The sequence below is a fragment of the Streptomyces sp. NPDC037421 genome, assembly GCF_055602105.1.
The window spans coordinates 117,852-173,471 of sequence record NZ_JBVJWV010000013.1; the positions used below are offsets into that span (position 1 = coordinate 117,852).

The following is a 55,620-nucleotide window of genomic DNA, read 5'->3' on the forward strand; positions in this document are numbered from 1 at the left end:
GCGGTCATCGGCTCGTACGCGGTGGTGGGCCGCCGCGACGTCTGACGCGGGCCCGCCCGGAGGCTAGTACCGGGGCGCGTTGCGGGACCGCTGCACCTTGGAGGTGCGGCGGTCCTTCGCGTTCCAGCAGGCCTTGTGCCAGTGCCGGCGGTCGTCGACGCCGCCGTACTCGGGCCACGCCACCAGGTGCGGGGTGCCCGGGGGGATCTCCTGGTCGCAGCCCGGGCAGCGGTAGCGCTTGCCCGCCGCACTGGCCCCCGCGACGTGCCGGACCTTCCAGTCCTCGCCCAGGTACTCCTCGGTGCGCTCCAGGCCGAACCGGTCGAGGCCGGCGCCGGGTCGTTCGTCCGGAGTCTCGCCGCCCCGGGGGCGGTTGTGGCGCGGTGACACGTATACCTCACGAAAGGGCGGCCGACAGTGACTTTCTCCCAGACTACGCGCAGCGAGCCGGGGTACCCGCAGGGTGGCTGGTGGAGGCCGGCCCTCCGGACAGAGCTGGCCCGACAATCTCAATAACTTTCCTGTCAGGCCGTGCCTTTGGCACGTGTCAGACGTTGTTGCCAGCAGACGTCGATGCCGTCGACGAGTCGGTCCGCCTGGGGGAGGCCGCGTCAGCCGCGAGGAGGCTAAGGGCGATGATGCGCGTAGGAGCGTTTGTACTGGCGGCCCAGTTCCCGGGCCAGGGACAGGGCGAGGCACTGCACCGGGCGGTGCGGACCGCCGAGGTGGCCGAGGAGTCCGGGCTCGACTCGGTCTGGCTCGCCGAGCACCACTTCGTGCCGTACGGGGTCTGCCCGTCGGCGGTGACCCTGGCGGCCCTGCTGCTGGGCCGGACCCGGCGGCTGCGGGTGGGCACGGCGGTCAGCGTGCTGCCGAACACGCACCCGGTGGCCCTCGGCGAGCAGGCGGCCCTGCTGCACGTCACCTCGGGGGGCCGGTTCACCCTGGGGGTGGGGCGCGGAGGGCCGTGGGTGGACCTGGAGGTGTTCGGGGGCGCCTTGGAGGCCTACGAGACGGGCTTCCCGGAGGATCTCGACCTGCTGCGGCGCTGGCTGGCGGAACCCCGGGTGGGGGCGGCCGGCCCGCGGCACTCCTTCCGCGAGGTGGCCGTCGTACCGCGCCCGGCCGACGCGCTGGACGGCGACGGGACGGGGCCGGAAGTGATCGTCGCCTGCACCTCCCCGGCGTCGGTGCGGCTGGCCGCGGAGCGCGGACTGCCGATGCTGCTGGGCATGCACTGCGGGGACGAGGAGAAGGCCGAGCAGGTCGCACTGTGGCGGCGGACCGCGCTGGCGCACGGGCACTCGCCGGAGTCCGTACGGGCGGCCGGGCACGTGTCGGCCGGGGTCTGCCAGCTGGCGGACCGCACGGCCGACGCCCGCGAGACCCTGCTGAAGTCGATGCCGGGCTGGTTCCGCCAGGGCCTGGACGCCCACGTGACGGTGGACGGCCGGCAGCGCGCGATGCGGGACCCGCACGCGTACACGGAACTGCTGTGCTCTCTGCACCCCGTCGGCAGCCCCGCCCTGGCGGCGGACCGGCTGGCGCAGACCTCGGAGCGGACGGGCATCACCCGCTTCGCCCTGCTGACGGAGGGATCGGGTGACCTCGCCGCCACGGAGGACAACGTCCGCCGCCTCGGCGCGGAGGTCCTCCCCCTGCTGGTGTGACCCCGTACGGGGTCTGGGGCTGCCGCTCCTGTGTCAGTCGCACCTCCCGCGACACGGAGCGGCAGCGGAGTACCGGTACTGCTAGCAGTCCCGAAGTTCCGGGGACTGGTTGAGCAGCTGGCCGCGGATCGAGGTGAACTTGGCCAGCCGGTCGTCCACCGAGGAATCCAGCGGGAACACGGCCACACGGTGGCAGTTCTGGAATGCCAGGCGCACCCCGAAGTGCCGCTGCAGCGCACCCCGTATCGCGTCACTCGCGAGCGCGCGCAGCAACTGCCCGCGCGCCTGCTCGTCCGGCGGCGGCGTCTGGTTGTCGGCGAACTCTCCGCCCTCAACCTCCAGCTGGGCCACCAACGAGCTGATCATCTCCCATGCGTAAGGCAGGGAGGTCCGGACGCAGTCGACGAAGGCGGCTTCGTCGACCTCGCCTCGCTCGGCCTGTTCGAGTAGGGCCGGTGAGACGTCGAGCGACATGGGTTCTCCTCTCGTGACCCAGGCAGTTTGGGCTGCCGGAGTCCTACGGGCAGGGAGGGAGGCCGCGACGCAGTGTGCACGCTCGGCAACCTCCCGCTCACCACGGTAGGCGCCCACCGGGTGCCGCACCAGGAGAATGCGCATACAACGCGCCATCGGCGAACGGGGCTTTCAGGGGCGAATCGCGTGGAGGCCCGTCGGTCGAGTAGCGTTGCCGACCATGCGTCTCGTCATTGCCCGCTGCTCCGTCGACTACGCGGGCCGGCTCACCGCCCATCTGCCCTCGGCACCCCGTCTGATCCTCGTGAAGGCCGACGGCAGTGTCTCGATCCACGCGGACGACCGGGCGTACAAACCGCTCAACTGGATGTCGCCTCCGTGCACCCTCAAGGAGGGGACCGGGGACGAGGTGAACGTCTGGACCGTCGTCAACAAGGCGGGCGAGAAGCTCATCATCACCATGGAGGAAGTCCTCCACGACTCCTCCCACGAGCTGGGCACCGACCCCGGCCTCATCAAGGACGGCGTCGAGGCGCACCTCCAGGAGCTGCTGGCCGACCGCATCGACACGCTGGGCGAGGGCTACACCCTGATCCGCCGCGAGTACATGACGGCGATCGGCCCGGTCGACATCCTGTGCCGGGACGCCTCCGGCGCGACGGTGGCGGTGGAGATCAAGCGGCGCGGCGAGATCGACGGCGTCGAGCAGCTGACCCGGTACCTGGAGCTGCTGAACCGCGACCCGCACCTGGCGCCGGTACGCGGCGTGTTCGCGGCGCAGGAGATCAAGCCGCAGGCCCGGGTTCTGGCCAATGACCGCGGGATGGACTGCGTGGTCCTCGACTACAACGCCCTCCGCGGCATCGAGGACGACAAGCTCCGCCTGTTCTGACCTTCTTGACGCGCCGCTCGCACGGCTCGGCCGCAGGCGGCCTCACCGGCCCCGCCCGGCAGGCCGCCGTCTGCGGCTCGTCGCTCCCCTCGGCCCTCCGAGCTCCCGCTCGGGGGGCTGTCGTCGTCGTACGGCGCCGCTGCGCACCGCCGGGTCAGATGGTCTTCGGGGACTCCGACGCCGTCGGGGACTGGGCCTCCGTCGAGGTCGCCGGGGGCGTCGGGGCCTCCGAGGTGGCGGGGGGCGGGGTCGTGGCCGGCGGGGGTGTCGTGACCGGCGGGGTGGTCTCCGGGGGCGGGGTCGTGGCCGGCGGGGGCGTCGTGGTCGGCGGGGTCGGCCCGGGCTGCTGCGGGCCCGGCGTGTGGGCCGGCGGCGGGGTCGTGGGCCGGGGGCCCTCGCCCCGGGTCGGGTCGGCGGCAGCGGTCGGCGGCGCGGCCGGCTCCGGCGGCGAATCGTTCCCGCTGTTCCCCGGCACCTGCGGCGGGGCCACCGCGGGCGCGTCCGGGGTCGAGGACACGGCCGGCGCCGCCGGCTGCTCCGGGTCCTCCCCCGCCGTCAGCGACAGGCCGACGACCGTGCCGAGCGCCACCACGGTCAGCGCCCCGGCGGCGGCCAGCAGCACCGTCTTGCGCCGCTGGACGGGCTCGGGCTCCGGGCGGCGCACGAACGGCGCCGGCTCCGGAGCCGGCGTGAACGCCTCCGCGTAGACCTGGGACAGGGTCGTCGGCGAGCCGGCCGGCTTCGCCATCACCGAGGTCACCTGGGTGACCGCCTCGGACCCGGCCGGCTTCACCGCTGCGGCCGCACCGGGCGGCAGCGCCGGGAGGACCGGCGGGGCCTCCAGGCGCAGCGGCGGCGAGGCCTTCGCCCCCATCGCCTCCCGGTCCCGGTCGGTGACCAGCGCCAGCGCCCGCCGCCCGGCGACCGTCCCGCGCTTGTCCGCGAGTGCCCCGCGCAGCCCGATCGAGGCCTCCAGCTCCGCCCGCGCCCGGTCCAGACGCCCCTCGCACAGCGCGAGCACGCCGAGCTCGTGGTGGAAGTACGCCTGCTCCGCGACCTCCCCCGCCTTCCGCGCGGCCTCCGCCCCCGAGCGCAGCACCCGCCCCCAGGCCTCCCAGTACGGCGCCGCCGCCAGCGCCGGGGCGGCCGTGCGGGCCAGCAGCACGGCGGCCACCACATCGGCCCCGCCCAGCGCGGCGAGCACCGCGTCGGCCTCCGCCGCGACCCGCTCCGGGGTCACCGAGGCGTGCCCGGTCCACCAGGCGTAGTGCCGGGCGGCGGTACGCGCCTCCTCGGCGGCGCTCTCCCCGTACCCGGCCTCCTCCAGCTGCCGCGCGACGCCCTCCGCGAGCCGGTAGCGCGGCCCGACGGGGGTGATCAGCCCGCAGCCCAGCAGTTCCGCGACGGCGGCGTCGGCGTGCGTGTCGCCGACCAGTGCGGGCAGGTGGGCGTGGTGCGGGAGTTCCCCGCCCAGCGCGCAGGCGGTCCGCAGGGCGGCCCGGGCCGACTCGCTCACCCGGGAGGCCAGCAGCTCGGCGGGGGCCGCGGCCTGCGCCAGGGTGGGCAGCGGCACGTGGGAGGGGTCGCGGGGGCGCTCCTCGAAGACCCCGGGCTCCTCGTCCTCGTCGTCGGCGGAGCCGTGGTTGAGCTCGTCGCGCTGCCGCAGCAGTGCGGCGGCCTGCACGAAGCGCAGCGGCAGGCCCTCGGAGGCGAACCGCAGGTCCTCCGCCCAGGCCGTCTCCTCGTCGGTGAGCGACCGGCCGGTGGCGGCCTCCAGCAGCCGTACGCAGTCGGCCCGGCCGAGTCCGCCGAGGAAGACCTCCTCCAGGTGCGAGTCGTCGGAGGGGGTCTTGGCCTCGGGGGTGGCGGCGAGCAGGTAGGCGCATTCCGGGGTGGCGCGCAGCAGCTCGTCGAGGGCGGTGCCGCCGAGCTCCAGGTCGTCGAGGAGCACGATCGCGCCGATCTCGGCCACGCCCGCGAGGAGTTGCCCCCGGTCGGGGCGCTCGTCCCGGGTGTCGTACACGGTGGCGTACAGGGTGTGGAGCAGTTCGGCGGGCTGCTGCCGGCCGTGGCCGCTGAGCCGGACGACCCCGTCGGGCGCGAGGTCCGCGCAGTCGGCGGCGACCGCGTCGAGGAGGACGGAACGGCCGGAACCGGCGGGGCCGGTCAGCCGTACGGAGCGGCCGCGCCCGAGGAGGCGTACGAGCCGCTCCCGCTCGTCGGAGCGCTCCAGGAGCGGCAGGGCGGGGACGGGCGGCCCGGGCTGTACGGGCGGGCGCGCGGCGGCGTCCCGGTCGGCGCGGGAGGCGGCGGAGCGCCGGGCGGGGCGGCGGCCCGCCGCCTCGCGGGCTTCGGGCCGCAAGGGCTCGATCTCGCTGCCGTCGACGGGGTTGACGGTGAGGGTGAACTCGCCGGTGGTCAGGGTCACGACGCGGGCGGGGGCCGGCGGCTGCGCGGCGGCCGCCGGGGCCGCTGTCTTGGGGGCCGCCGCCGGTTTCCCGGCCGGGCGGCCCGCCGCGGTCTGTTCGTCCTGGCCGGGCTGCCCCTGCGTACGGTCCATGCCCCAGTCCCCCGATCGCGCCGCGCTCCCGCCGCGTCTTCGCCGTCTTCGTCGTGCCCGGCGCCCGCTCACGTCGTTGTCGCCACCGGTCCGGTTTCCGCCCGACCCTAGACCGTGGCCGGGGCCGCCGTCACCGCAGGGGTGCCTTCACCACCGGACCGTTACGGTTCCTGCGGATCCTCCGCCCGACGCCGCTCCTCAGTCCTTGCGGCCGGTCACGGCCACCGTGACGCCGAGGCCGATCATCGCGAGCCCGCCCGTGCCGCCGATCGTGGACAGGCGGCGCGGGGATCCGGCGAACCAGTCGCGGGTGGTGGCGGCGGCGAGTCCCCAGAGGCTGTCGAAGACGATCGCGATCAGGTTGAAGACCAGGCCGAGCAGGAGCATCTGGAGGATGACGCGCCCCTGCTCGCGGTCGACGAACTGGGGCAGCACGGCGGCGAAGAAGACGATGGTCTTGGGGTTGGCCACGCCGACCGCGAAGCCCTCTCCGAGGGTCCGCAGGGTGCCGTGGGCCGTGGGGGCCGCCTCGGCGACCGCGGCGTGCAGCGATCCGCGGCCGCGGAAGGCCTTGACGCCCAGGTGGACGAGGTAGGCGGCTCCGGCCAGCTTCAGGGCGGTGAAGACGAGGACGGAGCGCTCGACGACGGCGCCCACGCCGAGCGCCACGGCCACGACGAGCACGTACGCTCCGAGCGTGTTCCCGGCCACCGTGGTCAGCGCGGCCCGCCGGCCCTGGGCCAGCGCCCGTCCGACGACGAAGAGCACGCTGGGGCCGGGGATCACGATCAGTACGAGGGACATGGCAGCGAAGGCCAGCAGTCTGTCGGTGGACACCATGGATCCATGTAAGCCGAGCCCGCCCCGGGGCCGCAGCCCCTTTTCCTCCGGGCCCGGGCCCCGCCCCCTGCCCCCGTCACACCCGGGGCAGGGACTCCGCTTCCAGCCCGCCCTCGATCGCGAGGATGCGGTGCAGCCGGGTCGCGACGAGCAGCCGCTGCATCCGGTCGGGCACGCCGCGCAGGACCAGGCGCCGCCCGGTCCGGCCGGCCCGCCGGTGCGCCCCCATGATCACGCCGAGTCCGGTCGCGTCCCAGGAGTCGAGGCCGGTGAGGTCGAGCACGAGGTCGCCGTGGCCGTCGTCGAGGGCGGTGTGGAGGACCGTACGGGCGTCAGCCGCGCTGCGCACGTCGAGGCGGCCCCCGACAGCGAGTTCGGCGTGGTCGCCCCTGATGTGCATGTGTGCTCCCCGGCTTTACTGCGTACGTGTGGTCCGACGGGTCCGTGGTCGGCAACTCTCACTGCAACTGACTGCCGTGCGGGCGGTGAAGTTGCCGACCGTGAGCGAACCGATACCTAATTCACCCCGTAGGGTGCGGAGATTCGAACGGACGTGCTCAGTGCTTGTAGAAGCCCTGGCCGCTCTTGCGGCCGATGTCACCCGCGTCGACCATGCGGCGCATGAGCTCCGGCGGCGCGAACTTCTCGTCCTGGCACTCGGTGTAGATGTTGCTGGTGGCGTGCAGCAGGATGTCGACGCCGGTGAGGTCGGCGGTGGCCAGCGGGCCCATGGCGTGCCCGAAGCCCAGCTTGCAGGCGATGTCGATGTCCTCGGCGCTGGCCACGCCCGATTCGTAGAGCTTCGCGGCCTCGACGACGAGCGCGGAGATCAGGCGGGTGGTCACGAAGCCGGCGACGTCGCGGTTGACGACGATGCAGGTCTTGCCGACCGACTCGGCGAACGCGCGGGTGGTGGCGAGGGTCTCGTCGCTCGTCTTGTAGCCGCGCACCAGCTCGCAGAGCTGCATCATCGGGACGGGCGAGAAGAAGTGCGCTCCGACGACCCGCTCCGGGCGCTCCGTCACGGCCGCGATCTTGGTGATCGGGATGGCGGAGGTGTTGGAGGCCAGGACGGCGTCCTCGCGCACGATCTTGTCGAGGGCGCGGAAGATCTCGTGCTTGACCTCCAGCTTCTCGAAGACGGCCTCGACGACGATGTCCACGTCGGCGACCGCGTCGAGGTCGGTGGTCGTGGTGATCCGCGCCAGGGCCGCCTCGGCGTCCTCGGCGGTCATCTTGCCCTTGGAGACGAACTTGTCGTAGGAGGCCTTGATGCCGTCCGTGCCCCGGGTCAGCGCGGCATCGGTGACGTCCCGCAGGACGACGTCCCAACCCGCCTGAGCGGAGACCTGAGCGATCCCGGAACCCATCAGTCCCGCGCCGATGACGGCGAGCTTCCCAGCCACTGCACACCCCTCGTTGTTCTCAGTACGACCCGGCCTCGTAGCCTCTCCGGCGGAGACTAGCGCCCGTGAGGGGCCGAGTGACCGTGAAGTAACACGCGTCACGTCTCAGATGACGGACATCACACTGGAACGGCCCACGAGGCGTGCGCAGCCTCACAGTTCACTTTTCGCCACCCTCGTACCGGGCCACCAACTCCTGGACGCGGCCCAGTTCCCACCGGGCGGCCGGGAGATGGCCGAGCTCCAGGGCCATCGCGGCGCGGCCGGCGAGGTAGTGGGCGTCCTGGCGGGCGTGTTCGTCCGCCCCGGGGTGGTCGCGGAGCCGCTGGACCGTCCGCGCCACCTGGTCCCGGAGCATCGTGGCCTCGTGGAGGGGCGGCGCCCCCGGGGAGGGCTCCGCGCGCGGCATGTCCTTGGCGTAGTCCCAGACCCGGGCGTCCCGCTCGGCGGGGCGGAGCGCGTCGGGGTGGTGGGGGTGTCCGGTCCAGGGGCGGGCCAGGTCGCGCAGGTCGAGGCAGCGGTCGAGGGCCAGGGCGAGGTCCCCGGCGGCGACGGCCGCGCGGCCCGACTCGGCGCGGCGGGCGGCTTCGTCCCGGTCGCGGTGGCCCTGCGGGCCCTCGGGGCGGCGGGAGGCGAGGAAGCCCGCCAGCTCCTCGATCTCCCGGGCCGCGTCGGCCCGCCGCCAGATGTCGTACGCGTCGGTCAAGGCGCCGCTCCCCCGCTCTCCGGGGCCGCCGCGGCCCCCCGCCCGACGGTACGCGGCCGGGGGGCCCGTCTACGCTGGCGCCATGGTGAACCTGACGCGCATCTACACCCGTACCGGCGACAAGGGCACGACCGCCCTGGGGGACATGAGCCGGACGCGGAAGACGGACCTGCGGATCTCCGCGTACGCCGACGCCAACGAGGCCAACGCCGCCATCGGGACGGCGATCGCGCTGGGTGCGCTGCCGGAGGAGGTGGTGAAGGTCCTGGTCCGCGTGCAGAACGACCTGTTCGACGTCGGCGCCGACCTGTGCACCCCGGTCGTGGAGGACCCCGAGTACCCGCCGCTGCGGGTGGAGCAGTTCTACGTGGACCGGCTGGAGGCGGACTGCGACGTCTTCAACGAGCAGCTGGAGAAGCTGCGCAGCTTCATCCTCCCCGGCGGCACCCCGGGCGCGGCCCTGCTGCACCAGGCCTGCACGGTGGTCCGCCGGGCCGAGCGCTCCACGTGGGCGGCGCTGGAGGAGCACGGCGAGGTGATGAACCCGCTGACGGCCACCTACCTCAACCGCCTGTCCGACCTCCTGTTCATTCTGGCGCGGACGGCCAACAAGGAGGTCGGGGACGTGCTCTGGGTCCCGGGCGGGGAACGCTGACCACACCCCGGCCCCACCGGGGGCCCGGGGGTCGCCCCCCGGACCGGCACAGCATCCTGGCGCGGACGGCCGACAAGGAGGTCGGCGACGTGCTCCGGATCCCGGGCGGGGAACGCTAGCGCTTGGTTTCGGCCAGTTCGGCGTCCTGGTCCGCCGCGCCCGCCGGGGCCTTGCGGGGCCAGATCGAGTAGGTCGCGGCGACCAGGGCCTGGATGCCGAGCACCCGCAGGGCGCCGGCCTGCCACGCCTGGAGGCCGGCGGTGTCCGCGGCGTCGCCGACGTACCAGATCCCGGCCTGGAGCAGCCCGATCGCGACCGCCGCGCCCGCCAGGGTCCGCGCCCACAGCTTCCATTCGTGGGCCGCGCGGGCCTTGCCGTACTTGGTTCCGGGCGGCTTCGGGCCCCCGGCGAAGCGGTGGGCGGCGTGCCGGTCGAGCCACTTCACGGTGTAGTGCCCGTAGCCGACGGTGTAGCCGATGTAGAAGGCCGCGAGGCCGTGCCGCCCGCCCGGTTCGCCGCCGTTCTTCAGGTCGATGAAGGACACCACCAGCAGCACCAGCTCCAGCAGCGGCTCCAGCAGCAGCACCGCGGCCCCCAGCCTCGGCATTCCGGCCAGGTAGCGCAGCGCCAGTCCGCCCGCCAGCAGCACCCAGAAGCCGACCTCACAGGCGATGATCAGCCCGACGAGCATGACGGCTCTCCCTTCTTTCCTCGGATCTCCCGGCTTCCCGGGCCCGGGGTTCCCCCGTTCTCCTCCAAGGGTTCCGGCCGCCGCGCCCCGCCGCCTCGTCGCCAGTGACGAAAGCCCACTGCATCCTTCGATGTAGCGCCGTCTCAGCCTGGGCGCCGAGGTCCCGCCGCACCGGACCGTGTTGGATGGGACCGTGCTCCCGAAGATCCCCCGCCCGCACCGCGACGACGTACTGCTCGCGGCGGTCAGCGTGCTCGCCGGTCTGCTGCTGTGGGCGCTGGGCGTGCACAGCACGCCCAGCCGGCACTTCCTGCCCGACTGGGCGGTGCTGCTCCCGCTGCTGGTGCTCGGCGCCCTGGAGCTGCTGCGCCGCACCATGCCCCACGTCACCCTGGCCGTCGGCACCCTCGCCGTGGTCGCGGACCAGTTCACCCTCGGCAACATCGCCAGCGTCATCATCTTCACCGACCTGATGTACGCGGCCGTGGTCTACGGCAAGCCCGCCATGGCCCGCCGGCTCCCGGTCAGCACCGGTCTGATCACCGTGGCCGTCACCATCTGCTCCCTGGTCTGGCTGCGGAGCCCGCAGGCCCTGCTCATCGGCGTCATCACCGGCATCGTGAGCTTCGCCCCGGCCCTGACCGGCGCCACCCTGCGCAACCACCGCGAGGCCGCCGAGGCCGCCCGGCTGCGCGCCGAGCAGACGGCGCTGCTGGCCGAAATGGACCGGACGCAGGCGGTGGTCGCCGAGCGCGCACGGATGGCCCGGGAGCTGCACGACATGGTGGCCAACCACCTCTCGGCGATCGCCATCCACTCCACCGCCGCGCTGTCCATCGACTCCCCCGCCACCAGCCGCGAGGCGCTCGGGGTGATCCGGGAGAACAGCGTGCAGGGGCTGGCGGAGATGCGCCGGCTGATCGGGCTGCTGCGGGACGCGGGGGCGGAGCAGGAAGCCGTCGCCGTGCCCTCCCTGGACGGCCTGGACGCCCTGCTGGGCCAGGCCCGTACCAACGGGTCGGCGAGCGGGCTGGACTTCGTCCTGGCGGACGAGCGGCCCGCCGGGTCGCCGCTGCCGGCGCCGGTGGAGCTGGCGGCGTACCGGATCGTGCAGGAGTCGCTGACCAACGCCCTCAAGCACGCCGCCCCCGGCACGGTCCGGGTCCGCGTGGCGCACGGCGCGGGGCTGCTGACGGTGGCGGTGGACTCCCCGTACGGGGAGCGGCCGGACCCGCGCGCCCCGGGTTCCGGGGCCGGGCTGATCGGCATGCGGGAGCGCACCGAGCTGCTGGGCGGGACGTTCACGGCGGGCGCGGCGGACAGGGTGTGGCAGGTGCGGGCGGTACTGCCCGCCGAGGAGAGGGCGGTGCAGTCATGACCATCAGGGTCGTCGTGGCCGAGGACCAGCGGGCGGTACGGGCCGGTCTGGTGCTGATCCTGCGCAGTGCGGGCGACGTCGAGGTGGTCGGAGAGGCCGCCGACGGTGAGGAGGCGGTGCGGCTGGCGGGCGAGCTGCGGCCGGACCTGGTCCTCATGGACGTGCAGATGCCGAAGCTCGACGGGGTGTCGGCCACCCGCCAGGTCGTGGAGCGGGGGCTGGCGGACGTTCTGGTCCTGACCACCTTCGACCTGGACGAATACGTCTTCGGCGCGCTGCGGGCGGGGGCGTCGGGCTTCCTGCTGAAGGACGCGGACGCCTCGGAGCTGATCGCGGCGGTGCGGACGGTGGCGCGCGGCGAGGGGCTGATCGCTCCGGCGGTGACCCGGCGGCTCATCGCCGAGTTCGCGGCGCCGAAGGCGGTGCGCGCTCCCGTGCGGCCGGAGGCGGCCGCGGCGGTGGAGTCGCTGACGCGGCGCGAGCGGGAGGTGCTGGGGGCGCTGGGCGAGGGGTTGTCGAACGCGGAGATCGCCGTACGGCTGGACATGGCGGAGGCCACGGTGAAGACCCACGTCAGCAGGCTGCTGGGGAAGCTGGAGCTGCGCAGCCGGGTCCAAGCGGCCGTATTGGCGCAGGAGTTGGGGATCTAGACGGCCTCTGGAGGTAAGGTCTGGACCTCTTGACGCTTGGTCCAGACCTTTCTAGTCTCACCGCATCACTGTGGTGAGCGTGCCATGACAAAGAGCGACACGAGGCGTGCTCACGGGCGGCGCAGGTCCCACCCCCATGTACCGGTCGGCCCCACGATCGGTACGGACCTACGGAGGAGCACCCTTGAGCACAGCACCCCCACGACGCAACCGACTGTTCAGGAGACTGGCCGCCACCGTGGCGGCCCTCGCCCTGCCCGTCGCCGGCCTCGTCGGCCTGGCCGGCCCGGCGCAGGCGGCAGCATCCGCGACCGCGACCTACACCAAGGTCTCCGACTGGGGCTCCGGCTTCGAGGGCAAGTGGACGGTGAAGAACACCGGCACCACCACCCTCAGCAGCTGGACCGTGGAGTGGGACTACCCGTCCGGCACCCGGGTGACCTCCGCCTGGGACGCCACCGTCACCAGCTCGGGCAACCACTGGACCGCCAAGAACGTCGGCTGGAACGGCACCCTGGCCCCCGGCGCCACCGTCAGCTTCGGCTTCAACGGCACGGGCACCGGCGCCCCCTCCGGCTGCAAGATCAACGGCGGCTCCTGCGACGGCGGCACCAACCCCACCGACAACCCGCCCTCGGCCCCCGGCACCCCCACCGCGACCGGCGTCACCGAGAACGCCCTGACCCTGTCCTGGTCGGCGGCCACCGACGACAAGGGCGTCAAGAACTACGACGTCTACCGCAACGGCAGCAAGCTCACCACCGTCACCGGCACCACCTTCAACGACGGCGGCCTGACCAAGGGCACCACGTACGCGTACGCGGTCACCGCCCGTGACACCGCCGACCAGACCGGCCCCTCCTCCGGCGAGCTCTCGGTGACCACCCCGGGCGGCGGCACCGAGCCCCCGGACCCCGGCGCCAAGGTCAAGCTCGGCTACTTCACCGACTGGGGCGTCTACCAGCGCAACTACCACGTGAAGAACCTCGTCACCTCGGGCAGCGCCGCGAAGATCACCCACATCAACTACGCCTTCGGCAACGTCCAGAACGGCAAGTGCACCATCGGCGACGCCTACGCCGACTACGACAAGGCCTACACCGCCGACCAGAGCGTCGACGGCGTCGCCGACAACTGGGACCAGCCCCTGCGCGGCAACTTCAACCAGCTGCGCAAGCTCAAGGCCAAGTACCCGAACATCAAGATCCTCTACTCCTTCGGCGGCTGGACCTGGTCCGGCGGCTTCGGCCAGGCCGCCCAGAACCCGGCCGCCTTCGCCGACTCCTGCCACGCCCTGGTCGAGGACCCCCGCTGGGCGGACGTCTTCGACGGCATCGACATCGACTGGGAGTACCCCAACGCCTGCGGGCTGTCCTGCGACACCAGCGGCGCCGCCTCCTTCAAGAACCTGATGTCGGCCCTGCGCGCCAAGTTCGGCGGCTCCAACCTGGTCACCGCCGCGATCTCCGCCGACGGCTCCAACGGCGGCAAGCTCGACCTCGCCGACTACGGCGGCGCCGCCCAGTACGTCGACTTCTACAACGTCATGACGTACGACTTCTTCGGCGCCTGGGACGCCAAGGGCCCCACCGCCCCGCACTCCCCGCTGACCTCCTACGCCGGCATCCCGATCGCCGGCTTCAACTCCGAGGCCGCGATCACCAAGCTCAAGGGCAAGGGCATCCCCGGCTCCAAGCTCAACCTCGGCATCGGCTTCTACGGCCGCGGCTGGACCGGAGTCACCCAGGACGCCCCCGGCGGCACCGCCACCGGACCCGCCCCGGGCACCTACGAACAGGGCATCGAGGACTACAAGGTCCTCAAGACCAGCTGCCCGGCCACCGGCACCGTCGCCGGCACCGCGTACGCCAAGTGCGGCAGCAACTGGTGGAGCTACGACACCCCCGCCACCATCGCCGGGAAGATGACCTGGCTGAAGAACCAGGGCCTCAAGGGCGCCTTCTTCTGGGAATTCAGCGGTGACACCGCCAACGGAGAACTGGCGGGCGCGATCCACACCGGGCTGCAGTAACCCCCACGCACTGCACGGCCCCGGTGGCACGACGAAGCCGGGGAGGCGGGACCGTCCCCCGCCTCCCCGGCTTCCTCACGTACCGGCCGCGTGCCGGCCGCGTCAGGCCACGTTCACCCGCTGCCCGGGCGGCGCGGCCTCCAGCCACGCCAGGAACCCGGTCAGCGCGTCCTCGCTCATCGCCAGCTCCAGGCGGGTCCCCTGGTGGGAACAGCCGAGCACGACGGCGTCGGACAGCAGGGCCAGCTCCTCCTCGCCCTCGGGCGCACGCCGCGCGAGGACCTCGATGGAGGAGCGCTCCAGCAGCCGGCGCGGGCGGTGGGAGTACGAAAAGACGCGGAACCACTCGATCCGGTCACCGCTGTAGCGGGCGACCCCGTAGACCCACCCCTTGCCGGAGACGTCGGGCTCCTCGGCCACGCCCCAGCGCAGGCTGCAGTCGAAGGTCCCGCCGGACCGCTGGATGAGTCTGCGGCGCAGCCCGAACACGAACAGCCCGATCACCACCAGGGCTACGACCAGGCCGCTCACAAGCAGAGCGAGGAGCATCTTCACCGACCTCCTCGCTCATCGAATACCGCACAAACAAAAGTACGTACATCGCCTCAGCCGCGACCCGGTCCGGAAAATTCCGGACCCGACCGCGGCTGAGGTATCAAACTGATCGGTACGGGGGCTCAGTGCCCCGCGACCGCGCGCAGCCGGACATCGGCGCGACGTTCGGCGGCCGCGTCGGCCTCCGACTTCGCGCGCTCCAGTGCCCGCTCCGCCCGCTGGACGTCGATCTCGTCCGCGAGCTCGGCGATCTCGGCCAGCAGGGACAGCTTGTTGTCCGCGAACGAGATGAATCCGCCGTGCACCGCGGCGACGACAGTGCCGCCCTCGCTGGTACGGATGGTCACCGGGCCCGATTCCAGCACACCGAGAAGCGGCTGGTGACCGGGCATGACGCCGATGTCGCCGGACGTGGTGCGGGCGACGACCAGGGTGGCCTCGCCGGACCAGACATTGCGGTCCGCCGCGACCAGCTCGACGTGCAGCTCAGCAGCCAAGGTGGCTCCTCGGGTCACCACCCGGCGGGTCAGCCGGGTGTTGGGTCAAATTCTAATGGGCGTGGGGAGAGGGACGGGACACACCCGCCCCTCTCCGGTTGGGGCCCCTCCCAGCGTTAGCTGAGGGACTGCGAACCGGATGCGCTCCTCGCGGAGCGCGCCGGATCAGGAGACGCCCAGCTCCTTGGCGTTGGCCTTCAGGTCCTCGATGCCACCGCACATGAAGAACGCCTGCTCGGGGAAGTGGTCGTACTCACCGTCGCAGATCGCGTTGAACGCGGTGATCGACTCGTCGAGCGGAACGTCCGAACCGTCCACGCCGGTGAACTGCTTGGCGACGTGGGTGTTCTGCGACAGGAAGCGCTCGACGCGACGGGCACGGTGGACAACGAGCTTGTCCTCCTCGCCCAGCTCGTCGATACCGAGGATCGCGATGATGTCCTGGAGGTCCTTGTACTTCTGCAGGATCCCCTTGACGCGCATGGCGGTGGAGTAGTGGTCCGCCGCGATGTACCGCGGGTCGAGGATGCGGGACGTGGAGTCCAGCGGGTCCACGGCCGGGTAGATGCCCTTCTCGGAGATCGGACGGGAGAGAACCGTCGTCGCGTCGAGGTGGGCGAAGGTGGTCGCCGGCGCCGGGTCGGTGAGGTCGTCGGCGGGGACGTAGATCGCCTGCATGGAGGTGATCGAGTGACCACGGGTCGAGGTGATGCGCTCCTGGAGGAGACCCATCTCATCGGCCAGGTTCGGCTGGTAACCCACCGCGGAGGGCATGCGGCCGAGCAGGGTCGACACCTCGGAACCGGCCTGGGTGTACCGGAAGATGTTGTCGATGAAGAACAGGACGTCCTGCTTCTGAACATCGCGGAAGTACTCCGCCATGGTCAGACCGGCCAGGGCGACGCGCAGACGGGTGCCCGGGGGCTCGTCCATCTGGCCGAAGACCAGCGCGGTCTTGTCCAGAACGCCGGAGTCCGACATCTCCTCGATGAGGTCGTTGCCCTCACGGGTACGCTCACCGACGCCCGCGAACACCGACACACCGTCGTGGTTGTTGGCGACGCGGTAGATCATTTCCTGGATCAGAACGGTCTTGCCGACACCGGCACCACCGAACAGACCGATCTTTCCACCCTTGACGTACGGGGTGAGGAGGTCGATGACCTTGACGCCGGTCTCGAACATCTCGGTCTTCGACTCGAGCTCGTCGAAGTTCGGGGCCTTGCGGTGGATCGCCCAGCGCTCACCGATCTCGGCGTTCGCCTCGGGGTAGTTCAGCACCTCACCGAGGGTGTTGAACACCTTGCCCTTGGTGAAGTCGCCGACGGGGACGGTGATGCCCTCGCCCGTGTCGGTCACCGGGGCCTGGCGGACCAGACCGTCGGTGGGCTGCATCGAGATGGTGCGGACCATGCCGTCACCCAGGTGCTGCGCGACCTCGAGGGTCAGCGTCTTGAGCGCGCCGTCCTCGGCCGGGTCGGCGACCTGGACCTTCAGCGCGTTGTAGATCTCGGGCATCGCGTCGACGGGGAACTCCACGTCGACGACCGGGCCGATGACCCGGGCGATGCGGCCCGTGGCAGCGGCCGTCTCAACAGAGGTCGTCATTACTTGTCACTCCCCGCGGTCGCGTCGGCCATGGCGCTCGCGCCACCGACGATCTCGCTGATTTCCTGGGTGATTTCGGCCTGGCGGGCCGCGTTGGCAAGCCGGGAGAGGCTCTTGATGAGGTCTCCGGCGTTGTCGGTCGCCGACTTCATCGCGCGGCGGCGGGCGGCGTGCTCGGAAGCGGCGGCCTGCAGCAGCGCGTTGTAGACGCGGCTCTCGACGTAGCGCGGCAGAAGGGCGTCGAGGACGTCCTCCGCCGACGGCTCGAACTCGAACAGCGGAAGGATCTCGCCCTTCGCACCGTCCTCCTCCGCAGCCTTCTCGAGGCTGAGCGGCAGCATCCGGCCGTCGACCGCGTTCTGCGTCATCATCGACACGAATTCCGTGAAGACGATGTGCAGTTCGTCGACGCCGCCCTCGGCCGTCTCCGTCTGGATGGCCTCGATCAGCGGCGCCGCGACGCGCTTGGCGTCGGCGTATGCCGGGCTGTCGGTGAAGCCGGTCCACGAGTCCGTGACCTTGCGCTCACGGAAGCCGTAGTAGGCGACACCCTTGCGGCCGACGATGTAGCTGTCGACCTCCTTGCCCTCGGAGCGGAGCCGCTCGATGAGCCGGTCGGCCTGCTTGATGGCGTTCGAGGAGTAGCCGCCGGCCAGACCGCGGTCGCTCGTGATGAGCAGGACCGCGGCGCGGGTCGGCGCCTCGACCTCGGTGGTCAGGGCGTGCTTGGTGTTCGAACCGGTCGCCACCGCGGTCACCGCACGGGTGAGCTCGGTCGCGTACGGCATCGACGCCGCCACCTTGCGCTGCGCCTTGACGATGCGCGAGGCGGCGATCATCTCCATCGCCTTGGTGATCTTCTTGGTCGCCGTGATGGCACGGATGCGACGCTTGTAGACCCGGAGCTGCGCTCCCATGAGTCAGGTCCCTTCCGTCGTCACTTGGAGACGTTGACGGCCGGAACGTCCTCGCCCAGGAGCTTTCCGTCCGAGGTCTCGAACTGGCGCTTGAAGGCGGCGATCGCGTCGGCGATCGAGCCCAGCGTGTCGTCCGACATCTTGCCGCCGTCGGCGATGGAGGTCAGGAGGTCCTTGCGCTCGCGGCGCAGGTGCTCCAGCAGCTCCGACTCGAAGCGGCGGATGTCCTCGACCGGGACGTCGTCCATCTTGCCGGTGGTGCCGGCCCAGACGGAGACGACCTGCTCCTCGACGGGCATCGGCTGGTACTGGCCCTGCTTCAGCAGCTCGACCATGCGCTTACCGCGCTCCAGCGAGGACTTCGACGCGGCGTCCAGGTCGGAACCGAAGGCGGCGAACGCCTCCAGCTCGCGGTACTGGGCCAGGTCGACGCGGAGACGGCCCGAAACCTGCTTCATGGCCTTGTGCTGCGCGGAACCACCGACGCGGGAGACCGAGATACCGACGTTCAGCGCCGGGCGCTGGCCCGCGTTGAACAGGTCGGACTCCAGGAAGCACTGGCCGTCGGTGATGGAGATGACGTTGGTCGGGATGAACGCCGAGACGTCGTTGGCCTTGGTCTCGACGATCGGCAGACCGGTCATCGAGCCGGCACCCATGTCGTCGGAGAGCTTCGCGCAGCGCTCCAGCAGACGGGAGTGCAGGTAGAAGACGTCACCCGGGTAGGCCTCGCGGCCCGGCGGGCGGCGCAGCAGCAGCGAGACGGCGCGGTAGGCGTCGGCCTGCTTCGACAGGTCGTCGAAGATGATCAGGACGTGCTTGCCGGCGTACATCCAGTGCTGGCCGATGGCGGAACCGGTGTACGGCGCCAGGTACTTGAAGCCGGCCGGGTCGGACGCCGGGGCGGCGACGATCGTCGTGTACTCGAGCGCGCCGGCCTCTTCCAGGGCGCCGCGAACGGACGCGATGGTCGAGCCCTTCTGGCCGATGGCGACGTAGATGCAGCGGACCTGCTTGTTCACGTCGCCGGAGCGCCAGTTGTCACGCTGGTTGATGATCGTGTCGACGGCCAGAGCGGTCTTGCCGGTCTGACGGTCACCGATGATCAGCTGACGCTGGCCGCGGCCGATCGGCACCATGGCGTCGACGGCCTTGTAGCCGGTCTGCATGGGCTCGTGCACCGACTTACGGACCATGACGCCCGGGGCCTGCAGCTCGAGGGCGCGGCGGCCCTCGGTCGCGATCTCGCCGAGGCCGTCGATCGGGTTGCCGAGCGGGTCGACGACGCGGCCGAGGTAGCCCTCGCCGACGCCTACGGAGAGGACCTCACCGGTGCGCTGCACCGGCTGGCCCTCCTCGATACCGCTGAACTCGCCGAGGACGATCGCACCGATCTCGCGCTCCTCGAGGTTGAGGGCGAGACCGAGGGTGCCGTCCTCGAACTTCAGCAGCTCGTTCGCCATGGCGGAGGGCAGGCCCTCCACCTTCGCGATGCCGTCGCCGGCAACGCTGACCGTTCCGACCTCCTCGCGCGAGGCCGCGTCCGGCTGGTACGACTGGACAAAGGTCTCCAGTGCGTCCCGGATCTCCTCCGGCCGGATCGTGAGCTCCGCCATCTGGGTTCCCTGCTCTCCTTGTTGGGCCTGAAGCTTCTTAGGGGTCTGGGGGTGACCCCCAGGAATCTTCTGCAAGTTCTGCACGGCCCAACCGGGCCGCTAGGAATGCTTTGTATCTGTGTGGTGGCGGCTGGTCAGCCGGCCATGCGGCGCGACGCCTCGGCGAGGCGGTCCGCGATGGTGCCGTCGATGACCTCGTCGCCGACCCGCACCGAGATCCCGCCGAGGACCGCGGGGTCCACGTCGAGGTTCAGGTGCATCTGGCGGCCGTACAGCTTGGCCAGCACCGCGCCGAGACGCTGCTTCTGCACGTCGCTGAGCGGGATCGCGCTGGTCACGGTGGCGACCATGCGGTCCCGGCGCTCGGCGGCGAGCTTGGACAGGGACTCGAGTCCCGCTTCCAGGCTACGTCCACGCGGGTGCGTGACGAGACGGATCACCAGGCGCTCGGTGACGGCGTTCACCTTGCCGCCGAGCAGGCTGCGCAGCAGCTCGCTCTTGGCGGAGCTGGTGGCGGCGCGGTCGGTCAGCGCGGAGCGCAGCTCGGTGCTCGACGCGACGATCCGGCCGAAGCGGAAGACCTCGTCCTCGACGTTGTCGAGCGCGTCGGCCTGCTGGGCCGCCGTGAGGTCGGCGGTGGCCGCCAGCTCCTCCAGCGCGTCCACCAGGTCGCGGGACTGCGACCAGCGGGAGCGCGCCATGCCGGACACCAGGTCGAGGGTCTCCCCGCCCACCTGGCCGGACAGCAGCCGGCCGACCAGCTCGGCCTTGGCCTCGCCGGACTGCGCCGGGTCCGTGATGACCCGACGCAGCGAGACCTCACGGTCGAGCAGCGCGGTGACGGCTGCCAGCTCACCGGCGAGCTTCGCCGCGTCGACGGACGTGTTGTCCGTCAGCGCGTCGAGACGCTCGCGCGCGGAGGCCAGCGCCTCGCGGCTCGCTCCGTTCATCGGGCCGCCTCGGCCTTCTCCTCAAGCTCGCTGAGGAAGCGGTCGATGGTGCGGCTCTGGCGGGCGGCGTCCTCGAGGGACTCGCCGACGAGCTTGCCGGCCAGGTCGGTGGCGAGCTTGCCCACGTCCTGACGCAGCGCCTGAGCGGCGGCCTTGCGGTCTGCCGCGATCTGGGCGTGACCGGCAGCGATGATCTCCTCACGCTGCCGCTGGCCCTCTGCGCGCAGTTCTTCCTTGAGCGCAGTGCCCTGCTCCAGCGCGTCCTGGCGCAGGCGCGCGGCCTCGTGCCGGGCCTCGGCGAGCTGGGCCTTGTACTGCTCCAGCACGCTCTGGGCCTCGGTCTGAGCGGCTTCGGCCTTCTCGATACCGCCCTCGATCTGCTCGCGGCGCTCGTCCAGAACCTTGTTGATGTTCGGGAGGAGCTTCTTCGCGAGGAAGCCGAAGACGATGACGAAGGCGATCAGACCGATGACGAGCTCGGGGATCGGCGGGATGAGAGGGTTTTCCATCTCAGCCGCGAGAACCATGAGGTTCACATCAGTGCCTTTCGTCTAGTGGGCTGTTCGTCGAGACCGAGGATCAGGAGCTCGGGTAGACGAACGGCATGACCAGACCGATCAGGGCGAGCGCCTCACAGAAGGCGAAGCCGAGGATCTGGTTGGCGCGGATCAGGCCGGCAGCCTCGGGCTGGCGGGCGAGGGCCTGGGTGCCGTTACCGAAGATGATGCCGACGCCGACGCCGGGGCCGATGGCCGCGAGACCGTAACCAACGGAGCTGAGGGAGCCGGTGACGGCGGCAAGGGTCTGGGACATGCCAGTTCTTCCTTCTCTTTCACGGACCGGTGGGGGTTGGCCACCGGACGAATACGGGGGGCTGAGCGGGGGCGGGCCTGGCTCAGTGGTGCTCGGCGAGCGCGCCCTGGATGAAGCTGCAGGCCAGGAGGACGAAGACGTACGCCTGGACAGCCTGGATGAAGAGCTCGAAGGCGGTCATCACGATCACCATCACGAACGACACACCGGCGTAGGCGATGCCGATGCCGTTCAGCAGGTACCAGCTGGCGATCGTGAAGAGCAGCAGCAGGGTGTGACCGGCGAACATGTTCGCGAAGAGTCGGACCGCGTGGGTGAACGGGCGCACCAGGACGTTCGAGAAGAACTCGATGATCATGATCAGCGGCAGGACGCCGCCGAGGCTCTTGTCGTAGCCGGTGAGGTTCTTCAGGCCGCCGACGAAGCCGTGGCGCTTGAAGGTGACCGACATCCAGATCACGTAGACGATCAGGGCGAGCACGGCCGGGTACGCGATGATCGAGGTCACCGGGAACTGGGCCACCGGGACGATCGACCAGACGTTCAGGATCCAGACGAAGAAGAACAGCGAGACCATGAAGGGGACGTACTTCTCGCCCTCCTTCTTGCCGAGGGTCTCGTAGACGATGCCGCGGCGCACGAAGTCGTAGCCGGCCTCGCCGACCATCTGGAGCTTGCCGGGGACGATCTTCGCCTTGCCGAAGGCGGCCCAGAAGAAGGCCACGATGATGATCGAGCCCAGGAGGGCCAGCAGCATCGGCTTGTTGAAGTAGGCATTGCTGCCCGCTTCGCCCCAGAGCGGCTCGAAGAGGAACGAGTGCAGGCCCGGGCCGGGGAAGCCACATCCGTCGAAGATGTGACAGTCGGTCTCGAAGGCGAGGACCTGCGTCGGGTCAGCACTCACCGCGGGCTCCTTCAGCGTGGCGCATAGGTACGGCAACCTCGTTGTGTCGGCGCGGCGCGAGGCCGCGGTTCGGCACTGGACTGGTGTAACGGGTGTGGGGGCGGCAGTCAGGCATCGAGCCTCGCGATGGAACAGGCGTCAGCTCAGATGCCCGCGCCCGCAGAGCCGCAGTTGGAACCGGACGATAGCAGCATCTCGAACGCACACTTATCCCGGCCCTACCCCTCACGACTTCGACCCCGGGTTTTCGGGCTTTTCACCCTTGGTCGAGTCCGGCTCGACGTAAAGGATCTTCGCCTTCATGTGGGCACGCGTCTGTGCGCCGATCCACACGAGGGTGGTGGCGACGAGCGTGATGGCGAACGCCCGGGGGTGGAACAGTGTCGTGTTCTTGAACACGGCGAGAAAGACGAAGAGCAGCAGGATCTGCGCGGCGTAGAGCATGAGGCCCATGGCCTGGAACAGATGCGGCAGGGATTTCGCCGTGCGCTGCAGGACGACGAATCCGAGGCCCATGAACAGGATCACGACCACGGTCGCGACGACGGACCCGACAGCACCCTTGCCTCCGACGACCAGACCGCTGATCACGGCCGCGATTGCGCCGGCGGCAGCGGTGGGTACGGCGGTTTGCAGGAGAGATCGGACGTCATCTGACCGCATGGCGGTTTGCTCCGCGTGGTGGTGGGGGCACGGACTCGTACGGGAACTCGTACGGGGACGAGCGTAAGCCCGGTCCGAGTGAGAGCCTCGGGCCAATGGACCGTCGCACTACGGTCCTTCGGCTCTGTCGCCGGGTTTAGTGAACGGTATCACAAACTATTTGATGAGAGCTTTACCTGTCAGGTGTGCTGACTGTCACACATGAGGGCTACCGCGCCCGTGTGTGCAAGACAAGCCTGCCCATTGTCTGGTAAAGGGCGCCCATGTCGGAAATGCGCCCCGACCGTCAGCGTGCCGATCCGGCCTTACGCCGGTCGGGGAGGCGCGAACGGGGGCCTACCGCGGTCGCGCCGTTGACGCCCGAGACACCCGCCACGACGGGCCGCACCGGCTCCGGCTCCATGCCCTCGTCCTCCCGTACGGCCGCCTCCGCGGCCCGCTCGGCGTGCCGGTAGCGCGGCGGGACCAGGCCCTGCGCCCAGCGCGGCGCCCGCGGGGTGAACCGCGGCATCAGGAGCAGTACGAGGCCCAGCGCGCTCAGCGCGGCGAGGGAGAGCACGATCCACATCGAGGCCGAATGCACCGAATAGGCCACCGTGCCGAATGCGATCAGGCCTGACCAGAAATACATGATGAGTACGGCGCGGCTGTGGGAATGCCCGAGTTCCAGGAGCCGGTGGTGCAGGTGGCCGCGGTCCGCGGCGAAGGGCGACTGGCCGTTCCAGGTCCGCCGCACGATCGCCAGGACCAGGTCCGCCATCGGAATGGCGATGATGGTCAGGGGCAGCAGCAGCGGAATGAAGACCGGCAGCATCGCGTGGGTGGCGTTGCGCTCACCGCCGACGAAAATGGCCATCGTGTCGGGGTCCACCTGCCCCGTGATCGAGATGGCCGAGGCGGCCAGCACCAGGCCGATCAGCATGGACCCGGAATCCCCCATGAAGATCCGGGCGGGGTGCATGTTGTGCGGCAGGAAGCCCAGGCACATGCCCATCAGGATCGCCGCGAAGAGGGTGGCGGGAGCGGCGGACTCGATGCCGTAGCCGAACCAGATCCGGTAGGCGTAGAGGAAGAACGCGCACGTGGCGATGCACACCATGCCCGCCGCCAGACCGTCGAGGCCGTCGACGAAATTGACCGCGTTGATGGTGATCACCACCAGTGCCACGGTGAGCAGGGTGCCCTGCCACTGGGTCAGCGACACCGTCCCGATGCCCGGAACCGGAATCCACAGGATGGTGAGGCCCTGCATGACCATCACGCCCGCGGCGATCATCTGGGCGCCCAGCTTGATCAGCGCGTCGAGTTCGAACTTGTCGTCCAGGACGCCGATCAGCCAGATCAGCGCGGCACCCGAGAGCAGCGCCCTGGGCTCGTTGGACCGCTCGAAGACCCCGTTGAGGTTCTGCAGGTGGTCGGCGATCAGCAGCCCCGCGCACATGCCGCCGAACATGGCGATGCCGCCGAGCCGCGGAGTGGGCTCGCGGTGCACGTCGCGCGCGCGGATCTCCGGCATCGCGCCGGCCGCGATCGCGAACTTCCGCACGGGCCCGGTCAGCAGGTAGGTCACCGCGACCGTGACGCAAAGCGTCAGCAGATATTCACGCACTGGCTGCCCCAGATGTATCGCCGGCCATCTCAGCCCCACACATTAGCCGCGATGTCACCAGGGACGAGGACGCACGGAGGCCCCGTTCCGGTTGCACTACGCCATGCTCGTCCCGGTTACGCCCCGTACGGGGGAAATCCACTGGTCAGGTCGGCCACGTCCGTGCGCGTTCCGGCGGCCTCGCCGCGCAGCGCGGCGGCGAACAGCTCCGCGATCCGGGCCATCTCCGGCTCCCCCATCCCCTGCGTGGTCACCGCAGCGGTACCCAGGCGGATGCCGCGCTGGTCCCCGTACGGCAGCGCGCAGGTGTCCAGGACGATCCCCGCGGCGGCCAGCCGGCCGCGCGCCGTCGGCCCGTCGACGCCGAGCGCCGCGGGGTCGGCGCTGATGAGGTGGGTGTCCGTACCGCCGGTCGTCACGGCGAACCCGCGCTGCTCCAGGGCGGCGGCCAGGGCGCGGGCGTTGGCCACGACCCGGTGCGCGTACCGGGTGAAGGGCGGGGCGGCCGCCTCGCCGAACGCCACCGCCTTCGCGGCGATGCTGTGCATCTGGGCGCCGCCCTGGGTGAAGGGGAACACCGCCCGGTCGACCCGCTCCGCGAACTCGGCACCGCACAGCACCATCCCGCCGCGGGGGCCGCGCAGCACCTTGTGGGTGGTCGCGCAGACCACGTCGGCGTACGGGACGGGGCTCGGCGCGGCCCCTCCCGCGACGAGCCCGATGGGGTGGGCGGCGTCGGCGATGAGGTACGCCCCGACCTCGTCGGCGATCTCGCGGAACGCCGAGTACTCCAGGTGCCGGGGATAGGAGATGGACCCGCACACGATGGCCTTGGGCCGGTGCGCCCGCGCCAGCCGCTGCACCTGCTCGTAGTCGACGAGCCCGGTCTCGGCGTCGACGCCGTACCCGACGAAGTCGAACCACCGGCCGGAGAAGTTGGCGGGCGAGCCGTGCGTGAGGTGCCCGCCGTGCGCCAGCCCCATGGCCAGGACGGTGTCCCCGGGCCGCAGCAGCGCCGCGTAGGCGGCCAGTACGGCCGCGGAACCGGAATGCGGCTGCACATTGGCGTGCTCGACCCCGAAGAGCGCCCTGGCCCGCTCCACGGCGGTCCGCTCGGCGAGGTCCGCGTACTCGCAGCCGCCGTGGTAACGGGCGCCCGGGTACCCCTCGGCGTACTTGTTGGAGAGCACGGACCCCAGCGCCGCGAGCACGGCGGGGGAGGTGAAGTTCTCGGCGGCGCTCATCTGCAGCGTGTCCGCCTGCCGCCGCCGCTCCCCTTCGAGGATGTCGGCCATCTGCGGGTCCTGCTGCCGCAGGAGATCCGCCGCCTGCTCGGTGGTGACAGTCATGGCACGACTCCCGCGCGTGGGTGTACCGGGTACCAGCCACTGTAGGCCGGGCCCGCCCGACGCGCCCGCTGCCCGCCCCGCCGGGCTCAGCGCTGCACGGTGACGCCCCTCAGGGCCGCTCCACGACACCCGTCAGGGCCGTGACCACCGGGTCCAGCGCCTGGTCGAGCCCCTTCCGACCGCGCCCCTCGCACTGCTCGGCCCAAGGGGGCCTCTCAGGCTTCGCGCCGCCGCGCCGGCCTCCGGCCGGCCACCCTCAGGGCCGCTCCGCGACACCCGTCAGGGCCGTGACCACCGGGTCCAGCGCCTGGTTGATCTCGTCGCCGATCGACCGGAAGAAGGTGATCGGCGCCCCGTACGGGTCGTACACCTCGTCCGCGTCGGCGGACGGCGCCAGCAGCCAGCCGCGCAGCGCGGCGGCGGCCCGTACCAGCGCACGTGCCCGCTCCGCCATGCCGTCGTCCAGCGGCGGCAGCGTGGCCGGGTCTATCGCCCGTACGAGCCGGGTGAACTCCTTCAGCGTGAAGGTGCGCAGCCCCGCCGAGTGGCCCATGGAGATGACCTGCGCCCGGTGGTCCCGGGTGGCGGTGAGCACCAGGTCGGCGCGTATGACGTGCTCGTCCAGCAGTTCCCGCCCGGTGAACCCGGACGCGTCGGCGCCGAAGTCGGCCAGGACGGCGGCCGCGTTGGCCTCCATCGGGGCGCCCTCGTGGCCCCAGGTGCCGGCGCTCTCCACGATGAGGTCCTCGGCCGGCAGGCCCAGCACACCCAGGCGGTGGGCCAGCGCGTGCCGCGTCAGCCGCTCGGTGATGGGCGAGCGGCACACATTGCCGGTGCTGACGTGGAGTATGCGGAACGACTGGCTCGCTATGCCACGCCCCTGAGGGCTCACGGAGCCACCTCGAGGTCGGGTACGACCTCCCGCAGCTGTGCGGCGCTCAGCGCCCCCTCGCGCAGCAGTACGGGAACCTTCCCGGTGACGTCGACGATCGACGACGGCTCGGTGCTCGGCGTGGGACCACCGTCCAGGTACACGGAGACGGAGTCGCCCAGCATCTCGCGCGCCGCGTCGCAGTCGGCCGGTGCCGGGTGCCCGGACAGGTTCGCCGAGGAGACGGCCATCGGGCCGACCTCGGTCAGCAGCTCGATGGCGACGGGGTGCAGGGGCATGCGCACGGCGACCGTCCCGCGGGTCTCCCCCAGGTCCCAGGCCAGCGACGGCTGGTGCTTGGCGACCAGCGTGAGCCCGCCCGGCCAGAAGGCGTCGACGAGCTCCCACGCCTGCTCGGAGAAGTCCGTGACGAGGCCGTGGAGGGTGTTCGGGGAGCCGATGAGGACGGGGGTGGGCATGTTGCGGCCGCGCCCCTTGGCGGCGAGCAGATCGCCGACGGCCTCCGCGCTGAAGGCGTCCGCGCCGATCCCGTACAGGGTGTCGGTGGGCAGCACGACGAGCTCTCCGCGGCGCACGGCGGAGGCCGCTTCGCGCAGACCCGTCTTGCGGTCCGTCGCGTCGTTGCAGTCGTATCGCCGAGCCATCAGCGGATCTCCTCGTGCAGCGTGGGGGTGGCGGGGGAAGCGGTCGCGCCGATCACGGCATGGCCTTGCGGGCGGTCGCGAAGCGCGGGCGGTTGTTCAGGTCGGGGTGGTCGGCGGCGTCGGCCCAGCCCCGTTCGTCGGCGAAGATCCACGGCACCTGGCCGCCCTGGGTGTCGGCGTGCTCGATCACGACGATGCCGCCGGGCCGCAGCAGCCGGTGGGCGGTGCGCTCGATGCCGCGGATGGTGTCGAGGCCGTCCTCGCCGGAGAACAGCGCCATCTCGGGGTCGTGGTCGCGGGCCTCCGGGGCGACGTACTCCCACTCGGTGAGCGGGATGTACGGCGGGTTGGAGATGACCAGGTCGACCTGTCCGTCCAGCTCGGGCAGCGCGGTGAGCGCGTCGCCCTGGTGGACGGTGACCCGGGAGCCCTCGGCGTTCTTGCGGGTCCAGCGCAGGGCGTCCTCGGACAGCTCCACGGCGTGCACGCGCGAGCGCGGCACCTCCTGGGCCATGGCGAGCGCGATGGCGCCGGACCCGGTGCACAGGTCCACGATCAGCGGCTCGACCACGTCCATGGCCCGGACGGCGTGTATGGCCCAGTCCACGACCGACTCGGTCTCGGGCCGGGGCACGAACACCCCGGGGCCGACCTGGAGCTCCAGGTACCGGAAGAAGGCCCGGCCGGTGATGTGCTGGAGCGGCTCGCGCGCCTCGCGGCGGGCGACGGCCTCCCAGTAGCGGGCGTCGAAGTCCGCGTCCTTGACGTGGTGCAGTTCCCCCCGCTTGACGCCGTGCACGAAGGCCGCGAGCTCCTCCGCGTCGAAACGCGGTGAGGGCACGCCGGCGGCGGCCAGCCGCTGGGTGGCCTGGGCCACCTCGGCAAGCAGCAAGTTCACGCTGGTCCTCCGGGCTGCTGTCGTACGGGGGGTGGGGCGAAGGTCAGTGCGCGGCGGCGAGCTTCGCCGCGGAGTCGGTGTCGACACAGGCCTGGATGACCGAGTCGAGGTCGCCGTCGAGCACCTGGTCCAAGTTGTACGCCTTGAAACCGGTCCGGTGGTCCGAGATCCGGTTTTCCGGGAAGTTGTACGTACGGATCTTCTCGGAGCGGTCCACGCTGCGCACCTGGCTGCGGCGCTGGTCGGAGGCCTCCTGCTCGGCGGCTTCCTGGGCGGCGGCCAGCAGGCGCGAGCGCAGGATGCGCATGGCCTGCTCCTTGTTCTGGAGCTGGCTCTTCTCGTTCTGGCAGGAGGCGACCACACCGGTCGGGAGGTGCGTGATGCGCACGGCCGAGTCGGTGGTGTTGACGGACTGGCCGCCGGGGCCCGAGGAGCGGTACACGTCGATGCGGAGGTCGTTCATGTTGATCTCGACCTCGACCTCCTCGGCCTCCGGTGTGACGAGCACGCCGGCGGCGGAGGTGTGGATGCGGCCCTGGGACTCGGTGGCCGGCACGCGCTGCACGCGGTGCACGCCGCCCTCGTACTTCATCCGGGCCCACACGCCCTGGCCGGGCTCGGTGGCACCGTTGCCGCCCTTGGTGCGGACGGAGACCTGGACGTCCTTGTAGCCGCCGAGCTCGGACTCGGTGGAGTCGATGATCTCGGTCTTCCAGCCCACGCGCTCGGCGTAGCGCAGGTACATGCGCAGCAGGTCGCCGGCGAACAGGGCGGACTCGTCGCCGCCGGCGCCCGCCTTGATCTCCAGGAGGACGTCCTTGTCGTCGCTGGGGTCGCGCGGGACGAGCAGCAGGCGGAGCTTCTCGGTGAGCTCTTCGCGCTGGGCGCTCAGTTCCTTGACCTCGGCGGCGAAGTCGGGGTCGTCGGCCGCCAGCTCCTTGGCCGTCTCGATGTCCTCGGCCGACTGCTTCCAGGCGCGGAAGGTCGCGACGATCGGGGTCAGCTCCGCATAGCGCTTGTTCAGCTTGCGGGCGTTCGCCTGATCGGAGTGGACCGAAGGGTCGGCGAGCTTCGTCTCGAGGTCGGCGTGCTCGCCGACCAGTTCCTCGACCGCTTCGAACATCGGATGCTCCTGGGGTGAAAAAATCAAATATGGGCTGGGCTGGCTGAACGACGACAAAGGCGCCGGTCCGGCCGCCCCCGCGTGGTCAGGGGGCGGCCGGTGACCGGCGCCTGGGTCGCGCTACTTCTTGGCCGCACCCTTGCCGAAGCGGGCCTCGAAGCGGGCCACGCGGCCACCGGTGTCGAGGATCTTCTGCTTGCCCGTGTAGAACGGGTGGCACTCGGAGCAGACCTCGGCACGGATGGTGCCCTCGGTCAGGGTGCTGCGGGTGGTGAACGACGCGCCACAGGTGCAGCTGACCTGGGTCTCGACGTACTCGGGGTGAACATCGCGCTTCAAGGTGTCTCCTAGATTCGGGAGGGCGCCGGGTCGCAGGAGCCGAATTGCGCACTGCGTGAACCGGGGCCGACAGACCAGTCTGCCAGGACCGGGCCGCCTGTCAAAATTCCGGGAACGCTCCCCTCAACGGGGAGGGGCCGCGGTCTATTCCTGCCCGGTCCTGCCGGATCCCGGCAGCTCCCGTCCCACCGGACGCCCTACTGGACGATGGAGCCCGCGGTGCTCTTGTCCCCGGCGGACTTCTCGGTGGCCTGGGGCGGGATCGGCTGGTCGGCCAGCAGGGAGTCCCAGACCATCTTGGACTCCTTGGCGAGCGGGATGACCCGGTCGGTGTCGGCGGGGTCGGGCCCCACCGGCAGGGTGATCATGTGCATGTTCTCGGCACCGATCCCCTGGAGGCCCTGGGCGAAGCCCATGAGGGACTTCACGTCGCCGAGGGCCTTGTCGGTGGTGATCGCCTTGGTGGCGGAGTCGGCGAGGCCGAACAGCTTCTTGGGGTTGTCGAACACCCCGATCCCCTTGACCTGCTTGATCAGCGCCTTGATGAACGCCTGCTGGAGCTGTATTCGGCCCAGGTCGCTGCCGTCGCCGACGCTCTTGCGGGTGCGTACGAGGCCCAGGGACTGCTCGCCGTTGAGCTTGTGCGGGCCGGGCGGCAGGTCGAGGTGGCTGTAGTCGTCCTTGATCGGCTTGGTGGTCGTGAGCTCGACCCCGCCGAGGTTGTCGATGATCTTCTTGAAGCCGGTGAAGTCGACCTCGATGTAGTGGTCCATGCGGATCCCCGACATCTGCTCCACGGTCTTGACCGCACAGGCCGGCCCGCCGACCGTGAAGGCTTCGTTGAACTGCGCCTTCCTGCGTCCGGGGTCGGTCTTGCCCTTGCCGGTGGCGCAGGCGGGGCGGGGGACCATCGCGTCGCGCGGGATCGAGACGACGCTGGCCTTCTGGTGGCCCTCGTAGAGGTGCACGATCATCGCGGTGTCGGAGCGGGCGGAGCCGCCGTCGTCCTGGCCGTACTCGGCGTTGGCGCCGCTGCGGGAGTCGGAGCCGAGGACGAGGATGTCCATCGAGCCGTTGTCGACGTTGGCCGGGCGGTCCTTGCCGAGGGCCTGGTCGATGTCGACGCTGTGCAGGTTGCCGTTGAGCTTGAAGTAGAACCAGCCGAGGCCTCCCCCGCCCAGCAGGACCACCCCGGCGGCGGTCCAGGCGGCGACCCTGAGGCCCTTGCGGCGGCGCGGCTGCGCCCGGCGCCCGCGCCTGCGTGCTGCCCTGCGACCGCTGCCCCTGCTGTCCTCGCTCATGCTCTCCTCGGTCCTGGCTCCGTTGCCGGCTGCTCACTCACACAGACGGACTAGCGCATTCCAGGGTTCCACGGAGCGCGGACCGCTCCGCACGCCCCCTCCCGCGCGAGCACAATCCGTGATCGGACGTCCACCGAGGGTCCCGATCCGGGGGGTTCAAGGTTCGCGTACGGGGCTTTTCGCGGGCGCAGGCGTGTGGCGAAGGTCGCACAAACGGAACAGCCCCCGCCGCGGATGCGGCGGGGGCTGTTCCGTGTTCGGCGACCCGGTCAGTCGTCGTTCTTGCCGGCCGGGGTCGTCTTGGCGATCTGCATCAGGAACTCGGCGTTCGACTTCGTCTGCTTCATCTTGTCGAGCAGCAGCTCGATCGCCTGCTGCGAGTCGAGCGCGTGCAGCACCCGGCGCAGCTTCCAGACGATGGCGAGCTCCTCGCTGTTGAGGAGGATCTCCTCCTTGCGCGTACCCGACGGGTCGACGTCGACGGCCGGGAAGATGCGCTTGTCGGCGAGCTTGCGGTCGAGCTTGAGCTCCATGTTGCCGGTGCCCTTGAACTCCTCGAAGATCACCTCGTCCATGCGCGAGCCGGTGTCGACCAGCGCGGTGGCCAGGATGGTCAGCGAGCCGCCGTCCTCGATGTTGCGCGCGGCACCGAAGAAGCGCTTCGGCGGGTACAGCGCGGTCGAGTCGACACCACCGGACAGGATGCGGCCGGAGGCGGGCGCCGCGAGGTTGTACGCGCGGCCCAGACGGGTGATGGAGTCCAGCAGGACGACCACGTCGTGACCCAGCTCGACGAGGCGCTTGGCGCGCTCGATGGCCAGCTCGGCGACGGTGGTGTGGTCCTCGGCCGGGCGGTCGAAGGTCGAGGAGATGACCTCGCCCTTGACCGACCGCTGCATGTCGGTGACCTCTTCCGGACGCTCGTCGACCAGGACGACCATCAGGTGGCACTCGGGGTTGTTGGTGGTGATCGCGTTGGCGATCGCCTGCATGATCATGGTCTTGCCGGTCTTCGGCGGGGCCACGATCAGACCGCGCTGGCCCTTTCCGATCGGCGACACGAGGTCGATGATGCGGGTGGTCAGCACGCCCGGGTCGGTCTCCAGACGGAGCCGGTCCTGCGGGTAGAGCGGGGTCAGCTTCTGGAACTCCGGTCGGCCGCGGCCGGATTCGGGCGCCATGCCGTTGACGGAGTCCAGGCGCACGAGGGCGTTGAACTTCTCGCGGCGCTCGCCGTCCTTGGGCTGGCGGACCGCACCGGTGGTGTGGTCGCCCTTGCGCAGGCCGGCCTTGCGGACCTGGGCGAGGGAGACGTACACGTCGTTGGGACCGGGCAGGTAGCCCGAGGTCCGGATGAACGCGTAGTTGTCGAGGATGTCGAGGATGCCCGCGACGGGGATCAGCACGTCGTCGTCGGCGACCTGCGGCTCGTTCGGCGCGAACTCGTCACGGCCGCGACGGCCGCGACGGTCGCGGTAGCGTCCGCGACGGCCGCGACGGCCGTCCTCGCCGTCGAAGTCGTCCTGCGGGCCGTTGTCCTGACGGTCCTGCCGGCCCTGGCCGCGGCCGCCCTGCTGCTGGCGGTCGGCGCGGTCCTGGCGCTCGGCGCGGTCCTGACGGCCGCCGCCCTGCTGCTGGCCCTGGCCGCCCTGCTGCTGGCCCTGCTCGTCGGCCTTGGCGCCGCGCTCACGACGGCCCTGCTGACGCTCCCCGCGCTCCCCGCGCTCGCCGCGCTCACCACGCTCGCCGCGGTCACGGCGGTCGCGGCGGGTACGGCCCTCGCCGGCCTCCTGCGCCTGGCCCTGGGGCTGGGCGGAGACGGCGGTGGCGGCCTCGGCCTTGGCCTCGGGCTGCGCGGCCGGGGCGGCGGTCTCGGTCTTCTGCTCGACCTGCACGGCGGCGGGGGCCGAGGACTCGGGGCTGCCGGACGGGGCGGTGGCCCGGCGGCGGCGGCGCTCGCCGATGGGGGCGTCGTCGCTGGCCGGCTGTCCCGGGATCTCGATCTGCGCCTGGGCGGCGGGCTTCTCGGCGGGGGCCGCTGCGGCGGCCTCGCCCGTACGGGCCTTGCTGGTGGCGCGGCGCTTCGGCTTGGCCTCGGCGGCGTCGGCGGCGGGGGCCGCGGCGGCCTTGGGGGCGCTGCCGCCCTGCGCCTCCTTGATGACCTCGATCAGCTGGCTCTTGCGCATCCGCGCGGTGCCCCTGATACCGAGGCCCGACGCGACCTGCTGCAGCTCGGCCAGGACCATGCCCTCAAGGCCGGTGCCGGAGCGGCGGCGCTTCGGGGCCGCGCCCGCGGCGGGGGCACTGGTGTCGACGTTGGTGTCGGCAGCGCCCATCAGATCGGTGGTGTCGCTCACGAAGGGTCCTTCCCTGGAGCGGACGTCGGCCTGTCTGGCTCGGCGACCGGTTGTGCTGTCCGACAACGGTCCTGGATGTGTGGACCGTGCCGGGGCGGTGGTCCGCCGGTAGAGATACGGCGGAGAGAAACGTGCATGATGGTTCCGGCGAGAAGCCCCCGAGCTGGAAGCGTGGGAATGTCACGCCGATTCCGGAGCGTGCCCGAAACTGCTGGCAGCGATCAAAGCAGTCGGGGAGGCTCCCGGAAGAAATGTGGTCCCGGATGGGGACACTGAGCACCGAGCCATGGCGGCTTCGGATGCGCACTTGAGGTTAACACTACCGGATCCAACAGACATTCCCCCTCTCAATCACCGGCAATCGCCCTGCCGGGGGCGAGCGGCCTGCCCGGCCGCCCGCCCCCGGCGGGTCGTGTCACTACGACACGGGCTGACCGCCCTGCGCGCCCAGCGGAAGGACGCTCGCACCCGCGGCGTCGAGGGCGAGCCGGTTGGCGGCCCACCCCTCGCCCGCGAGCTGCGCGACCTTGTCGGCCGCGCCGTTGTCGACCAGCGCGAGGACCGTGGGGCCCGCGCCGGAGATGACCGCGGGGATGCCGTCCGCCCGCAGCCGGTTGACGAGTGCCACGCTCTCCGGCATCGCCGGGGCCCGGTACTCCTGGTGCAGCCGGTCCTCGGTGGCCGGCAGCAGGAACTCGGGACGCCTGGTCATGGCCTCCACGAGCAGGCCCGCGCGGCCCGCGTTCACGGCCGCGTCCACGTGCGGGACGGTGCGCGGCAGCAGCCCCCGGGCGGTCTCGGTCAGGACCGGCTTCGAGGGCACGAAGACCACCGGAACGATGGAACCCGCGGGGTCCATCCGGATCGCCTTGGCGCTGCCCCCTTCCATCCACGCCAGGGTGAAGCCGCCGAGCAGGCAGGCGGCGACGTTGTCGGGGTGGCCCTCGATCTCGGTGGCGAGCTCCAGCAGCGCCGCGTCGTCGAGCTTGGCCTCCCCGCCTATGGTCACGGCGCGGGCGGCGACGATGCCGGCGCAGATCGCGGCGGAGGAGGAGCCGAGGCCCCGGCCGTGCGGGATGCGGTTGGCGCAGACGACCTCGAGGCCGCGCGGCTGCCCGCCCAGCAGGTCGAAGGCGGTGCGCATGGAGCGTACGAGGAGGTGGCTCTCGTCCCGCGGGAGGGTGTCGGCACCCTCACCCGCGATGTCGATGTCCAGGCCGGAATCGGCTACCCGGACGACGACGTCGTCGTAGAGCCCCAAGGCCAGGCCGAGGGCGTCGAAGCCGGGGCCGAGGTTGGCGCTGCTGGCGGGGACGCGCACCCGTACGGCGGCGGCGCGGAACGCTGGACCTGCCATCGGTCGATGACACTCCTTGTGACTGTGCGGGATCCGGCTGCTGCGCGGGATCTTCGCTGCGAATGTACTGGAGAACGTACGACACCCGAAGGCCCTTGGGGCAGCACCGCGGTCATATGCGCGGTGGCGGATGTAAGTACAGCGTATCGAAGGAAGGTTCTCCCGCGACATAGGGCGCACAGGAGGCGCACGATGCGTGTCGGTGTCTTCCGCAGGATCCCGCTGGAGCGCCGCTGGCTCTGGTGCCGTACGGCCCGGGTTGCCGGATTCCGGAGACTTCCGGAATCCGGCAACGGGGCACCCGGCCCCTCAGGGGCCGGGGGCCGGGGTCAGACCAGGCCGAGACGGACGGCCGCCGCCTCGGCGTCCACCGGGACGGTGACCGGCTGCGGAGCGCCGGCGACGGCCCAGTCGGGGTCCTTGAGGCCGTTGCCGGTGACGGTGCACACGATCGTCTGGCCGGGGTCGACCAGGCCGGCCTCGGCGGCCTTCAGCAGACCGGCGACCGACGCGGCCGAGGCGGGCTCGACGAAGACGCCCTCCTGCGCGGCCAACAGGCGGTAGGCGGCCAGGATCTGGCGGTCCGTCACCTCGTCGATGAGGCCGCCCGACTCGTCGCGCGCGGCGAGCGCGTAGTCCCAGGAGGCCGGGTTGCCGATGCGGATCGCGGTGGCGATGGTGTGCGGCTCCTTGACGATCTCGCCGCGCACGATCGGCGCGGAGCCGGAGGCCTGAAAGCCCCAGACGCGGGGCGTACGGGAGGCGAGGCCGTCGGCCTTGTACTCCTTGAAGCCCTTCCAGTACGCCGTGATGTTGCCGGCGTTGCCGACGGGCAGCACATGGATGTCGGGGGCGTCGCCGAGCGCGTCGACGATCTCGAACGCGGCCGTCTTCTGACCCTCGATGCGCACCGGGTTGACGGAATTGACCAGCGCCACCGGGTAGTTGTCGGACAGCGCGCGGGCCAGGTCCAGGCAGTCGTCGAAGTTGCCGTCAACCTGCAGGATCTTGGCGCCGTGGACCAGGGCCTGGCCCATCTTGCCGAGCGCGATCTTGCCGCGGGGCACGAGGACCGCGGACACCATGCCGGCGCGCACCGCGTAGGCGGCGGCGGAGGCCGAGGTGTTGCCCGTGGAGGCGCAGATGACGGCCTTGGCGCCCTCCTCCTTGGCCTTGGTGATGGCCATGGTCATGCCGCGGTCCTTGAAGGACCCGGTGGGGTTCGCGCCCTCGACCTTGAGGTGCACCTCACAGCCCGTGCGCTCGGAGAGCACCTGGGCGGGGACGAGGGGAGTGCCGCCCTCGCGGAGCGTGACCACGGGAGTCGTGTCCGTCACCGGCAGGCGGTCGCGGTACTCCTCGATGATGCCGCGCCACTGGTGGGTGCGATTGCTGCTCATGGGTCCTTACTCCCCTTCAACACGCATGATGCTGGCGACACCGCGCACGGTGTCCAGCTTCCGCAGCGCCTCGACGGTCCCGGAGAGGGCGGCGTCGGGTGCGCGGTGGGTGACGACGACGAGGGAGGCCTCGCCGTCCTTGCCCTGCTGCCGGACCGTGTCGATCGACACGCCGTGCTCCGCGAAGGTGGTCGCCACCTGGGCGAGGACGCCCGGCTTGTCCGCCACATCGAGGCTGATGTGGTAGCGGGTGACGACGTCCCCCATGGGGCTGACCGGCAGCTGGGTGTACGCCGACTCGCCGGGCCCCGTTGCCTCGGCGAGCTTGTTGCGGCAGACGGCGACGAGGTCGCCGAGGACTGCGGACGCGGTCGGCGAACCGCCCGCGCCGGGCCCGTAGAACATCAGCCGCCCGGCGGCCTCGGCCTCGACGAAGACGGCGTTGTACGCCTCGCGGACGGAGGCGAGCGGGTGGCTGAGCGGGATCATCGCCGGGTGGACGCGGGCGGTGACGGACTCGCCGTCCGCGGCGCGCTCCAGGATGGCGAGGAGCTTGATGGTGCAGCCCATGCGCTTGGCGGAGGCGAAGTCCGCGGCGCTGACCTCGGTCATGCCCTCGCGGTAGACGTCGTCGAGGCGGACCCGGGTGTGGAAGGCGATGCCGGCCAGGATCGCGGCCTTGGCGGCGGCGTCGTAGCCCTCGACGTCGGCGGTGGGGTCGGCCTCGGCGTACCCGAGGGCGGTGGCCTCGTCGAGCGCCTCCTGGTAGCCGGCACCGGTCGAGTCCATCTTGTCGAGGATGAAGTTCGTGGTGCCGTTGACGATGCCCATCACCCGGTTGATCTTGTCGCCGGCGAGGGACTCGCGCATCGGGCGGACCAGCGGGATGGCGCCGGCGACGGCTGCCTCGTAGTACAGGTCCAGCCCGGCCTGCTCGGCGGCGGCGTGCAGGGCCGCGCCGTCCTGGGCGAGCAGCGCCTTGTTCGCGGAGACGACGGAGATGCCGTGCTCGAAGGCGGTGGTGATCAGGGTGCGGGCGGGCTCGATGCCGCCGATGACCTCGATGGCCACGTCGATGTCGCCCCGTTTGAGGAGGGCGGTCGCATCGGTGGTGACGAGGGCGGGGTCGATGCCCTCGCGCACCTTGGAGGGACGGCGCACAGCCACGCCGGCGAGTTCGACGGGCGCGCCGATCCTGGCTGTCAGATCGTCGGCGTGCGTCGTCATGATGCGCGCCACCTCTGAGCCGACCACTCCACAGCCCAGCAGCGCCACCTTCAGCGGACGCGTACGCATCATTGACCTACGCCTTTCGATCTTTCATCGCTCCCGGCGCGCGGTTTGCGCGTCAGGTATGAACCAGTCTCACTCAATGGACAGGAGTTTCCATCTCCGGTCCATTGAGTGAGACGTGTACTGGACGTCTATTTTGGGGGTCCGGACCATTCCCCCAGAAATATGGGGGTCATCCGAGGTCGAGGGACAGGAGATCTTCTTCCGTTTCCCGGCGGACGATCACCCGCGCCCCGCCGTCGCGCACGGCGACGACGGGCGGGCGGAGCGCGTGGTTGTAATTGCTGGCCATCGAGCGGCAGTACGCCCCGGTGGCGGGTACGGCGAGCAGGTCGCCGGGGGCCAGGTCGGCCGGCAGGAAGGCGTCCTTCACGACGATGTCACCGCTCTCGCAGTGCTTGCCGACGACGCGGACGAGCATCGGCTCGGCGTCGGAGACGCGGGAGACGAGGGTGACCGCGTATTCGGCGTCGTACAGGGCCGTACGGATGTTGTCGGACATGCCGCCGTCGACGGAGACGTACGTGCGCAGCCCCTCCAGCGGCTTGATGGTGCCGACCTCGTAGAGGGTGAAGGCGGTGGGGCCGACGATGGCGCGGCCGGGCTCGACGGAGATGCGCGGGGCCTTGAGCCCGGCGCTCTCGCACTCCCGCGCGACGATCTCCGTGAGCGCCTTGGCGATCTCGTGGGGCTCGCGCGGGTCGTCGGCGGAGGTGTACGCGATGCCGAGCCCGCCGCCGAGGTCGATCTCGGGGAGCTCGACGCCGTGCTCGTCGCGCACGGCGGCCAGCAGCCGGACCACCCGCTTGGCGGACACCTCGAAGCCGGCCATGTCGAAGATCTGCGAGCCGATGTGGGAGTGGACGCCGAGCAGCTCCAGCGAGTCGTGCCCGAGCGCCCGGCGCACGGCCTCCGCGGCGGACCCGTCGGCGACGGCGATGCCGAACTTCTGGTCCTCGTGGGCCGTGGCGATGAACTCGTGGGTGTGCGCCTCGACGCCGACGGTGACGCGGATCTGCACGGGCTGGCGTACGCCCAGCTCGCGGGCGATGTGCGCGACGCGGGCGATCTCCTGGAAGGAGTCGAGCACGATCCGCCCGACGCCGGCCGTGATCGCGCGCCGGATCTCGCCCTCGGACTTGTTGTTCCCGTGGAAGGCGATCCGCTCGGCGGGCATCTCGGCGGCGAGGGCGGTGGCCAGCTCCCCGCCGGAGCAGACGTCGAGGTTCAGCCCCTCTTCCTTCAGCCACTTCACGATGGCCTTGGAGAGGAACGCCTTGCCCGCGTAGAACACGTCCGCTTCCTTGCCGAAGGCGTGCGCCCAGGCGCGGCAGCGGGACCGGAAGTCCTCCTCGTCGAGGAAGTAGGCGGGGGTGCCGAAGTCCTCGGCGAGCCGGGTCACTTCGATCCCGCCCACCGTCACGACCCCGTCGTCGTTGCGCCGGACGGTACGGGACCACACCTTCTCGTCGAGCGCGTTCAGGTCGGCCGGCGGCGGGGCGTAGTGGCCCTCGGGCAGGACGTCGGCGTGGCGGGGCCCGGCGGGGTGCGCGGAACGGCTCATCGGAATCTCTCTTCGCGGTTCACAGGAAGTCTGGGGCGTCTATGCCGAGGAGGGCGAGGCCGCCTGCCAGCACCGTCCCGGCGGCTTCGGCGAGTGCCAGCCGGGCGCGGTGGGCGGCCGAGGGTTTCTCGTCCCCCTTGGGCAGGACCTGGTGCTGGAAGTCGAGGAGCGCGTCGGCGACGGCGACGAGGTGCCGGGTGAGCCGCTCGGGCGCCTGGTGGTGCGCGGCGGCCTCCAGCACGAGCGGGTACTCGCCGAGCAGCCGCAGCAGCTCACGGCCTCCGGTGTCGTCCCCGGGCTCGCCGCCGAACCCGAGACCGGCGGCGTTGATCCCCAGCGCCCGGGCGCGGGAGTGGGCGTACCGCACGCGGAAGAACTCGCTGGACTCGTCCTGGACGAGCAGCCCGGGGGTGAAGGAAGGGGTCTCGCGGGCCGGTACGCAGAGCATGGCCCAGGCGGCGGCGTCCGCCCCGTACACGGCGATGACGTCCCCGTCGCGCCGGGCGACGGGCGCGACGCGGAGCTCCTGCGCGCCGGGGGCGCCCTGACTGACCCGGATCCTCTGCACGGCCTCCCGGACCACGCGCCCGCGCAGCTCCCCGGCGTCCGCGAACCCGTACCGCCGGCCCCGCGCCCGGACCTCGCGCACGAGCTCACCGGCGGAAACGGGCGCGAGGCTGAAATTGAGGAAGCCGGGCCCGGTGACCTCCGCACCCAGGATCCCGGGCTCGTCGGCGAGCAGCCGGCCCGCGAGCACCCGGGCGACCTCACGGGGTTCGAGCCGGGCGTCCTTCGCCACCTGGAGCGCGACGGGGGTGGCGTACTCCCCCACTCCCCCGGGGCGGGTGCGCTCGACGACCACGCGCCCGGGCACGCTCGCGGCGAGCTCTCCGTCCTCGACGGCACGGCGTACGGCTTGTACGACGGCACGAGAGAGGTCGGCGGGGATCACGGAACCCAGCCTAGGCGAGAAGCCCCTAGGCCATGCATCGGGTTTCGGCATGTGAACAAGGAGGCGCGCCCAGACCCCTTCAGGCCCCTCTCCCGGCCCTCCCTGCCCGCCCGGCGGGGGCACCCTTCCGCTCGACGAGCCGGCGCACGACCCGGACCAGCTCGGTGGGCTCGAAGGGCTTGGCGACGAACGCGTCCACCCCGGCGGCGATCCCGGCCTCGACCTCGTGCTGCGTACAGGCGCTGACGATGGCGACGGGAACGTGCCGCGTCCGCGGATCGGCCCGCAACTGCGCGGCGGTCCCGAAGCCGTCCAGCCGAGGCATGACCACATCAAGGGTGATCGCGTCGGGACACACCCGGTGAACCACGTCCAGACACTCGGCACCATCGTTCGCGGTCACGACCTCGAAGCCCTCCAGCTCGAGATTGACCTTGATCAGCTGCCGGATGACCTTGTTGTCGTCGACAACAAGCACCCGGCCCGAGGCGCCTGGCACAACTCGAGAGTAGGTCGCCCTAAGCCCCCGCGTCCGGGTTTTTGCCACTTCCACCCCCTCCGGGCGACCGGCCTCCCCCTCCCGCCCAAATCGGTTCCTGATCACCCCGTGGGAGCTGGTAGTGTTCAACCCGTCGCCGCAAAGCGAACGACACGCCCCCGTAGCTCAGGGGATAGAGCAACGGCCTCCGGAGCCGTGTGCGCAGGTTCGAATCCTGCCGGGGGCACTTCGCAGGAAGTGCCCAAAGACCCCGCCGCAGCAGAGATGCTGAGGACGGGGTCTTCGCGTATGTGCGGTCAAGTGGCCCGTCAGGTACGGGAGTTGTCCAGGGCGCGGGCGGGTTCCGGGCGGGGGGTCAGCGCCAGGGTCAGGGCCGTTGCCGTCAGGGAGACCAGGCCGCCTGCCGAGAGGGACCAGCGGGGGCCCCAGTGGTCGGACAGCCAGCCCGTCAGGAGGGCGCCCAGGGGAGTCGTGCCCATGAAGATCAGGGTGAAGAGGGCCATCACGCGGCCCCGGTAGGCCGGGTCCGAGCCGAGCTGGATGCGGTGGTTGGCCGCCTGGGCGAAGTACATCATCGCGAAGCCCGTCAGGGACAGGAGGAGACATGCCGTCGGGAGGGTGGGGGCCAGGCCCGTGAGGGCTTCGGCGGCGCCGAAGGCCAGGGCGGAGCCGGTGACCACGGCGGCCGTCGGGCGGGTGCGGCGGGCGGTCGTCGCGAAGGCGGCCAGCAGGGAACCCGCCGCGAGGGAGCTGCTCAGCAGTCCGAAGGCGGCCGAGCCGGTGTGGAACGCGGTCTTGGCCAGCAGCGGCAGCGTCAGCTGGAAGTTGAAGCCGGCCAGGCCCAGTACGCCGACCAGGGTCAGCGGGAGGATCAGGTCCGGGCGCCGGGAGACGTAGCGGATGCCGTCCGCGATGCGGGCGCCGGCCGGCCGGGACCGGGGGCCGTGGAGTTCCGCGGGGCGCATCAGCGCGAGGCCCGCCACGGCCCCCAGGTAGCTGCACGCGTTGATCAGGATGACCGGCCCGACGCCGAGGCGGGCGATGAGCAGACCCGCGGCCGCGGGGCCCGCCACCCGGGCGGCGTTGAAGTACGCGCCGCTCAGCGCCGACGCGTTGGGCAGCAGCTCGTTGCCGACCATCTCCCCCACGAAGGCGATGCGGGTGGGCGCCTCCACCGAGTTGACCGCGCCGAGGGCGAGGGCGAAGAGCCAGATGTGCCACAGCCGTATCTCGCCCAGGGTCACCCACAGGCCCAGGAGGAGGGCGAGGGTGCCCGATGCCAGGTTGGCCAGGACCAGGATGCGGCGTTTGCTGTGGCGGTCGGCCAGCCGGCCCCCGTAGAGGGTGAGCAGGAGTACCGGCGTGAACTGCAGGGCGGTCACCACGCCCAGGGCCGTTCCCGAGTTGCCCGACAGCTCCAGCACCAGCCAGTCCTGCGCGACCACCATCATCCAGGTGCAGGTCACCGAAAGGAGCTGGCCGAGGAAGAAGAGCCGGAAGTTGCGTACGGAGAGGGAGTCGAAGGCGCGTTTCAGGGTGTGCACGGGCGGTAGTTTCCCTTCGCTCCCTCGATTCTCCGTGGTGGCGGCGGAGCGGCCACCCGTGGACGGTTCCGGTGGTCCGTACGAGGGCGACGGGCCGGGGTCTGTGGCTTCGGGGGATGGGTGGCGGCCCGGGGCGTGGCTAGGGTGGTTTTCGAGGCCGCTTTGTGCCCGTTGACCAGGTGCTTTGCGGCGAGGGAGCGCACAGAGGATGGGGCGACGAGGATGCGTGAGCTTGCGGAGACGGCGCGGCAGTGGACGGCCGAGGGGCGGGTGGCGTTCCTGGCCCGGCCCGTGACCGAGCAGGGGTTCGGACCCCGGGACCCCGCCGGGGCCGTGCTCGTGGACGCCCGTGGGGAGTGCGTCGGGGCCCTGTACCGCGGGGTGTTCGACGCCGAGCTCGTCGCGGAGGCCGGGGCCCTGGGCGCCGGCGAGACCGCGCGGGTGTGCGAGGTGTCGGTCGGGACCGGTGAGGCCACGGAGGCGAGGCTGACCTGTGGCGGGCAGGCGGAGGTGCTGCTGCAGCCGCTGTCCGCGATCCCCGCCGAATGGTGGGAGCTGCTGGGCACCGGGGCCGGGGTGGCGCTCGTGACCCGCCTCAGCGAGGGCGCGGACGGCGCCGTCAGCGAGGTCGTACGGGCCGGCGACGAGCCGGCCGACGACGCCGGGCGGCGCGCCGGGGAGCTGCTGGGGACCCGGCGGCCCGGGCGGGACGCCCTGTACGGGGGCTCCGGGCTGGTGCTGGTGGAGGCGTACCCGTCGGCCCCGTACGTGGTGATCGGCGGGACCGGGGAGCTGGCCGACGTGATCGGCGCGCAGTCGGCGCTGCTGGGCTGGGAGTCGGTGTCGGTGGAGACGGCGGCGGAGGCGGAGAAGGTGCTGACGGCGCACCGGGACGCCGCCTGCCTGGTGATGCTCAGCCACGAGCCGGACTTCGACGTGCCGGCCCTTCGGAACGCGCTCGCGCTGGAGGTCCCGTACGTCGGCGCGCTCGGGTCGCGGCGGACGACCGCCCGGCGCCAGGACGGGCTGGTGGCCGCCGGGGTGGGTGCGTCCGAGCTGGCGCGGGTGCACGGGCCCATCGGGCTGGACCTGGGCGCCAAGACCCCGGCGGAGACGGCGCTGGCCATCTGCGCCGAGATCCTCGGGGTGCTCGGGGGCCGGGACGCGCGGGGGCTGAGGGACTCGGACGGGCCGCTGCGCTGAGGAGCGGCCCCGCTGCGCTGAGGAGCGGCCGCCCCCTCATCCATTCGGAGTAGGGGGCGGTACGCGCCGCACGGCCGTCGGCCCCGCCTGCGGGCGGGGCCGACGGCCGTCTTGAGGTGATTCTTCGAGCTGCCCGCGCATGCAAACGGAGCGAAAGCGGGAAAATGGGATCCATGGACACGATCCTCAGCGTGGACAAGATCCTGACCGACATCGCGTGGTTCTTCGTCGTCGGCATCGTCATCGCCGGCGTCCTGCTCGCGGGCTTCAAGCTGGGCCAGCGGGTCCGGGCGAAGGAACCGCCGCCGCCCACCCCCGAGAGCCAGCCGCACCTGCCCGACGGCGGGGCGGTCTACGAGGTCCGCGAGGAGCGTGACCCGGTGGAGATCCCCGAGGGCGGCCTGCGACCGCACGAGATGCAGGGTTACGGGAACTTCGGGTCCACCACTTCCAGCCATTCCGAAGAGGTTCGGGCCGAACGCGAGTCCGGCTACGAGAAGCCGGAGGGACCGGGGCCGCACCCGCAGCCCGGAGCTCCCCCGGACGCGGGGCGCGGGGCGCACTCCTAGCGGGTGTCCCGCCCGCCGCGGTGCCGGAACCGGCCTCTGACCTGCGCCTCCCGCGCGGGTCAGAGGTCTGTCCGCAGCCGCAGCACCTCCGGCGGCGGATGGCGTACCGAGCTGTGCCGGACCTCCGCCGCCAGCGGCGGGTCCAGCAGGCGGAACGGCACCTCGCCGAGCCCGATCGCCGTGACCGTGGCCCCACCGCCGGCCCCGCCCGCGGCCGGCCCGCGCTCGGCGACGGCCGCCGCCAGCTCCGTGCGCAGCACCGCCGAGAGCGGGCTCGACACCAGCGGCGCCTCGTCCTCCTCCCCCGGCAGGACCAGCACGAGCGCCAGCGGGCGGCGCGGGGTGCCGGTGTAGCCGATCACCGCCGCGTCCCGCACGTTCGTGTGCCGGAGCTTGCGCCAGGCGCGCCGCCCGGCCGGGTAGGGCTGGTCCAGCCGCTTCACGACCAGGCCCTCGATGCCGCTGGCGGGCAGGGTCTCGTACCAGGTCTCGGCCAGCTCCGGGTCCGTCGTCATCGGCACCGGCTGGAGCGGCGGGCCGAGCGGCAGCAGCAGGTCGACCAGCAGGGCCCGGCGCCGCTCGTAGGAGCGGCCGCGTACGTCCACCCCGGCCAGCTCCAGCACGTCGAAGGCCGCGTACGAGGCCGGCAGGCTCTGCGCGAGCACCGCGGCGCGGGCCTCGGTGGCCGCCGCCGCGCGCCGCTGGACCAGCGCGAAGTCCGTGCGGCCGGCGTGCCAGACGACCACCTCCCCGTCCAGCACGGTCCCGGCGGGCAACTGCCGGGCGGCCGCCGCCAGATCGGGGAACGCGCCGGTGACGATCCGCCCGGAGCGGGCCTGGAGCGCCACGTCCTCCCCGGTGCGCAGCACGACCATCCGGTGGCCGTCGAACTTCGGCTCGTACGCAAGGCCCGCCGCGCGCGGCAGGGTACGTACGGCGGCGGCGAGCGCGACCTGGACGGCCGGCCGGGTCACGGCAGGCTCCCGGCCCGTCCGGGGTCGTTCAGCGGGGCGAGGAGGTCGCCGTCGCGGGCCAGCCGGGGCGGGATGTCGTCGGCGAGGAACAGCAGGTCGGAGGGGTCGCGGCAGGCTTCGACCTCCGCCCAGGAGACGGGCGCGGAGACGGTCGGCAGGGGCCGCGCGCGCAGCGTGTAGGGGGCTGCGGTGGTCTTGGCGGCGGCGTTCTGGCTGTGGTCGACGAAGACCTTGCCGGGGCGCAGCGCCTTGGCCATCCGGTGCACGACGAGGTCGGGGAGCTCGGCCTCGGCCTCCTGGGCGAGGGCCTTGGCGTACGCGGACACGCGCGCCGAGGGGGCCGGTTCGAGGGCCACGGCCAGGTGGAGGCCCTTGGAGCCGGAGGTCTTGGCGTACGCGGTCAGGCCGTCGGCGGCGAGGCGTTCGCGCAGCCACAGGGCGGCGGCGCAGCATTCGACGACGGTGGCGGGCGGGCCGGGGTCGAGGTCGAGGACGAGCCGGTCGGCGATGGCGGGGGCGCCGGCCCGCCACTGGGGGGTGTGGAACTCGACGACGAGGTTGGCCGCCCACATCAGGGACGCCAGGTCGGATACGACCACTTGTTCGGCCCGTGCGTCCTCGGAGCGGGGCACGGGGGTGGTCTTCACCCAGGCGGGCGTGCCGGGCGGCGGGTTCTTCGTGAAGAAGAGCTGGCCGTCCGGGCCGTCCGGATAGCGCAGGAAGGACAGCGGGCGGTCCTTGATGTGCGCGAGGAGGGAGTCCGCGACGGTGGCGTAGTAGTGCAGCACCTCGCCCTTGGTGAAGCCGGTCCCCGGGTAGAGGACCTTGTCCAGGTTGCTGAGCGCGATGCGACGCCCCTCCACCATCGTGATCGGCGTCATACGATGAGATTGCCACGAATCAGGAGGAACCGTGCGATCCATTTGGAACGGGGCGATCTCCTTCGGCCTGGTCAGCATCCCGATCAAGCTCGTGAACGCCACCGAGAGCCACTCGATCTCCTTCCGTCAGATCCATGTGACCGACGGCGGCCGGGTCCGCTACCGCAAGGTGTGCGAGCTGGACGGGGAGGAGGTGTCCTCCGACGAGATCGGCAAGGGGTACGAGGAGGCGGACGGGTCGATCGTCCCGATCACGGAGGAGGACCTGGCCCAGCTGCCGATCGCCACGGCGAAGACGATCGAGATCGTGTCGTTCGTGCCCGCCGACGAGATCGATCCGCTCCAGATGGACGCCGCGTACTACCTCGCGGCGAACGGGGCCACGGCGGCCAAGCCGTACACGCTGCTGCGGGAGGCGCTCAAGCGCAGCCGGCGGGTGGCGATCGCCAAGTACGCGCTGCGGGGGCGGGAGCGGCTGGGCATGCTGCGGGTCGTCGACGACGTGATCGCGATGCACGGCCTGCTGTGGCCGGACGAGATCAGGGCGCCGGAGGGAGTGGCGCCGGATGCCGCGGTGTCCGTACGGGAAGCCGAACTGGACCTGGCCGACGCGTTGATGGCGACGCTGGGCGAGGTGGAGATGACCTCCTTGCACGACGACTACCGCGAGGCCGTGGAGGCGATGATCGCGGCGAAGGCGGGCGGGGCGTTCGAGCCGCAGGAGGCGGTGGTGGAGCCGGCCGGCGGTCAGGTGATCGACCTGATGGCGGCGCTGGAGAACAGCGTGCGGGCCGCCAAGGCCTCGCGGGGCGGCGGGGGTTCGCGGGACGCGGAGGGCGGCACGGAGGCGGAGGTGACCCCGATCCGGCGCAGGGCGGCGGCCGCCGCGCCCAAGGCGGTGGGCGGAAAGAAGTCGACGGCCTCGGCCACCGCCCGGAAGACGGCCGCGTCGGGAGCCGGGAAGAAGAAGACGGCCGCGAAGTCCACCTCGACGGCCGCGTCGGCCACGTCTGCCGCGTCCGCCAAGTCGCGCTCCACGAAGTCGACTTCGAGCGCCACGAAGTCGGCTTCGGCCTCGGCGAAGTCCGCCGCCGCGAAGAAGGCCTCCTCCTCCGCCGCCAAGTCCGCCTCCGCCGCCGCGAAGAAGGCGGCGCCGCGGAAGCGGAGTTCGGCCTGACGCAGCAGGCCGCGGCAGGTCTCAGGTCCATGCCGGGCGGGCGCGGGCCAGGGCGAAGAGCGCTTCGATCTCAGGGGGTTTGAGGGTCGTCGGCGTGCCCCGCAGGAAGGTCGTCAGGGTCGGGGGCTGGAGGACCAGGACGTCACGCTGCGTCGGGGCCACCTCCACCCGGGAGGCATCCGCCAGGGCGAGGGCCGGGGTGACCGGCGCGGCCAGCACCCGGGCGGCGCAGGCGGCCGCCCGGCGGATCCAGCGGGGGTCGGGGCGGGGGTCGGCGCGGCCCACCGTGAGCAGCAGGTCCCCGATGTGGGCGCGCTGGCGGCGGCCCGGGACCGTACGGACGGCGAGGACGCCCGGCGGGCCGATGAGCAGGTGGTCCAGCAGCCCCAGACCGGGCAGGGGGACGTCGTGCAGGGCCCGCCAGTCCGACGCCTCCAGCAGGTCGAGCTCCGCGCCGGTGCGCTGCCGGGCCTGGAGTTCCTGCCGCATGCGGTGCCGGGCCCGGCTGCCCTGTGAGCCGTACGCCAGCTCGCCCAGCAGGGTCTCGCCGGGCCGGTTCGGAGCCAGGTCCCGGTCGGGCGGCAGGCTCAGGCCGCGCAGCTCGGCGGGGGTGGGCACCGGGGGCGGGCCGATGGTCCAGTCGCGGGTCAAGTACGGGCGCAGGGCCGCCAGTACCGCCTCGCGCTGGTCGTCCGCCAGGACGCTGATCCGGTTGGTCTGCCGGTCGTACCAGGCCACGGCCTGGCCGTCGGGCCGGTTGACGTAGAGCCGGCCGCGGCCGGGCCGGCCGCTCGGAAGGACCTTGAGTCCGCGCATCGGCCTCACCCCCGCCGTCCATGGGAGCAGGCGGTGCGCCCCCGGGCAATCCCTCGGTTGTGTAACAGCTCCGTCGGGTGCCTGCGGCCTTCCTGTTACAAGGTCATCGCCCTACCGCAACGGCCGGGGCCTACTTTTGTGCCGTCTGGACGCGCCAGGCCCTGACCATTGCCGAGGGAATCCCGTGGAAACCGCCCGCCGCCGCACCATCGTTCGCGCCACCGCCGTGACCGCATGCGCCGGCGCACTGCTGGCGCTGCCGACCGCCGCCGCGCTCGCCGACGGGACGCCGGCCGCCTCCGGCACGCAGCGGACCCTGGTCAGCAGCATCTCCCTCGCGGACGGCCGGTCGACCGCGAAGGTGTACCGCCTCGCGAAGGACGCGTACCAGGCCGAGATCCTGCGCGCGGGCGCCAAGGTGGCCACCCTGACCAGCCGCGGCGGGGCCACCGGGGTCGGCGCCGCCGGTGAGCTGCACGCCGCGCTGCGGCCCGACGGGCGGCTCTCCTCCTGGGTCGGCGACACCGTGCCCGGGGGCGGCTCCCACGCCGTGGCCGGTGACGGCCACAAGACCGGGACCCGGCACGGCGGGGGCGGCGGGGGCGGCGGCCAGGTCGTGCCGGCTTCGCTGGACACCCCGGCGGGCACCCCGGTCAAGGGCGGCTCCGGTGCCGCCGGGACCGCCGAGGCGCTGCGGCTGAACACGCTGGCCGACGGGCCGGGCGACGGCGTGCTGCTGCTCGCCGCGGGCGGCGGGATCGCGGCCATCGGCGCCGCCGGGCTGGGCTTCGCGATGCTGCGGCGCGGGCGTACGGACGGCTGATCGCCGCTCTGGGCGAACAAATGGGGCCGAGCTGCGCATAAGGTTGGCTGGATATCGACCATCGCCGACCGGCCGCGCGCAGAGGAGGGCCCCGCACGTGCGAAAGCCCTCTCCCGCACCGCTGCTGGTGGCAGCCCTGCTGCCGCTGGCCGTCGCCTGCGGGAACACCGGCGGGCTCGCCTCCGCCGGGCCGACCCCGACGGCGAGCGGCCCCGTACACCTGTGGCCGGAACGCCGGGGCGCCGAGGTACCGCCCGCCGATCCGGGGGGAGCGCCACCGGAGTACGTACGGGGGCTGCCGAAGGTCACCGGCCAGAACGTGCACGAAGTCGACCCGGTCGCGCTGGTGCAGGCGGAGCTGCGGGCCCATCCGGACATCAGCGTGGGCGCGGACGGCATGCCCGCGGAGACCGCCGCCGCGATCCGAGCCTGCGGGAAGGCGGGGCAGGACCCGGCGGCGTGCCCGGTGCGGCAGCCGTACTACCGGGACCTCACCGGGAACGGCAAGGACGAGCTGGTGATCGGCATCGAGTTCCCCGACAGGATGATGTCCGTACGGGTGTACACGGTGGACGCCGGCGGGCGGCTCAACCGGATCATGGCCACCACCGAGACCGTGATCAGCGTGGAGCTGGCGGGGCGGGACGTCATCCTGCGCGTGCCGAGCGGCAACCCCGGCTACGAGCTGATCACCGCCTGGTCCTGGGACGCGAAGCAGCGGACGATGCTGCCGGAGCGCGAGCAGATCGTACGGGTGCCCGCCGCGCCGACGTCGCCGTCGGTGCCGTCGTCATCGCCGTCGAGCGGTCACAGCCCGTCGGCCGCACCGTGAGGGCGTGGCTGCCCGCGTGGACGGCCACGCTGACCTGGAAGTCCGCCTGCTTCATCGTGGTGATGTGCTGCGCGCTCGCGGCGGTGCTGGGCGTACTGGTGCACGTGGAGGTGACCCGGCAGACGGTGGCGGCGGCCCGGGACAAGGCGCTGGACAAGCTGGACGAGGCCGCGTACGCGTACGAGGCGGGCGAGGCCCTGCCGCCGCAGTCCGGACTCGACCCGGCGGGACTGCCGCCGGAGCTCCGGACGCTCGCGCTGAGCGGCCGGCGCGGAACGGTCGTCGGCGACGTCGGCGGGCGGCCGGTGATGTGGGCGGCGGCCCCGGCCGACGGGCGGGCGCTGGCCACCCTCATCGACTACGGGCAGAGCGCGGGGACCATCCGGGGCCTGGACAACGCGATCATCGGCTCCTCGGTGCTGGCCCTGGGCGGCACCCTGCTGATCGGCGCCTTCGCGGTGACGCGGGTGACGCGGCGGCTGCACCAGACGGCGGCGGTCGCGCGGCGGATCACCCAGGGCGACCTGGACGCGCGGGTCGGCGACCCGCGCACGGAGGACCCCTCGCGGCACCAGGACGAGGTGTCGACGGTGGCGGGCGCGCTGGACACGATGGCGGGGACCCTCCAGCGCAAGCTGCAGAGCGAGCAGCGGTTCACGGCGGACGTGGCGCACGAGCTGCGGACGCCGCTGACGGGCCTGCAGGCGGCTTCGGAACTGCTGCCGGAGGGGCGGCCGACGGAGCTGGTCAGGGAGCGGGTGCGCACGATGCGGCAGCTGACGGAGGACCTGCTGGAGATCTCGCGGCTGGACTCGGGGAACGAGCGGGTGGACACCGATCTGCACCAGCTGGAGCGGCTGGCGCGGCGGGTGGTACGGGCGTCGGGACTGGAGACCGAGGTGGTCGTGGTCCGGGACGCGCACGTGGAGACCGACCGGCGGCGGCTGGAGCGGGTGCTGGGGAACCTGCTCGCGAACGCGCACAAGCACGGGCGGGCCCCGGTGGTGTTGACGGTGGACGGGCCGGTGGTGACCGTACGGGACCACGGCGACGGGTACCCGGAGTACCTCCTCACGGACGGCCCGCAGCGGTTCCGCAGCGGGGGCAAGGGACACGGGCTGGGCCTGACGATCGCGGCGGGCCAGGCGGAGGCGATCGGCGCCCGCCTGGAGTTCCGCCACGCGGAGGGCGGCGGCGCGGAGGCGGTCCTGACCCTGCCGTTGCCCTAGGTCCTGTCCGGGCGGGGACGGCGGCTCGCGGCGCGGGCCCGCCGCCGCGAGCCGCGCCCGGCTCAGCGGCCGCCGCGGGACTTCGTCCACGGCCAGCGGAGCTTCGGCTTCTCGCCCGTCGGGGAGAAGGTGTACTTCCACCCCTTCTGGAGCCCCAGCCGCCTCGTGTACCCCGACGGCACGCGCTCGTACAGCAGTACCGTCGGGGGGCCGCCGTCCGCCGCCGGGACCGGGATCTCGTACCACTTCGGCGGGTGCCCCGTCGGGCCCACGAGGATCGGGAGGACGCGGCCGTCCATCGGCCCGCCCTCGAAGGGGGTCGGTTCGCTTCTCACCCCACCAGTGTCACAGCAGGTGGGCCGCCTCGGAGACCACCGGGATCACGCGGCGGGCCAGGACGCCCGCCGGGCCGTCCGGCCGTTCCAGTGCGAGGGCCGCGCGGGCGGCGGAGGCCGTCTCCGGGTCGGTGGCGGCCGTAGCCGTGAGCAGGGCCATGAACTGGTCCACCAGCCAGTCGCGGAGGGTGGCGACCTCGGGCTGCTTGCCCTCGTCGATCCAGATCAGCGAGGCGGCCTCCACCGCCGTGATCCAGGTGCGGACCATCATCCGCAGCCGCGCGCCCGGGGCGGGGACGCCGAGGTGGAGGAGGATCTGCTCGGCGGCCGCGCGGCGGATGCCGTCCACCGTGGCCGTGGTGCGGGAGGTCTCCACGACGCTGCCGCCCTGGAGCAGTGCGGCGAAGCCGGCGTCGTGCTCGTCGACGAAGGACAGGTAGCGATCCAGGACCCGGGACAGCCGCTGGGTCAGCGGGCCGGTCTGGGGTTCGGCGAAGCAGAGTTCGAGGACGTCCGCCGCCGAGCGCAGCGCGGCCTCGTACAACTGCTGTTTGCCGCCCGGGAAGTAGCGGTAGACCAGCGGGCGCGAGACGCCCGCGGCCTCGGCGACGTCGTCGAGGGAGATCTCCTCCGGGGCACGGTGCGCGAACAACGACAGCGCGGCGTCGAGGAGCTGGGCCCGCCGCTCCTCGACGCTCAGTCTGCGGTACGCCCGTACGGTCATGCCCGCAGAGTAGACGACCCGCCTACGCGAGGAGGCCGGAGCTGCGCCAGAGCCTGCGGCCGACGCCGCGCAGGACGCCTATGTCGTCGAGGAAGTCGGTGAGCCGCTTCGCGCCGGTCTGCATCACCTCGCGGCGGTGGCCGCTGGCCTTGACCTGGGCGACGGCTTCGCGCCGGTCGAGGCCGACGTTCTCGTAGACGGCGGGGTTGACGAAGGCCACGGAGAAGACGCGGGCGGCCTCGCCGCAGCTGATCCGGGTGAGTTCCTGCTCCCAGCGCGGGGCGGTCAGCATCTGGCGGCGCAGTTCCTCGCGGGCGTAGCGGACGTGCCGGGCCTCTTCGATGACGTGGATCCGGGTGACGCCGCGGACCAGGGGCTGGATGCGCTCGTCCGGGAAGGTCAGGCGCTGCATCCAGTCGAGGATCTCCTCGCCGAGGAGGGTGCACGCGAAGGAGCCGGGGGTGGTGGAGACCGTCTTGAGGATGCGGGCGAGGTTGTGGTTGAGCCGGGTGACCGGGTACTCGGGGGCTCCGCCCTTCTGGATCATGCGGGCGAACATCATCGAGTGCCGGCACTCGTCGGCGATCTCGGTGAGCGCGTACCGGACGTGGTTGCTGGTCAGCGACTTGTCGTAGATGTGCCGGACCAGGAGCTGCATGAGGATGATCTCGAACCAGATGCCGAGGGAGGCGAGGGACGCCGCCTCGTGGCGGGAGAGGTCGATGCGCTGCTCCTCGCCCATCTTCTTCCACATCGGGGTGTCGTAGAGGGAGAGCAGTTCGGGCGGCCAGTAGTACTTGCCGTCGATCGGCGGGGCGTCCCAGTCGAGTTCCCGGTCGGGGTCGAAGGAGTGCTTGGCGGAGGATTCGAGGAGTCGTTCGGCGATCTGCTCGCGGTCCTTGAGGAGGCCGAGGGCGTCCCTCAGCGCGGCTCGTTCCGTCACTGTCGTCATGGCTTCGGGCACCTCGCGGTCGGGTTACCTACGGTCACCCCTTATGAGACTCCTTGTCAGCAAGGCCGTCAATCCCTCGCGCACGACTTGTTGACCCCGCGTCTACCAACGTGTGACGCTGCCAACTGTCCACTCCCGCAAGGCAGTACGCGAGACGCAGTACGCGAGACGAGGAGGCGTCAGTGTCGACGCACGAGCTCTACACCCGGGCCCCGGACGAGGCCGTGTGGCCGGTCCCCGCCTCCGGCGCGGCCCGCTTCAGCTGGGAGTACGACGGGGGGCGCGACCGCCTCCTCGCGCTGTACCAGAAGGGCAAGGACAAGCAGTGGGACGGCGCCAAGCGCATCGACTGGGACATCGAGGTGGACCCGTACGACCCCCTCGGCACCCCCGACGAGATGCTGACGCTCCACGGCACCCGGCACTGGGCGAAGATGACCGAACGGGACAAGGGTGAGCTGCGCCGGCACTACAGCGCCTGGAACTTCAGCCAGTTCCTGCACGGCGAGCAGGGCGCGATGGTGTGCGCGGCGCGCATCGTGGAATCCGTGCCGGACCTGGACGCGAAGTTCTACTCCGCCACCCAGACCATGGACGAGGCCCGGCACGCCGAGATCTTCGGGCGCTTCCTGCACGAGAAGGTCGGGATGCTCTACCCGATCAACGACAGCCTCCAGGGGCTCCTCGGCGACACCCTGCGCGACTCCCGCTGGGACATGCCCTACCTCGGCATGCAGGTGCTCATCGAGGGGCTGGCGCTGGCCGCCTTCGGGATGATCCGCGACACCACCGACAAGCCGCTGCCCAAGCAGATCCTCGCGTACGTGATGCAGGACGAGGCCCGCCACGTGGCCTTCGGGCGGATGGCGTTGCGCGACTACTACAAGCAGCTGACGGACGCCGAACTGCGCGAGCGCGAGGAGTTCGTCATCGAGGGCTGCTACCTGATGCGCGACCGGCTGCGCGGGGTGGAGGTGCTGGAGGACTTCGGCATCCCGAAGCGGGAGGCGGTGGAGTACACCGAGCAGTCGGAGTTCCTGCACCTGTTCCGGAAGCTGCTGTTCAGCCGGATAGTGCCGTGCGTCAAGGACATCGGGCTCTGGGGGGACCGGCTGCAGAAGGCGTACCTGGAGATGGGGGTCTTCGAGATGGGCGACTCCAACCTCGACCTGCTGATGACCGAGGACGAGGAGATCGCCGAGTCGCTGGACCGCGAACGCTTCGCGGCCGAGGAGCGGGAGCGGGTGGCGGAGGTGGAGGCCGCCATCCAGGAGGGCGCCGGGGCGTAGCAGGGCGCAGGCCCAGAAAGGCACAGGCCTAGGCGGGCCAAGCGGGCGCAGGCCTACGGGGTGTCGGCCCGCAGGGCCGCCTCCATCACCGCCCGCGCGATCGGGGCCGCCGCGCCGTTGCCGCTGATGTCCCCGCGCACCGCCGAGGCGTCCTCGACCACCACCGCGACCGCGACCGCCGGCTGCGGCGCGTCCTGCCCGCGGGCCCAGGCGATGAACCAGGCATAGGGGGTGCCGGCGTTGCCGACGCCGTGCTGCGCGGTGCCCGTCTTGCCGCCGACCCGCGCGCCGGGGATCGCCGCGTTGCGCCCCGTGCCGTCCTCCACCACCTTCACCATCAGCTCCTGCACGCGCAGCGCCGTGGCCGGGCTCATCGCCCGGCTCAGGGTGCGCTGGTCGGCGCGCCGCACCAGGGAGCCGTCGTCCCGGGTCGTCCGGTCCACCAGGTAGGGCGTCCGCAGCTCGCCCCCGTTGGCCACCGCCGCCGCGACCATGGCCATCTGCAACGGGGTGGCCTTGGTGTTGAACTGTCCGATCGAGGACAGCGCCAGCTGGTCGGGGCTCATGTCGGTGTCGAAGGTCGACCGCGACACCCACGAGGGCACCCGCAGCCCCCCGTCGTTGAAGCCGAAGCGGGCCGCCGCCTCGGCCATCCCCCGCAGGCCGACCCGCACCCCGATGTCGGCCATCACCGTGTTGCAGGACCACTGCACCGCCTCCGCCATCGAGGCCTCCGCGCAGCCCGTGGCCGCGTTCGGCAGCAGGGTGCTGGTGCCGGGCAGCGGGTACGGGTCCGGGGTCCGGGTCGGGGCGTCCACGTCGGTGACCACGCCCGCGTCGAGGGCGGCGGCCGCCGTCACGATCTTGAAGGTGGAGCCCGGCGGATAGGTCTCGCGCAGCGCCCGGTTGAGCATCGGCCTGGTGGGGTCCGCGTTCAGCCGCTCCCAGGCCGCCTTGACCCGCGTACCGGTGCCGGAGAGCAGGCCCGGGTCGTACGAGGGGCTGCTGACCAGGGCCAGGATCCTGCCCGTGGCCGGCTCGACGGCGGCGACCGCGCCCCGCTTGCCGCCGAGACCCCGGTACGCGGCCTGCTGCACGGCGGCGCGCAGGGTGGTCGCGGCGTTGCCGCCGCCGGGGCGGCCGCGCGAGAGGTCGTACCAGAGCGGGAAGGCGGACAGTCCCGGGTCGGTGCCGGAGAGGACGGCGTCCTCGGCCCGCTCGACGAAGCTGGTCCCGTACGTCTGGGAGGAGAAGCCGGTGACGGGCGCGTAGAGGGGGCCGTCGGTGTAGGTCCGCTCGTAGCGCAGCAGCTGGCCGCTGTCGCGGGAGCCGGTGACGGGCCGGCCGTCGACCAGGATGTCCCCGCGCGGTTCGGCGTAGCGCTCGATGGCGGGACGTTTGTTGGCGGGGTTCGCCCCGTAGGCGGCTGACTCCCACACCTGCACCCGGGCGACGTTGGCCAGCAGCGCGGCGAGCAGCAGGGCGCAGAAGTACGCGCACCAGCGGATGTAGCGGATCACGCGGGACCCTCCCCCGCCGCGGGGCCCGTCCCGTGGCCGGTCCCGCGGCCGGGTCCGGGCTCCGGTCCGGGCTCCGGTCTGGGTCTGCGGGCGCTGTCGCTGAGCCGGACGAGCAGGGCGACGATGATCCAGTTGGTGACCACGGAGGACCCGCCCTGCGCGAGGAAGGGCATGGCCATGCCGGTGAGCGGGATCAGGCCGGTGACGCCGCCCGCGATGACGAACACCTGGAGGGCGACGATCGAGGCCAGCCCGGTGGCGAACAGCCGCCCGAAGGGGTCGCGCAGCGCGAGGCCGGCGCGGAAGCCCCGGGACACGAGGAGCCCGTAGAGGAGCAGGACGGCGGTGAGGCCGACGAGGCCGAGCTCCTCGCCGACGGTGGCGAGGACGAAGTCCGACTTGGCGGCGAAGCCGATGAGGAAGGACTGGCCGTGTCCGAGGCCGGCGCCGAGCAGGCCGCCCGCGGCGAAGGCGAAGAGGGACTGGGCGAGCTGGCCGGGACCGTCGCCGCGCTCGATGGAGGCGAAAGGATTCATCCAGTCGTTCACGCGGCTGTGCACGTGCGGTTCGAAGGTCCCGACGGCGTACGCCCCGAGGGCGGCGAGCAGCAGCCCGATGGCGATCCAGCCGATCCGCCCGGTCGCGGTGAACAGCATGATCACGAAGAGGCCGAAGAAGAGCAGCGAGGTCCCGAGGTC

The 55,620-nt window shown here is 71.9% G+C and carries 56 protein-coding genes and 1 tRNA gene (2 of these 57 running past the window's edge); 15 read left to right on the forward strand and 42 right to left on the reverse strand.

The window, feature by feature from the left end; translation table 11 throughout:
• Positions 1-45 carry the final stretch of an ABC transporter permease gene (locus tag ACZ7IF_RS20645; RefSeq protein ID WP_470973144.1) on the forward strand. The gene continues 810 nt to the left of window position 1, outside the view, so the window shows 45 of its 855 coding nt (coding positions 811-855); the start codon falls outside the window, past its left edge; the stop codon is at positions 43-45.
• A gap of 18 nt (positions 46-63) precedes the next feature.
• On the opposite strand, the gene ACZ7IF_RS20650 is transcribed toward ACZ7IF_RS20645, so the two are convergent.
• Positions 64-390, reverse strand: a complete 327-nt coding sequence (locus ACZ7IF_RS20650) for an ATP/GTP-binding protein (RefSeq protein WP_470973146.1) — start codon at positions 388-390, stop codon at positions 64-66.
• Positions 391-638: 248 nt separating this feature from the next.
• On the opposite strand from ACZ7IF_RS20650, the gene ACZ7IF_RS20655 reads away from it, so the two are divergent.
• Positions 639-1,670 carry an LLM class flavin-dependent oxidoreductase gene (locus ACZ7IF_RS20655; protein WP_470973284.1) on the forward strand — a complete coding sequence of 344 codons (1,032 nt, stop codon included), beginning with the start codon at positions 639-641 and terminating at the stop codon, positions 1,668-1,670.
• An 81-nt stretch (positions 1,671-1,751) separates the two neighbouring features.
• On the opposite strand, the gene ACZ7IF_RS20660 is transcribed toward ACZ7IF_RS20655, so the two are convergent.
• Complete coding sequence (locus tag ACZ7IF_RS20660) at positions 1,752-2,144, reverse strand: SCO5389 family protein (RefSeq protein WP_007266607.1); 393 nt, start codon at positions 2,142-2,144, stop codon at positions 1,752-1,754.
• A gap of 220 nt (positions 2,145-2,364) precedes the next feature.
• Here ACZ7IF_RS20660 and nucS point away from each other — a divergent pair, with 220 nt between their 5' ends.
• The gene (gene nucS / locus ACZ7IF_RS20665; RefSeq protein WP_470973149.1) at positions 2,365-3,036 is read left to right on the forward strand and encodes an endonuclease NucS; all 672 of its coding nucleotides are present in this window, start codon (positions 2,365-2,367) and stop codon (positions 3,034-3,036) included.
• 154 nt (positions 3,037-3,190) lie between these two features.
• On the opposite strand, the gene ACZ7IF_RS20670 is transcribed toward nucS, so the two are convergent.
• The 5 genes from ACZ7IF_RS20670 to ACZ7IF_RS20690 form a co-directional block, all read right to left on the reverse strand.
• Positions 3,191-5,596: an ATP-binding protein gene (locus ACZ7IF_RS20670; RefSeq protein WP_470973152.1), complete on the reverse strand. Its 2,406-nt coding sequence runs from the start codon at positions 5,594-5,596 to the stop codon at positions 3,191-3,193.
• Positions 5,597-5,794: 198 nt separating this feature from the next.
• Positions 5,795-6,436 (reverse strand): LysE family translocator, encoded by a 642-nt coding sequence (locus ACZ7IF_RS20675; protein ID WP_470973153.1) that lies wholly within the window; start codon positions 6,434-6,436, stop codon positions 5,795-5,797.
• Positions 6,437-6,512: 76 nt separating this feature from the next.
• Positions 6,513-6,836: an STAS domain-containing protein gene (locus tag ACZ7IF_RS20680; RefSeq protein ID WP_125603340.1), complete on the reverse strand. Its 324-nt coding sequence runs from the start codon at positions 6,834-6,836 to the stop codon at positions 6,513-6,515.
• Positions 6,837-6,993: 157 nt separating this feature from the next.
• Positions 6,994-7,842: a 3-hydroxyacyl-CoA dehydrogenase family protein gene (locus ACZ7IF_RS20685; protein ID WP_470973157.1), complete on the reverse strand. Its 849-nt coding sequence runs from the start codon at positions 7,840-7,842 to the stop codon at positions 6,994-6,996.
• A gap of 160 nt (positions 7,843-8,002) precedes the next feature.
• Complete coding sequence (locus ACZ7IF_RS20690) at positions 8,003-8,548, reverse strand: hypothetical protein (RefSeq protein ID WP_470973160.1); 546 nt, start codon at positions 8,546-8,548, stop codon at positions 8,003-8,005.
• An 82-nt stretch (positions 8,549-8,630) separates the two neighbouring features.
• Here ACZ7IF_RS20690 and ACZ7IF_RS20695 point away from each other — a divergent pair, with 82 nt between their 5' ends.
• Positions 8,631-9,203, forward strand: coding sequence for a cob(I)yrinic acid a,c-diamide adenosyltransferase (locus ACZ7IF_RS20695; protein WP_007266601.1), 573 nt, complete (start codon positions 8,631-8,633; stop codon positions 9,201-9,203).
• A 115-nt stretch (positions 9,204-9,318) separates the two neighbouring features.
• Here ACZ7IF_RS20695 and ACZ7IF_RS20700 read toward each other — a convergent pair whose 3' ends face one another.
• Positions 9,319-9,894, reverse strand: coding sequence for a hypothetical protein (locus ACZ7IF_RS20700; RefSeq protein WP_470973163.1), 576 nt, complete (start codon positions 9,892-9,894; stop codon positions 9,319-9,321).
• 181 nt (positions 9,895-10,075) lie between these two features.
• On the opposite strand from ACZ7IF_RS20700, the gene ACZ7IF_RS20705 reads away from it, so the two are divergent.
• From ACZ7IF_RS20705 to ACZ7IF_RS20715, 3 genes are all read left to right on the forward strand, one after another.
• Complete coding sequence (locus ACZ7IF_RS20705; protein ID WP_470973166.1) at positions 10,076-11,272, forward strand: sensor histidine kinase; 1,197 nt, start codon at positions 10,076-10,078, stop codon at positions 11,270-11,272.
• Complete coding sequence (locus ACZ7IF_RS20710; protein WP_470973169.1) at positions 11,269-11,922, forward strand: response regulator; 654 nt, start codon at positions 11,269-11,271, stop codon at positions 11,920-11,922. The genes ACZ7IF_RS20705 and ACZ7IF_RS20710 overlap by 4 nt, the downstream gene beginning before the upstream one ends.
• A gap of 136 nt (positions 11,923-12,058) precedes the next feature.
• Positions 12,059-13,954: a glycosyl hydrolase family 18 protein gene (locus ACZ7IF_RS20715; protein WP_470973171.1), complete on the forward strand. Its 1,896-nt coding sequence runs from the start codon at positions 12,059-12,061 to the stop codon at positions 13,952-13,954.
• A 102-nt stretch (positions 13,955-14,056) separates the two neighbouring features.
• On the opposite strand, the gene ACZ7IF_RS20720 is transcribed toward ACZ7IF_RS20715, so the two are convergent.
• From ACZ7IF_RS20720 to ACZ7IF_RS20840, 25 genes are all read right to left on the reverse strand, one after another.
• Positions 14,057-14,503, reverse strand: a complete 447-nt coding sequence (locus tag ACZ7IF_RS20720; protein ID WP_470973176.1) for a DUF2550 domain-containing protein — start codon at positions 14,501-14,503, stop codon at positions 14,057-14,059.
• Between the two features lie 128 nt (positions 14,504-14,631).
• Entirely contained in the window at positions 14,632-15,006 is a 375-nt protein-coding gene (locus ACZ7IF_RS20725) for a F0F1 ATP synthase subunit epsilon (RefSeq protein ID WP_007266595.1), read from the reverse strand.
• 165 nt (positions 15,007-15,171) lie between these two features.
• Entirely contained in the window at positions 15,172-16,614 is a 1,443-nt protein-coding gene (gene atpD, locus ACZ7IF_RS20730) for a F0F1 ATP synthase subunit beta (RefSeq protein ID WP_470973179.1), read from the reverse strand.
• Positions 16,614-17,531: a F0F1 ATP synthase subunit gamma gene (locus ACZ7IF_RS20735; protein WP_470973182.1), complete on the reverse strand. Its 918-nt coding sequence runs from the start codon at positions 17,529-17,531 to the stop codon at positions 16,614-16,616. The genes atpD and ACZ7IF_RS20735 overlap by 1 nt, the downstream gene beginning before the upstream one ends.
• A gap of 20 nt (positions 17,532-17,551) precedes the next feature.
• Complete coding sequence (gene atpA / locus ACZ7IF_RS20740; protein WP_042818476.1) at positions 17,552-19,147, reverse strand: F0F1 ATP synthase subunit alpha; 1,596 nt, start codon at positions 19,145-19,147, stop codon at positions 17,552-17,554.
• A 134-nt stretch (positions 19,148-19,281) separates the two neighbouring features.
• Positions 19,282-20,097: a F0F1 ATP synthase subunit delta gene (locus ACZ7IF_RS20745; RefSeq protein ID WP_470973186.1), complete on the reverse strand. Its 816-nt coding sequence runs from the start codon at positions 20,095-20,097 to the stop codon at positions 19,282-19,284.
• A complete protein-coding gene (locus ACZ7IF_RS20750; RefSeq protein ID WP_362471677.1) occupies positions 20,094-20,624 on the reverse strand; it encodes a F0F1 ATP synthase subunit B in 531 nt (176 codons plus the stop codon). The genes ACZ7IF_RS20745 and ACZ7IF_RS20750 overlap by 4 nt, the downstream gene beginning before the upstream one ends.
• A 52-nt stretch (positions 20,625-20,676) precedes the next feature.
• Positions 20,677-20,910, reverse strand: a complete 234-nt coding sequence (gene atpE / locus ACZ7IF_RS20755) for an ATP synthase F0 subunit C (protein WP_007266589.1) — start codon at positions 20,908-20,910, stop codon at positions 20,677-20,679.
• Between the two features lie 82 nt (positions 20,911-20,992).
• On the reverse strand, positions 20,993-21,829 hold the full coding sequence (gene atpB, locus ACZ7IF_RS20760) for a F0F1 ATP synthase subunit A (RefSeq protein WP_385766542.1): 837 nt from the start codon (positions 21,827-21,829) through the stop codon (positions 20,993-20,995).
• A gap of 210 nt (positions 21,830-22,039) precedes the next feature.
• Positions 22,040-22,477, reverse strand: coding sequence for a hypothetical protein (locus ACZ7IF_RS20765; protein WP_469111075.1), 438 nt, complete (start codon positions 22,475-22,477; stop codon positions 22,040-22,042).
• Positions 22,478-22,763: 286 nt separating this feature from the next.
• The gene (locus ACZ7IF_RS20770; protein WP_470973189.1) at positions 22,764-24,086 is read right to left on the reverse strand and encodes an MraY family glycosyltransferase; all 1,323 of its coding nucleotides are present in this window, start codon (positions 24,084-24,086) and stop codon (positions 22,764-22,766) included.
• Positions 24,087-24,202: 116 nt separating this feature from the next.
• Positions 24,203-25,435, reverse strand: coding sequence for a serine hydroxymethyltransferase (locus ACZ7IF_RS20775; protein ID WP_470973192.1), 1,233 nt, complete (start codon positions 25,433-25,435; stop codon positions 24,203-24,205).
• Positions 25,436-25,691: 256 nt separating this feature from the next.
• The gene (locus tag ACZ7IF_RS20780) at positions 25,692-26,327 is read right to left on the reverse strand and encodes an arsenate reductase/protein-tyrosine-phosphatase family protein (protein ID WP_470973195.1); all 636 of its coding nucleotides are present in this window, start codon (positions 26,325-26,327) and stop codon (positions 25,692-25,694) included.
• Positions 26,324-26,971, reverse strand: a complete 648-nt coding sequence (locus tag ACZ7IF_RS20785; RefSeq protein WP_007266583.1) for an L-threonylcarbamoyladenylate synthase — start codon at positions 26,969-26,971, stop codon at positions 26,324-26,326. The genes ACZ7IF_RS20780 and ACZ7IF_RS20785 overlap by 4 nt, the downstream gene beginning before the upstream one ends.
• Before the next feature lie 52 nt (positions 26,972-27,023).
• On the reverse strand, positions 27,024-27,869 hold the full coding sequence (prmC, locus tag ACZ7IF_RS20790) for a peptide chain release factor N(5)-glutamine methyltransferase (protein ID WP_007266582.1): 846 nt from the start codon (positions 27,867-27,869) through the stop codon (positions 27,024-27,026).
• Positions 27,870-27,912: 43 nt separating this feature from the next.
• Entirely contained in the window at positions 27,913-28,992 is a 1,080-nt protein-coding gene (gene prfA / locus ACZ7IF_RS20795; RefSeq protein ID WP_469111078.1) for a peptide chain release factor 1, read from the reverse strand.
• Between the two features lie 120 nt (positions 28,993-29,112).
• A complete protein-coding gene (gene rpmE, locus ACZ7IF_RS20800) occupies positions 29,113-29,331 on the reverse strand; it encodes a 50S ribosomal protein L31 (protein ID WP_007266580.1) in 219 nt (72 codons plus the stop codon).
• Between the two features lie 197 nt (positions 29,332-29,528).
• On the reverse strand, positions 29,529-30,632 hold the full coding sequence (locus ACZ7IF_RS20805; RefSeq protein WP_470973199.1) for an LCP family protein: 1,104 nt from the start codon (positions 30,630-30,632) through the stop codon (positions 29,529-29,531).
• A 269-nt stretch (positions 30,633-30,901) separates the two neighbouring features.
• Positions 30,902-32,989 carry a transcription termination factor Rho gene (gene rho / locus ACZ7IF_RS20810; RefSeq protein WP_470973202.1) on the reverse strand — a complete coding sequence of 696 codons (2,088 nt, stop codon included), beginning with the start codon at positions 32,987-32,989 and terminating at the stop codon, positions 30,902-30,904.
• A 418-nt stretch (positions 32,990-33,407) separates the two neighbouring features.
• A complete protein-coding gene (thrB, locus tag ACZ7IF_RS20815) occupies positions 33,408-34,346 on the reverse strand; it encodes a homoserine kinase (protein ID WP_470973205.1) in 939 nt (312 codons plus the stop codon).
• 329 nt (positions 34,347-34,675) lie between these two features.
• On the reverse strand, positions 34,676-35,746 hold the full coding sequence (thrC, locus tag ACZ7IF_RS20820; protein WP_470973208.1) for a threonine synthase: 1,071 nt from the start codon (positions 35,744-35,746) through the stop codon (positions 34,676-34,678).
• A gap of 6 nt (positions 35,747-35,752) precedes the next feature.
• The gene (locus ACZ7IF_RS20825) at positions 35,753-37,045 is read right to left on the reverse strand and encodes a homoserine dehydrogenase (RefSeq protein WP_007266575.1); all 1,293 of its coding nucleotides are present in this window, start codon (positions 37,043-37,045) and stop codon (positions 35,753-35,755) included.
• 166 nt (positions 37,046-37,211) lie between these two features.
• Positions 37,212-38,603 (reverse strand): diaminopimelate decarboxylase, encoded by a 1,392-nt coding sequence (lysA, locus tag ACZ7IF_RS20830; protein WP_470973211.1) that lies wholly within the window; start codon positions 38,601-38,603, stop codon positions 37,212-37,214.
• 19 nt (positions 38,604-38,622) lie between these two features.
• The gene (gene nrtL / locus ACZ7IF_RS20835; protein ID WP_470973213.1) at positions 38,623-39,555 is read right to left on the reverse strand and encodes an ArgS-related anticodon-binding protein NrtL; all 933 of its coding nucleotides are present in this window, start codon (positions 39,553-39,555) and stop codon (positions 38,623-38,625) included.
• Between the two features lie 79 nt (positions 39,556-39,634).
• Complete coding sequence (locus ACZ7IF_RS20840; RefSeq protein WP_470973216.1) at positions 39,635-40,108, reverse strand: response regulator; 474 nt, start codon at positions 40,106-40,108, stop codon at positions 39,635-39,637.
• A 100-nt stretch (positions 40,109-40,208) separates the two neighbouring features.
• Here ACZ7IF_RS20840 and ACZ7IF_RS20845 point away from each other — a divergent pair.
• A tRNA-Arg gene (locus tag ACZ7IF_RS20845) sits at positions 40,209-40,280 on the forward strand.
• An 82-nt stretch (positions 40,281-40,362) separates the two neighbouring features.
• On the opposite strand, the gene ACZ7IF_RS20850 is transcribed toward ACZ7IF_RS20845, so the two are convergent.
• Positions 40,363-41,598 carry an MFS transporter gene (locus ACZ7IF_RS20850; protein WP_470973219.1) on the reverse strand — a complete coding sequence of 412 codons (1,236 nt, stop codon included), beginning with the start codon at positions 41,596-41,598 and terminating at the stop codon, positions 40,363-40,365.
• Positions 41,599-41,820: 222 nt separating this feature from the next.
• Between ACZ7IF_RS20850 and ACZ7IF_RS20855 the strand changes: the two genes are divergently transcribed.
• Positions 41,821-42,801 (forward strand): XdhC family protein, encoded by a 981-nt coding sequence (locus ACZ7IF_RS20855; protein ID WP_470973222.1) that lies wholly within the window; start codon positions 41,821-41,823, stop codon positions 42,799-42,801.
• 173 nt (positions 42,802-42,974) lie between these two features.
• On the forward strand, positions 42,975-43,370 hold the full coding sequence (locus ACZ7IF_RS20860) for a DUF6479 family protein (RefSeq protein ID WP_470973225.1): 396 nt from the start codon (positions 42,975-42,977) through the stop codon (positions 43,368-43,370).
• Positions 43,371-43,429: 59 nt separating this feature from the next.
• Here the strand turns inward: ACZ7IF_RS20860 and ACZ7IF_RS20865 are convergent, their stop codons facing one another.
• Together ACZ7IF_RS20865 and ligD are read right to left on the reverse strand one after the other, a co-directional pair.
• On the reverse strand, positions 43,430-44,344 hold the full coding sequence (locus tag ACZ7IF_RS20865; protein ID WP_470973228.1) for an ATP-dependent DNA ligase: 915 nt from the start codon (positions 44,342-44,344) through the stop codon (positions 43,430-43,432).
• Positions 44,341-45,225, reverse strand: a complete 885-nt coding sequence (ligD, locus tag ACZ7IF_RS20870; protein WP_470973231.1) for a non-homologous end-joining DNA ligase — start codon at positions 45,223-45,225, stop codon at positions 44,341-44,343. The genes ACZ7IF_RS20865 and ligD overlap by 4 nt, the downstream gene beginning before the upstream one ends.
• Before the next feature lie 31 nt (positions 45,226-45,256).
• Between ligD and ku the strand changes: the two genes are divergently transcribed.
• On the forward strand, positions 45,257-46,402 hold the full coding sequence (ku, locus tag ACZ7IF_RS20875) for a non-homologous end joining protein Ku (protein ID WP_470973234.1): 1,146 nt from the start codon (positions 45,257-45,259) through the stop codon (positions 46,400-46,402).
• A gap of 21 nt (positions 46,403-46,423) precedes the next feature.
• Here the strand turns inward: ku and ACZ7IF_RS20880 are convergent, their stop codons facing one another.
• Positions 46,424-47,218, reverse strand: a complete 795-nt coding sequence (locus tag ACZ7IF_RS20880; protein WP_470973237.1) for a nuclease-related domain-containing protein — start codon at positions 47,216-47,218, stop codon at positions 46,424-46,426.
• A 184-nt stretch (positions 47,219-47,402) separates the two neighbouring features.
• Between ACZ7IF_RS20880 and ACZ7IF_RS20885 the strand changes: the two genes are divergently transcribed.
• The 3 genes from ACZ7IF_RS20885 (at position 47,403) to ACZ7IF_RS20895 (ending at position 50,102) form a co-directional block, all read left to right on the forward strand.
• Complete coding sequence (locus ACZ7IF_RS20885; RefSeq protein ID WP_470973240.1) at positions 47,403-48,041, forward strand: hypothetical protein; 639 nt, start codon at positions 47,403-47,405, stop codon at positions 48,039-48,041.
• 97 nt (positions 48,042-48,138) lie between these two features.
• On the forward strand, positions 48,139-48,873 hold the full coding sequence (locus ACZ7IF_RS20890) for a hypothetical protein (RefSeq protein ID WP_470973244.1): 735 nt from the start codon (positions 48,139-48,141) through the stop codon (positions 48,871-48,873).
• Entirely contained in the window at positions 48,870-50,102 is a 1,233-nt protein-coding gene (locus tag ACZ7IF_RS20895; protein WP_470973246.1) for an ATP-binding protein, read from the forward strand. The genes ACZ7IF_RS20890 and ACZ7IF_RS20895 overlap by 4 nt, the downstream gene beginning before the upstream one ends.
• A 62-nt stretch (positions 50,103-50,164) precedes the next feature.
• Here the strand turns inward: ACZ7IF_RS20895 and ACZ7IF_RS20900 are convergent, their stop codons facing one another.
• Genes ACZ7IF_RS20900 through ACZ7IF_RS20910 form a run of 3 tightly spaced genes read right to left on the reverse strand, consistent with a single transcriptional unit; the run spans position 50,165 to position 52,113 of the window.
• Entirely contained in the window at positions 50,165-50,437 is a 273-nt protein-coding gene (locus ACZ7IF_RS20900) for a hypothetical protein (protein WP_470973250.1), read from the reverse strand.
• Positions 50,438-50,447: 10 nt separating this feature from the next.
• The gene (locus ACZ7IF_RS20905) at positions 50,448-51,161 is read right to left on the reverse strand and encodes a TetR/AcrR family transcriptional regulator (protein WP_470973253.1); all 714 of its coding nucleotides are present in this window, start codon (positions 51,159-51,161) and stop codon (positions 50,448-50,450) included.
• Between the two features lie 22 nt (positions 51,162-51,183).
• Entirely contained in the window at positions 51,184-52,113 is a 930-nt protein-coding gene (locus tag ACZ7IF_RS20910) for an AurF N-oxygenase family protein (RefSeq protein WP_362467201.1), read from the reverse strand.
• A 182-nt stretch (positions 52,114-52,295) separates the two neighbouring features.
• Between ACZ7IF_RS20910 and ACZ7IF_RS20915 the strand changes: the two genes are divergently transcribed.
• On the forward strand, positions 52,296-53,402 hold the full coding sequence (locus tag ACZ7IF_RS20915; RefSeq protein WP_470973258.1) for a ferritin-like domain-containing protein: 1,107 nt from the start codon (positions 52,296-52,298) through the stop codon (positions 53,400-53,402).
• 53 nt (positions 53,403-53,455) lie between these two features.
• On the opposite strand, the gene ACZ7IF_RS20920 is transcribed toward ACZ7IF_RS20915, so the two are convergent.
• Both ACZ7IF_RS20920 and ACZ7IF_RS20925 read right to left on the reverse strand, forming a co-directional pair.
• Entirely contained in the window at positions 53,456-54,922 is a 1,467-nt protein-coding gene (locus ACZ7IF_RS20920) for a penicillin-binding transpeptidase domain-containing protein (RefSeq protein WP_470973261.1), read from the reverse strand.
• Positions 54,919-55,620, reverse strand: partial view of an FtsW/RodA/SpoVE family cell cycle protein gene (locus ACZ7IF_RS20925; protein WP_470973264.1) — the end only. It continues 726 nt past the right edge of the window; the window shows 702 of its 1,428 coding nt (coding positions 727-1,428); the start codon falls outside the window, past its right edge; its stop codon occupies positions 54,919-54,921. Before ACZ7IF_RS20925 ends, ACZ7IF_RS20920 begins: the two co-directional genes overlap by 4 nt.

Coding starts and splice junctions, on each gene's coding strand:
- ACZ7IF_RS20655 (WP_470973284.1), top strand. CDS start 639: ATGCGCGTAGGAGCGTTTGTACTGGCGGCCCAGTTCCCGGGCCAGGGA.
- ACZ7IF_RS20660 (WP_007266607.1), bottom strand. CDS start 2,144: ATGTCGCTCGACGTCTCACCGGCCCTACTCGAACAGGCCGAGCGAGGC.
- nucS (WP_470973149.1), top strand. CDS start 2,365: ATGCGTCTCGTCATTGCCCGCTGCTCCGTCGACTACGCGGGCCGGCTC.
- ACZ7IF_RS20670 (WP_470973152.1), bottom strand. CDS start 5,596: ATGGACCGTACGCAGGGGCAGCCCGGCCAGGACGAACAGACCGCGGCG.
- ACZ7IF_RS20675 (WP_470973153.1), bottom strand. CDS start 6,436: ATGGTGTCCACCGACAGACTGCTGGCCTTCGCTGCCATGTCCCTCGTA.
- ACZ7IF_RS20680 (WP_125603340.1), bottom strand. CDS start 6,836: ATGCACATCAGGGGCGACCACGCCGAACTCGCTGTCGGGGGCCGCCTC.
- ACZ7IF_RS20695 (WP_007266601.1), top strand. CDS start 8,631: ATGGTGAACCTGACGCGCATCTACACCCGTACCGGCGACAAGGGCACG.
- ACZ7IF_RS20700 (WP_470973163.1), bottom strand. CDS start 9,894: ATGCTCGTCGGGCTGATCATCGCCTGTGAGGTCGGCTTCTGGGTGCTG.
- ACZ7IF_RS20710 (WP_470973169.1), top strand. CDS start 11,269: ATGACCATCAGGGTCGTCGTGGCCGAGGACCAGCGGGCGGTACGGGCC.
- ACZ7IF_RS20715 (WP_470973171.1), top strand. CDS start 12,059: ATGTACCGGTCGGCCCCACGATCGGTACGGACCTACGGAGGAGCACCC.
- ACZ7IF_RS20720 (WP_470973176.1), bottom strand. CDS start 14,503: ATGCTCCTCGCTCTGCTTGTGAGCGGCCTGGTCGTAGCCCTGGTGGTG.
- atpD (WP_470973179.1), bottom strand. CDS start 16,614: ATGACGACCTCTGTTGAGACGGCCGCTGCCACGGGCCGCATCGCCCGG.
- ACZ7IF_RS20735 (WP_470973182.1), bottom strand. CDS start 17,531: ATGGGAGCGCAGCTCCGGGTCTACAAGCGTCGCATCCGTGCCATCACG.
- atpA (WP_042818476.1), bottom strand. CDS start 19,147: ATGGCGGAGCTCACGATCCGGCCGGAGGAGATCCGGGACGCACTGGAG.
- ACZ7IF_RS20745 (WP_470973186.1), bottom strand. CDS start 20,097: ATGAACGGAGCGAGCCGCGAGGCGCTGGCCTCCGCGCGCGAGCGTCTC.
- ACZ7IF_RS20750 (WP_362471677.1), bottom strand. CDS start 20,624: ATGGTTCTCGCGGCTGAGATGGAAAACCCTCTCATCCCGCCGATCCCC.
- atpE (WP_007266589.1), bottom strand. CDS start 20,910: ATGTCCCAGACCCTTGCCGCCGTCACCGGCTCCCTCAGCTCCGTTGGT.
- ACZ7IF_RS20765 (WP_469111075.1), bottom strand. CDS start 22,477: ATGCGGTCAGATGACGTCCGATCTCTCCTGCAAACCGCCGTACCCACC.
- ACZ7IF_RS20775 (WP_470973192.1), bottom strand. CDS start 25,435: ATGACTGTCACCACCGAGCAGGCGGCGGATCTCCTGCGGCAGCAGGAC.
- ACZ7IF_RS20785 (WP_007266583.1), bottom strand. CDS start 26,971: ATGGCTCGGCGATACGACTGCAACGACGCGACGGACCGCAAGACGGGT.
- prfA (WP_469111078.1), bottom strand. CDS start 28,992: ATGTTCGAAGCGGTCGAGGAACTGGTCGGCGAGCACGCCGACCTCGAG.
- ACZ7IF_RS20805 (WP_470973199.1), bottom strand. CDS start 30,632: ATGAGCGAGGACAGCAGGGGCAGCGGTCGCAGGGCAGCACGCAGGCGC.
- thrB (WP_470973205.1), bottom strand. CDS start 34,346: ATGGCAGGTCCAGCGTTCCGCGCCGCCGCCGTACGGGTGCGCGTCCCC.
- thrC (WP_470973208.1), bottom strand. CDS start 35,746: ATGAGCAGCAATCGCACCCACCAGTGGCGCGGCATCATCGAGGAGTAC.
- ACZ7IF_RS20825 (WP_007266575.1), bottom strand. CDS start 37,045: ATGATGCGTACGCGTCCGCTGAAGGTGGCGCTGCTGGGCTGTGGAGTG.
- lysA (WP_470973211.1), bottom strand. CDS start 38,603: ATGAGCCGTTCCGCGCACCCCGCCGGGCCCCGCCACGCCGACGTCCTG.
- ACZ7IF_RS20855 (WP_470973222.1), top strand. CDS start 41,821: ATGCGTGAGCTTGCGGAGACGGCGCGGCAGTGGACGGCCGAGGGGCGG.
- ACZ7IF_RS20860 (WP_470973225.1), top strand. CDS start 42,975: ATGGACACGATCCTCAGCGTGGACAAGATCCTGACCGACATCGCGTGG.
- ligD (WP_470973231.1), bottom strand. CDS start 45,225: ATGACGCCGATCACGATGGTGGAGGGGCGTCGCATCGCGCTCAGCAAC.
- ACZ7IF_RS20880 (WP_470973237.1), bottom strand. CDS start 47,218: ATGCGCGGACTCAAGGTCCTTCCGAGCGGCCGGCCCGGCCGCGGCCGG.
- ACZ7IF_RS20905 (WP_470973253.1), bottom strand. CDS start 51,161: ATGACCGTACGGGCGTACCGCAGACTGAGCGTCGAGGAGCGGCGGGCC.
- ACZ7IF_RS20910 (WP_362467201.1), bottom strand. CDS start 52,113: ATGACGACAGTGACGGAACGAGCCGCGCTGAGGGACGCCCTCGGCCTC.